The 57,671-nt window shown below is 73.0% G+C and carries 40 protein-coding genes, 1 pseudogene and 1 riboswitch (2 of these 42 cut by a window edge); of the genes and pseudogenes, 19 read left to right on the top strand and 22 right to left on the bottom strand.

Features of this window, described 5'->3' with window-relative positions; all coding sequences use genetic code 11:
* A protein-coding gene (locus AB0D66_RS12730; protein ID WP_362300962.1) for a hypothetical protein crosses the window boundary here: on the bottom strand, nt 1–4 show its 5' end (the start). The gene continues 479 nt to the left of window position 1, outside the view; the window shows 4 of its 483 coding nt (coding positions 1–4); it begins with the start codon at nt 2–4; its stop codon lies beyond the left edge, outside the window.
* 657 nt (nt 5–661) lie between these two features.
* On the opposite strand from AB0D66_RS12730, the gene AB0D66_RS12735 reads away from it, so the two are divergent.
* The 6 genes from AB0D66_RS12735 (at nt 662) to AB0D66_RS12760 (ending at nt 10,886) form a co-directional block, all read left to right on the top strand.
* A complete protein-coding gene (locus tag AB0D66_RS12735; protein ID WP_362300965.1) occupies nt 662–2,281 on the top strand; it encodes an MBL fold metallo-hydrolase in 1,620 nt (539 codons plus the stop codon).
* 58 nt (nt 2,282–2,339) lie between these two features.
* Nucleotides 2,340–3,137 (top strand): alpha/beta fold hydrolase, encoded by a 798-nt coding sequence (locus AB0D66_RS12740; RefSeq protein ID WP_362300968.1) that lies wholly within the window; start codon nt 2,340–2,342, stop codon nt 3,135–3,137.
* Nucleotides 3,138–3,211: 74 nt separating this feature from the next.
* Complete coding sequence (locus tag AB0D66_RS12745; protein ID WP_362300971.1) at nt 3,212–5,002, top strand: amino acid adenylation domain-containing protein; 1,791 nt, start codon at nt 3,212–3,214, stop codon at nt 5,000–5,002.
* A complete protein-coding gene (locus AB0D66_RS12750; RefSeq protein WP_362300974.1) occupies nt 4,999–6,756 on the top strand; it encodes an NAD(P)/FAD-dependent oxidoreductase in 1,758 nt (585 codons plus the stop codon). The genes AB0D66_RS12745 and AB0D66_RS12750 overlap by 4 nt, the downstream gene beginning before the upstream one ends.
* A gap of 313 nt (nt 6,757–7,069) precedes the next feature.
* On the top strand, nt 7,070–8,170 hold the full coding sequence (gene rsgA, locus AB0D66_RS12755; RefSeq protein WP_362300977.1) for a ribosome small subunit-dependent GTPase A: 1,101 nt from the start codon (nt 7,070–7,072) through the stop codon (nt 8,168–8,170).
* Nucleotides 8,171–8,453: 283 nt separating this feature from the next.
* Entirely contained in the window at nt 8,454–10,886 is a 2,433-nt protein-coding gene (locus AB0D66_RS12760; RefSeq protein WP_362300980.1) for a non-ribosomal peptide synthetase, read from the top strand.
* Between the two features lie 82 nt (nt 10,887–10,968).
* Here the strand turns inward: AB0D66_RS12760 and vioC are convergent, their stop codons facing one another.
* Genes vioC through AB0D66_RS12775 form a run of 3 tightly spaced genes read right to left on the bottom strand, consistent with a single transcriptional unit; the run spans nt 10,969 to nt 20,812 of the window.
* On the bottom strand, nt 10,969–12,006 hold the full coding sequence (gene vioC / locus AB0D66_RS12765) for an arginine beta-hydroxylase, Fe(II)/alpha-ketoglutarate-dependent (RefSeq protein ID WP_362300983.1): 1,038 nt from the start codon (nt 12,004–12,006) through the stop codon (nt 10,969–10,971).
* A 36-nt stretch (nt 12,007–12,042) separates the two neighbouring features.
* Nucleotides 12,043–13,680 carry a condensation domain-containing protein gene (locus AB0D66_RS12770; protein WP_362300986.1) on the bottom strand — a complete coding sequence of 546 codons (1,638 nt, stop codon included), beginning with the start codon at nt 13,678–13,680 and terminating at the stop codon, nt 12,043–12,045.
* A complete protein-coding gene (locus tag AB0D66_RS12775; RefSeq protein WP_362300989.1) occupies nt 13,670–20,812 on the bottom strand; it encodes an amino acid adenylation domain-containing protein in 7,143 nt (2,380 codons plus the stop codon). Before AB0D66_RS12775 ends, AB0D66_RS12770 begins: the two co-directional genes overlap by 11 nt.
* Nucleotides 20,813–21,008: 196 nt before the next feature.
* On the opposite strand from AB0D66_RS12775, the gene AB0D66_RS12780 reads away from it, so the two are divergent.
* Nucleotides 21,009–21,845: a putative nonproteinogenic amino acid hydroxylase gene (locus tag AB0D66_RS12780; protein WP_362300992.1), complete on the top strand. Its 837-nt coding sequence runs from the start codon at nt 21,009–21,011 to the stop codon at nt 21,843–21,845.
* On the opposite strand, the gene AB0D66_RS12785 is transcribed toward AB0D66_RS12780, so the two are convergent.
* From AB0D66_RS12785 to AB0D66_RS12805, 5 genes are read right to left on the bottom strand one after another with little or no spacing between them, the layout of a single operon-like run.
* Nucleotides 21,821–23,425, bottom strand: coding sequence for an amino acid adenylation domain-containing protein (locus tag AB0D66_RS12785; protein WP_362300995.1), 1,605 nt, complete (start codon nt 23,423–23,425; stop codon nt 21,821–21,823). The two genes, AB0D66_RS12780 and AB0D66_RS12785, sit on opposite strands and share 25 nt — an antisense overlap.
* A complete protein-coding gene (locus AB0D66_RS12790) occupies nt 23,422–24,516 on the bottom strand; it encodes an ornithine cyclodeaminase family protein (protein WP_362300998.1) in 1,095 nt (364 codons plus the stop codon). The genes AB0D66_RS12785 and AB0D66_RS12790 overlap by 4 nt, the downstream gene beginning before the upstream one ends.
* A 16-nt stretch (nt 24,517–24,532) precedes the next feature.
* Nucleotides 24,533–26,326, bottom strand: coding sequence for an ABC transporter ATP-binding protein (locus AB0D66_RS12795; protein WP_362301000.1), 1,794 nt, complete (start codon nt 26,324–26,326; stop codon nt 24,533–24,535).
* Between the two features lie 49 nt (nt 26,327–26,375).
* Nucleotides 26,376–28,067, bottom strand: coding sequence for an ABC transporter ATP-binding protein (locus tag AB0D66_RS12800; protein WP_362301003.1), 1,692 nt, complete (start codon nt 28,065–28,067; stop codon nt 26,376–26,378).
* A gap of 44 nt (nt 28,068–28,111) precedes the next feature.
* Nucleotides 28,112–28,870 (bottom strand): alpha/beta fold hydrolase, encoded by a 759-nt coding sequence (locus tag AB0D66_RS12805; protein WP_362301006.1) that lies wholly within the window; start codon nt 28,868–28,870, stop codon nt 28,112–28,114.
* A gap of 679 nt (nt 28,871–29,549) precedes the next feature.
* On the opposite strand from AB0D66_RS12805, the gene AB0D66_RS12810 reads away from it, so the two are divergent.
* From AB0D66_RS12810 to AB0D66_RS12825, 4 genes are read left to right on the top strand one after another with little or no spacing between them, the layout of a single operon-like run.
* Nucleotides 29,550–30,344 (top strand): SDR family NAD(P)-dependent oxidoreductase, encoded by a 795-nt coding sequence (locus AB0D66_RS12810; protein WP_362301008.1) that lies wholly within the window; start codon nt 29,550–29,552, stop codon nt 30,342–30,344.
* On the top strand, nt 30,337–30,885 hold the full coding sequence (locus AB0D66_RS12815) for a GNAT family N-acetyltransferase (protein WP_362301011.1): 549 nt from the start codon (nt 30,337–30,339) through the stop codon (nt 30,883–30,885). Before AB0D66_RS12810 ends, AB0D66_RS12815 begins: the two co-directional genes overlap by 8 nt.
* Nucleotides 30,886–30,905: 20 nt before the next feature.
* Nucleotides 30,906–32,597, top strand: a complete 1,692-nt coding sequence (locus AB0D66_RS12820) for a carbamoyltransferase N-terminal domain-containing protein (RefSeq protein ID WP_362301014.1) — start codon at nt 30,906–30,908, stop codon at nt 32,595–32,597.
* A gap of 8 nt (nt 32,598–32,605) precedes the next feature.
* On the top strand, nt 32,606–33,235 hold the full coding sequence (locus AB0D66_RS12825; RefSeq protein WP_362301016.1) for a hypothetical protein: 630 nt from the start codon (nt 32,606–32,608) through the stop codon (nt 33,233–33,235).
* A 25-nt stretch (nt 33,236–33,260) separates the two neighbouring features.
* On the opposite strand, the gene AB0D66_RS12830 is transcribed toward AB0D66_RS12825, so the two are convergent.
* Entirely contained in the window at nt 33,261–34,010 is a 750-nt protein-coding gene (locus tag AB0D66_RS12830; protein ID WP_362301020.1) for a class I SAM-dependent methyltransferase, read from the bottom strand.
* Between the two features lie 146 nt (nt 34,011–34,156).
* On the opposite strand from AB0D66_RS12830, the gene AB0D66_RS12835 reads away from it, so the two are divergent.
* Complete coding sequence (locus AB0D66_RS12835) at nt 34,157–35,278, top strand: glutamate--cysteine ligase (protein ID WP_362301023.1); 1,122 nt, start codon at nt 34,157–34,159, stop codon at nt 35,276–35,278.
* 10 nt (nt 35,279–35,288) lie between these two features.
* Here the strand turns inward: AB0D66_RS12835 and AB0D66_RS12840 are convergent, their stop codons facing one another.
* The gene (locus AB0D66_RS12840; protein WP_362301027.1) at nt 35,289–35,765 is read right to left on the bottom strand and encodes a TetR/AcrR family transcriptional regulator C-terminal domain-containing protein; all 477 of its coding nucleotides are present in this window, start codon (nt 35,763–35,765) and stop codon (nt 35,289–35,291) included.
* A gap of 7 nt (nt 35,766–35,772) precedes the next feature.
* Between AB0D66_RS12840 and AB0D66_RS12845 the strand changes: the two are divergent.
* Nucleotides 35,773–36,173: pseudogene (locus AB0D66_RS12845) on the top strand (FAD-dependent monooxygenase); the annotation flags it as partial.
* Nucleotides 36,174–36,201: 28 nt separating this feature from the next.
* Here the strand turns inward: AB0D66_RS12845 and AB0D66_RS12850 are convergent.
* The 6 genes from AB0D66_RS12850 to AB0D66_RS12875 form a co-directional block, all read right to left on the bottom strand.
* Nucleotides 36,202–37,569, bottom strand: a complete 1,368-nt coding sequence (locus tag AB0D66_RS12850; protein ID WP_362301030.1) for a pyridoxal-dependent decarboxylase — start codon at nt 37,567–37,569, stop codon at nt 36,202–36,204.
* A gap of 52 nt (nt 37,570–37,621) precedes the next feature.
* On the bottom strand, nt 37,622–40,192 hold the full coding sequence (locus AB0D66_RS12855; protein WP_362301033.1) for a SpoIIE family protein phosphatase: 2,571 nt from the start codon (nt 40,190–40,192) through the stop codon (nt 37,622–37,624).
* A 241-nt stretch (nt 40,193–40,433) separates the two neighbouring features.
* A complete protein-coding gene (xdhC, locus tag AB0D66_RS12860) occupies nt 40,434–41,243 on the bottom strand; it encodes a xanthine dehydrogenase accessory protein XdhC (RefSeq protein WP_362301036.1) in 810 nt (269 codons plus the stop codon).
* A 1-nt stretch (nt 41,244) separates the two neighbouring features.
* A complete protein-coding gene (gene xdhB / locus AB0D66_RS12865; RefSeq protein WP_362301039.1) occupies nt 41,245–43,626 on the bottom strand; it encodes a xanthine dehydrogenase molybdopterin binding subunit in 2,382 nt (793 codons plus the stop codon).
* Entirely contained in the window at nt 43,623–45,119 is a 1,497-nt protein-coding gene (locus AB0D66_RS12870) for an FAD binding domain-containing protein (protein ID WP_362301042.1), read from the bottom strand. The genes xdhB and AB0D66_RS12870 overlap by 4 nt, the downstream gene beginning before the upstream one ends.
* 408 nt (nt 45,120–45,527) lie before the next feature.
* Nucleotides 45,528–45,965: a hypothetical protein gene (locus tag AB0D66_RS12875; RefSeq protein WP_362301045.1), complete on the bottom strand. Its 438-nt coding sequence runs from the start codon at nt 45,963–45,965 to the stop codon at nt 45,528–45,530.
* Nucleotides 45,966–46,152: 187 nt separating this feature from the next.
* Between AB0D66_RS12875 and tsaD the strand changes: the two genes are divergently transcribed.
* Entirely contained in the window at nt 46,153–47,211 is a 1,059-nt protein-coding gene (gene tsaD, locus AB0D66_RS12880; RefSeq protein ID WP_362301221.1) for a tRNA (adenosine(37)-N6)-threonylcarbamoyltransferase complex transferase subunit TsaD, read from the top strand.
* 18 nt (nt 47,212–47,229) lie between these two features.
* Here the strand turns inward: tsaD and AB0D66_RS12885 are convergent, their stop codons facing one another.
* From AB0D66_RS12885 to AB0D66_RS12900, 4 genes are all read right to left on the bottom strand, one after another.
* Nucleotides 47,230–48,117: an ABC transporter ATP-binding protein gene (locus tag AB0D66_RS12885; RefSeq protein WP_362301048.1), complete on the bottom strand. Its 888-nt coding sequence runs from the start codon at nt 48,115–48,117 to the stop codon at nt 47,230–47,232.
* Complete coding sequence (locus AB0D66_RS12890; protein ID WP_362301224.1) at nt 48,114–49,130, bottom strand: iron ABC transporter permease; 1,017 nt, start codon at nt 49,128–49,130, stop codon at nt 48,114–48,116. Before AB0D66_RS12890 ends, AB0D66_RS12885 begins: the two co-directional genes overlap by 4 nt.
* Nucleotides 49,131–49,207: 77 nt before the next feature.
* Nucleotides 49,208–50,197 carry an ABC transporter substrate-binding protein gene (locus AB0D66_RS12895; protein WP_362301051.1) on the bottom strand — a complete coding sequence of 330 codons (990 nt, stop codon included), beginning with the start codon at nt 50,195–50,197 and terminating at the stop codon, nt 49,208–49,210.
* 366 nt (nt 50,198–50,563) lie between these two features.
* Complete coding sequence (locus AB0D66_RS12900; protein ID WP_362301054.1) at nt 50,564–51,007, bottom strand: acyl-CoA thioesterase; 444 nt, start codon at nt 51,005–51,007, stop codon at nt 50,564–50,566.
* Nucleotides 51,008–51,074: 67 nt separating this feature from the next.
* A riboswitch (cobalamin riboswitch) is annotated at nt 51,075–51,300 on the bottom strand.
* A gap of 191 nt (nt 51,301–51,491) precedes the next feature.
* Here AB0D66_RS12900 and AB0D66_RS12905 point away from each other — a divergent pair.
* Complete coding sequence (locus AB0D66_RS12905; protein WP_362301056.1) at nt 51,492–52,349, top strand: 2OG-Fe(II) oxygenase; 858 nt, start codon at nt 51,492–51,494, stop codon at nt 52,347–52,349.
* Nucleotides 52,350–52,397: 48 nt separating this feature from the next.
* Here AB0D66_RS12905 and AB0D66_RS12910 read toward each other — a convergent pair whose 3' ends face one another.
* Entirely contained in the window at nt 52,398–53,345 is a 948-nt protein-coding gene (locus tag AB0D66_RS12910) for a methionyl-tRNA formyltransferase (RefSeq protein WP_362301059.1), read from the bottom strand.
* 289 nt (nt 53,346–53,634) lie between these two features.
* Here AB0D66_RS12910 and AB0D66_RS12915 point away from each other — a divergent pair, with 289 nt between their 5' ends.
* The 4 genes in view from AB0D66_RS12915 to AB0D66_RS12930 are tightly spaced (at most 53 nt apart) and all read left to right on the top strand, a layout consistent with a single transcriptional unit that may run on beyond the window.
* Nucleotides 53,635–54,993, top strand: coding sequence for a lysine N(6)-hydroxylase/L-ornithine N(5)-oxygenase family protein (locus AB0D66_RS12915; protein ID WP_362301062.1), 1,359 nt, complete (start codon nt 53,635–53,637; stop codon nt 54,991–54,993).
* A 53-nt stretch (nt 54,994–55,046) separates the two neighbouring features.
* Nucleotides 55,047–56,105: an iron ABC transporter permease gene (locus AB0D66_RS12920; RefSeq protein ID WP_362301064.1), complete on the top strand. Its 1,059-nt coding sequence runs from the start codon at nt 55,047–55,049 to the stop codon at nt 56,103–56,105.
* Nucleotides 56,102–57,205: an iron chelate uptake ABC transporter family permease subunit gene (locus AB0D66_RS12925; protein ID WP_362301067.1), complete on the top strand. Its 1,104-nt coding sequence runs from the start codon at nt 56,102–56,104 to the stop codon at nt 57,203–57,205. Before AB0D66_RS12920 ends, AB0D66_RS12925 begins: the two co-directional genes overlap by 4 nt.
* A 37-nt stretch (nt 57,206–57,242) precedes the next feature.
* Nucleotides 57,243–57,671 carry the 5' portion of an ABC transporter ATP-binding protein gene (locus AB0D66_RS12930; protein ID WP_362301070.1) on the top strand. 411 nt of this gene lie beyond the right edge of the window, so 429 of the gene's 840 nt are visible here — the first part of the coding sequence; it begins with the start codon at nt 57,243–57,245; the stop codon falls past the right edge of the window.

Below are 57,671 nucleotides of genomic sequence, written 5' to 3' on the forward strand. Positions count from 1 at the left end.
GCATGCTGTCCCCCCTCGGTAACCCGCAGGCAGGGACGCGCCATGGCCCCGACCCAGACACAGCGTACCGAGCCGGGCACACCACGAAACCGCTTCGGCGGCCTCCGCATTGACGGGCCGGGCAGATGACGGGAATCAGGCGACTGCGAGTCCGGTCGGTGCGAGGGCGCGGGGGCCGACCAGATCCGTACTGCCATGGGTATCGCTCGGGTAAGGAATCGAGTTCCGGGCCGAGGCAGTCGGCGTCGACCGGAATTCGATTCCTGAATTCCGGCTGTCGCCGCCCGGTTGTTCTCTGCCGGGAACTGTTGAATTGAGCCAAGTTCGGGTCGGCCGCCTCCGGGGATTTCCGGACCGCCTCGGTCGGCAAGGCGCCACGGAGAGGCGCTGGTGGGCTGCTGCCAGCGGGTTCTTCGGGGATCGCCCCGTCAGTGGAGCACGGAGGCGGGGTCGGACTCCATTTGATCCGTGCCGCCTTGAGTTCTCCTTGAGTCGCTCTGGGATGAAAGTCGGAGCGGTGTCGGTAGCGTGAGCGAGGCAACTGTCCCGCCCGCTTGCCGGATTCGTGAACTGTCGTTTGTGATAGACATGAATGAATATGCGAGCGCATGCGCAAGCCGCGAACCCACCCACCGACATCATCGACAGTGAGGGAATTGTCGTGCCCGCACACCAGAAGCTCTACCTTCGCCCGTCCGTGGTGGCCCAGCCCCTGCTGCACCGCTGGTACGCGTGGCCCTACCTCCTGGCGCCCCACACCGGCGCGCTCAACCTGCGGGACCGTCTGCTGCCGATCGTGGACAGCTACCTGAAGGCGCCGCACCTCCACGACCAGGTCAACTCGGACCCGAACCGCTACGGCGCGCCCTTCCTCGACCCCCAGGGCGCCACCCTCGACGAGGTCCGGGAGGCGCGCGAGAGCATGGTCAAGGAGGGCCAGGCCAAGCTCCGGCTCGCCGACGACATAGGCGAACTCCGGGAGCTGCTGCGGGAGAAGGCGCTCGGGGGGCCGATGGAGCCGCTCTACCCGCTGGTCCCCGATTCGCTGCGCGGCCGCGTCGAGCTGGTCTACGACACCGCCCACCGGCCCAACTTCCGCTTCTTCGAAGCGCTGATGTACAGCTCGCCGGCGTACGAGCGCCACGGCCAGTGCGTCTCCCTCACCGCCACGCACAGCCCCCAGCCCTTCGTGTACAGCAGCCCCGTCCTGCCGCACCCGGACCGCCTGGACATCCATCTGCCCTTCGACTCCCCGGTGTGGGACGAGCTGTTCGCGGCGCGCCTCGAGCCCGTCGACGTTCCGCACCTCGCGCAGCGCCTCGGGGTCGCCGAGGCCGAACTCCCGGCGTTCACCGCGCTGTTCCACGAGGCGCCGCCGGCGCAGCACACCCCGCCCGCGCCCGGAGACGTCCGGATGCGCTACCTCAACCACGCCACGGTGCTGATCGAGACCGGCGACACGTCCGTCCTCCTCGACCCGGTCATCGGCTACACCGACGACGGCTTCGAGCAGCACTACACGCTCGAAGACCTTCCCCGGCACATCGACACCGTCGTCATCAGCCACTTCCACTCCGACCACTTCTCGCTCGAGACCCTGCTGCAACTGCGCACCCGCATCGGCACGATCGTCGTTCCGCGCGCCTCCGGCGGATCGCTGTGCGACCCCAGCCTCAAGTCCATGCTCCAAGCCCTCGGCTTCCCCCACGTCAAGGAGCTGGCCGAACTCGAAACCCACCGCGTGGCCGACGGCGTCGAGGTCACCGCCCTCCCCTTCGTGGGCGAGCACGCCGACCTCGACATCCGCACCAAGATGGTGCCCCTCGTCCAGGCCGGCGGCCGCAGGCTGCTCTTCGCCACCGACATCACGCCGCTCGAGCCCGCGCTGTTCAACAACATCCCCGGCCTCACCGAGACCCCCCTGGACGCGCTCTTCATCGGCCTCGAATGCGTGGGGGCCCCGCTGAACTGGCTGTACGGGCCGATGCTGGAAGGCAAGCTCTCCCGCGAGCACAACAACGGGCGCCGCCTCAAGGGCAGCAACGCCGCCCAGGCCGACGTGCTCGCCCAGCAGCTGGGCGCCCGGCACGTCTACGCCTACGCCATGGGCCTCGAACCCTGGCTCAAGCACCTCACCGGCTCCGAGTACGACCCCGAGGCCGAGCCCGTCCAGCAGGCCGGCGTCCTCACCCGGCTGAGCGCCGAACGCGGCATCACCGCCGAGCTCCTGCGCGGCCGCGGCGAGCGCACCTGGCCCGTCGTCGACCCGGCGAAGCCGTAGGCCCGAGCGGTTGCCCGTCCGTGATGTGCCCGTCGTCGACCCCTTGGGTGGTGCGTCCATGCAGAACCACACCGTGCGCCGGAACGCGCCGCTGCGCCGCTTCGGCCCGCCGGGCACCCGCCCGGCCGCGCACCAGGACCCGGGGGGCGCACGCCGCGCCACCCTGGTCTGCTTCCCGAGCGCGGGCGGCGGGGCGAGCGGCTTCGCGCCGTGGCGCCGGCTGCTTCCCGAATGGCTGGAGCTGTACGGCCACGTCGGACCGGGACGCGAGGAGCGCGGCCGGGAGGCGCCGCTGAGCTCCGTGCAGGAGCTGGTCGACGACGTGCTGCCGGACGTGCTCGCACTGCCGGACCCGCTCGTGCTGGTCGGGCACAGTTTCGGCGCGGCCCTGGCCTACGAGCTGACGCACCGGCTGACCCTGGCCGGCCGCCCGCCGCTGCGCCTGGTCGTCCTCGCGGCGGTCGCGCCGGGGGCGACGGCGCTGGTGCCGCCCACGAGCGATCACGAGATCGAGCTGCTCTGGAAGCAGCTCGGCGCCAACACCGACGGTCTCAGCCGTCCCGGCTTCCGTGAGTGGCTCTTCCCGGTGCTGCGCGCCGACTTCACCGCGCAGGCGGCCTACCGCCCGGCCCGCCCCTCGGAGGTCACCACGCCGGTCACGGTGCTGTACGGAGACGAGGACCCGGTCGTGACGGCCGAGGAGGCGGCGATCTGGCGGACGCTGTGCGCGGGCCCGTTCGAGGTCCTGCCCGTGCCGGGCGGCCACTTCTTTCCGCAGGCGGAGCGGGCCGCTACGGCCGACGCACTCGTGCGCGTACTCGAGCGGGCACTCGAGCGGCCACTCGAGTGTGAATAGAGGGCCATTCGATCGGCGGCGGCTACGCTTTTCGAATCGAGAATTGACAATGATCCGGCAGGGGACGTTTGTTGATGAACCATGACGATCCAAAGACTCTGACTTCCCTTTTCGAGGAATGTGTCAGAAGATATCCGGGGCATGTCGCCCTGGAATTCGAAGGTGAGTCTTTGAGCTACGGCGAGCTGAATCGCCGGGCAAACAGACTGGCCCACCACCTGAGGGACACCGGCCAGGTCCGCCCCGACGACCGGGTGGCGATCCTGGTCCGGAACCCCCGTGACGTGATCATTGCCATGCTGGGCGTCCTGAAGGCCGGCGGCGCCTACGTCCCCCTGGACCCCGACAACCCGCCGGGGGTGACCCAGCGGATCGTCGAGGACGTGGCGCCCAAGGCCATGGTGATCGAGTCGTCGGCGGCCGCCGGCGCGATGTACTTCGACGGCGAGCTGTTCGTTCTCGATGTCATGGGCCCCGCCCTGACCACGCCGGACACCGACCCCGAGCCCTCCGCCGCGCCCTCCGACCTCGCGTACGTGATCTACACATCGGGTTCGACGGGCCGGCCCAAGGGCGTGGCCGTCGAGCACCGTGCGATCGTCAATACCCTGACGTGGCGCAATTCCTATTACGGTTTCGGTCCGGAAGACGTGACGCTGGCCATTCCGCGGCCGTCTTTCGACAGTGCCGTGGCGGACACTTTCTGCGCGCTCACCTCCGGTGCGCGCCTGCTGCTTCCGCGCCGGGACCGCATCACCGACCGGAATTACCTGACCGGCCTGATGGAACACGGGAACGTCTCCCATTTCCTCATCACGCCGATGCTGTACAAGCGTTTGCTGGAGGGTATGGAAGCAGGCCGGGCGACCTCCCTGCGATGCGTCACGATCGCGGGCGAATGGTTCACGCCGGGCCTGACCCTGGAGCACTGCCTGCGCCTGCCGCAGGTGGACCTTTACAACGAGTACGGGCCGTCCGAGAACGCGGTCTGCTCCACCGTCCACCGACTCGCCGCCACCGACGAGCGCGTCCTCATCGGCAGGCCGATCGAGAACGCGGAGGCGTTCGTCCTGGACGAGGACGGCGAGCCGGTGGGTCCGGGCGGGATCGGCGAGCTGCACCTGGCCGGGGCGGGCCTCGCCCGCGGCTACCTGGGCGACCCCGAGCTGACGGCGCAGCGCTTCTTCACCCCCGCCGCGGGCCCCGCCGCCGGCAAGCGCGTCTACCGCACCGGCGACATCGTGCGCCGGCACGCCGACGGCGACCTGGAGTTCGTCGAGCGCCGTGACGGCCAGGTGAAGATCCGGGGCCGGCGGGTCGAGCTGGGCCAGGTGGCCCAGGTCCTGGCGCAGGACGCGGCGGTCAGCCACGTGCACGTCCTGCGGCACGTCACCGAGACCGACACGCCGCTGCTGGTCGCCTTCGTCCAGGGGCCCGCCGCGGCGGACCTCGACCGGCTGCGCGCGACGGCGCGGGAGAACCTGCCCGAGTACATGGTCCCCTCGGCCGTGATCCCGGTCGACACGGTGCCGCTGACCGGCAACGGCAAGGTCGACGACAAGGCCCTCATCTCCCTGTACGAGGGGACGGTCGGCCGGCGTGCGGCGGGCCCCCAGCCCGGGAGCGAGGCCGAGGCGGCGCTGCTGGAGATCTGGCAGGAGCTGTTCGCGCCGCTGCCCATCGGTCTGGACGACGACTTCCTGGACCTGGGCGGCGACTCATTGAGTGTGATGGACCTGCTGGCCCGCGTGGAGCAGCGGATCGGGGTGCAGCTCGAGGTCTCGGACCCCTACACGGACCGGACCATCCGGAGCCTGGCCCTCGTGATCGAAGACCGACAGAACGACAAGGTGGGAGCAAAGTGAGCAGGCAGAGCGGTACTGACTCGATTTTCGGCGGTGTCGACTACGACGTGGTCGTCGCGGGCGGCGGCCTGGCCGGGCTGACTCTGGCCAAGCAGCTGAAGGACGCCCAGCCCGGGCTGTCCGTCCTGGTCTGCGAGCGGGAGCGCTCTCCGATCCCGCTGTCCGCGTTCAAGGTCGGCGAGTCCTCGGTGGAGGTGGGCGCGTACTACTTCTCCCACGTCATCGGCCTGTACGACTACCTGGAGGATCAGCACCTGGAGAAGCTGGGCCTGCGCTACTTCTACGGCGGCGGCGAAGGCCTCCAGGACGAAGCCGAGTTCGGCGTCAACCGGTTCCTGCCGGCGAAGTCCTACCAGCTCAACCGCGGCTCCCTGGAGGAGCACCTGCGCCTGGTCGTCGAGGGCGCCGGGGCGGAGCTCGTGCAGGGCGTGAAGGTCCTGGACATCGAGCTCGGCGAGCAGGACGCCCCGCACAAGACCACCTACCAGTCCATCGACGACGACAGCGCGCAGCCCACCACCGTGACCTCCCGGTGGGTCGTCGACGCCACGGGCCGGCACCGGCTGCTGCAGCGCAAGCTCGACCTCACCAAGCGCTACCCCAAGCCCCACAACTCGGTCTGGTTCCGCCTCGAGGGCAAGCTCGACACCGACGAGGCCGTCGGCGCCGAGCACACCGGCTGGCACGAGCGGATCACCGAGCCGCGCTGGCAGTCCACCAACCACTTCATGTTCGAAGGCGGTTGGATCTGGGCCATCCCGCTGGCCCCCGACCACACCAGCGTCGGCATCGTCGTCTCCGACGACCTGCACCCGGTCACCAAGTTCAACCGGATCGAGAAGGCCATCGACTTCATCGTGGACCGGGTCCCGGGCTTCGACCCGGCCATCCGCGAGCTGCCGGTCCTGGACTTCCGGGTCCTGAAGAACTACAGCCACTCCTCGCAGCAGGTCTTCTCCCAGGACCGCTGGGCGTGCGTCGGTGACGCCGCCGTCTTCGCCGACCCCTACTACTCGGTGGGCTCGAACCTGATCGGCTACGCCAACAGCTTCGTCACCGAGATGGTCGGCCGGGACGTGAAGGACTCCTTCGACGAGGGCTTCGTGCGGTACGCCAACCGCTGGTTCCTCTCCCTCGCCGAGGGCCTGACCATGAACATCCAGGGCTCCTACGCCTTCCACGACAACGCCGTGATCATGTCGTTGAAGACGATCTGGGACTACTACGTCGGCTGGGCCTTCTCCGACCCGCAGTTCTACGGCAAGACGTTCCTGGACGAGTCCGCGAGCACCACCCTCAGCGCGCTCGGCGCGCACGCGGTGGCCACGCAGGGCACGATCATGAACCTGTTCCAGGCCTGGGCGCGCGACTACCGCGGGGTCTTCGCCTTCGACTACATCGACTACTACGACGACGTCCCCACCCTCGCCCGGCTCTTCGAGCAGAACCTGCCCGGCGAGGAGGTACCGGCCTTCGGGACGGTCCTCACGAGCGTGCGCGACGGTCTGGAGCGCATCGAGGAGCTGGCCCACGTCATCTTCTACCTCGCCCTCGAGGACGCCCTGCCCGAGCGCCTGGACGAGATCCGCTCGCGCGGCTGGCTCAACGTCTCGGCGCTGAGCCTGAACCCCGAACGCTGGGAGCAGGACGGCCTGTTCGCCCCGAAGAGCCGCCCCAGGCTCGACGAGGTCGAAACCCTGGAGAAGGAGCTGCGGGCGCTGTACCGCGGCACGTCGACGCCTGCCGGACAGTAGGAGGCGCACGCCCGCCCCCCCGGCCGGACACCCGGGGGCGGGCGGGCACCGTCCCGACGGCGGGCCTCCCGCCCTCGCTCTCGAGTCCCGGTCCAGCGGCACTTGAGCGGTGTTGCGGGCCGTCCGGAGCTGTCGTAGCGTCAAGTGCATTGAATGCCTCCGGCGTCGGAGCCAGCCGAGGTGGGCGACCCGCATGTCACCACCGTCGTAGCCGCGCCCGAAGAGCAGCCCACTTCTCCGCCCCTTGTTCAGCAGCCGGTGCAGCCCGACTCGCGTGCGCCGGCCGGAAACACCTCCCGAAGGGCTCATCGCGTTGCGTCACTCATCGACATCGGCTGATTCGATCTACCCGAGGCCGCTGGAGGCCTACGGGTGGTCCCCTGAGCTCGACGAACAGTTCGCCTCCGTTGCCGACGCCTCGTGGGTGCCGGGCCGGGTCATCCGGGTCGACCGGGGCCGCTGCGACGTCGTGGTCGCCGACGGCGACTCCGGGGTGACCGTGGTCCACGCCGACACGGGTCCGGTATCCGACCCCGACCCCATGAAGATGCCCTGCACGGGCGACTGGGCGGCGGTCCGGGCCGGCGCGGCCGGCACCTACGTCCAGGCGCTGCTGCCGCGCCGTACGGCGATGGTCCGCTCCAGCGCCTCGCAGCGCTCCGAGGGCCAGGTGCTGGCGGCCAACATCGACACCATCGGCGTCGTCGTCGCCCTGGACACCGAGCCGGACCTCGGCCGGATCGAGCGGTTCCTCGCCCTCGCCTGGGAGAGCGGCGCGCAGCCCGTGCTGGTCCTCACCAAGTCCGACCTCGCCGAGGACGCGGAGAACGTCCGCGAGACGGTCGAGCAGGCCGCGCCGGGAGTGGACGTGCTGGTCGTCAGCGCCACCACCGACGACGGCATGGACATCCTCGCGGCCGTCCTGGCGGGGACGAGCGTCCTGGTCGGGCAGTCGGGCGCGGGCAAGTCCACCATCGCCAACGTACTGCTGGGCCGCTCCGCGATGGAGACCCAGCAGACCAGGGGCGACGGCAAGGGCCGCCACACCACGACGACCCGGGAGCTCATGCCCCTGCCGGGCGGCGGGGTGCTGATCGACACTCCCGGCATCCGCGGCGTGGGCCTGTACGACGCCGCCGACGGCCTGCAGCAGACGTTCTCGGAGATCGAGCAGCTCGCCGAGGAATGCCGCTTCCGGGACTGCGAGCACGTCGCGGAACCGGGCTGTGCGGTGCGCGAGGCCATCGACGACGGCATGCTGCAGCAGCGCCGCCTGGACAGCTACCACAAGCTGATCCGAGAGAACCAGTGGATCGCCTCGCGGAGCGATGCCCGCCTGCGCCAGGATCGCCTCAAGGCGCTGAAGACGCAGGGCAAGGAAGGCATGGCCAACATGATCGCGAAGCGCGGCTGACGCGGGGCGACGGCCTGGCCGGAGCACCGGGCGCCCGTCGCGGGCCGCCCGGTGCTCCGGTCCGACAAGTGCACGGGCACCCTGGGGTGTCAGCGGTGACCCGCGTACCGGCTCGGCCACGGCCCGGCGGTGCGCGGCCCGTTCGCGTCCCACCTCGGTGACGGATGTGCCCGCACGTGCCCGTGCGGTGTTCGGACCCCGCGGCGGCTGATGCCCCGTGGAGAACGCCGCTTGGCCGACGGGCAGTTGTCCTTATTTCGTCCTCGAGCAAGGAAATGTGCCCATGACGTCCGACCCTGCTGTGCCCGCCACCACGATCCGCCCCCGGCGCACGGGCGCCGCGCCCTCGGCGCGGGCCCACGCCAGACTCGCGCTGGCCGCGGCCGCCGCCGACGGCCTCGCCAGGGTCTCCGGCGGGCGCCCCCTGGAGGAACTGGTCGCCCTCACCGCGGCCACGGCCGTGGTGGTCGGTGCGGCGGAGCACACCGACGAGCCGGTGCTGGCCGTGGCCGGCCCCGCCGGCCCGGTGCTGTCCGGGATCGGGCTCGCCGCCCGGTCCACCGTCGGCGACCTCGTCCGGGCCGCCGACTCGGCCCTGCGGTCGGCGCCCGCGGTGGCCGACGAGGAGACGCAGCTCGCCGGCGCGCTGCTGGTCCGCTCCGCACGGGTCGGCCACGGCCCCGACGGGGCGCCCCGGCGGGACGCGATCGAGCTGGTGCTGACCGAACCCGGTGCGGACGGCGTACGCGAACTGGTGGCCGAGGCCGGACCGGACCGCGCCGAGGCGTGGTTCCTGGACGTCCTGCTGCGTTCGGTGTCCGGCGTCCTGGCCGGATTCACCGACCCGCACGGACCCGCCGCCGCGCTGCCGCCCGCCGCGGCGGACGACGTGGCGCAGGCCGCCGAGCTCGGCCGGCGCGGATTCGCACCGGAGATCGTCCCCACGACGCTGACGGCGCCGATCGAGGAGACGGTCCGCGCGCACCCGGACCGCACGGCCGTCGTCGCCGGTGCCCAGACCCTGACCTACCGCGAGTTCTGGCAGGCCGCGCAGGCCGTGGCGGCGCGTCTGCGCGCAGCGGGCATCGGGCGCGGGCACCGGGTGGGCGTCCTCACCGGCAAGAGGGTCCACGCCGTGCCGGCGATCGTCGGCACCCTGCTCGCGGGCGCGGCCTACGTGCCGCTCGACCCCAGGTCCCCGGCCGCGCGGCTGGCCGAGATCCTCGACGACGCCGAGTGCGCGGCCGTGCTCGCCGCGCCCGACCTGCTCGCCGGGCTGCCCGCCGGCCTCACCACCCCGGTGATCGACATCCAAGCCGCGGCCGGCGGACCCGCCGCCGAGCCCGAGGCCGGCCGGCCCGGGCCGCTCCCGGACGACCTCGCCTACGTGGTGTACACCTCGGGCTCGACCGGCAGGCCCAAGGGCGTGGAGATCCGGCACCGTGCCATCGCGAGCTACGTGCACTGGAAGGTGCGCCACCACGGGCTGGACCTCCACACCAGGGTGCTGCAGCTGCCGTCGCTGGCCTTCGACAGCTCCGTCGCCGACCTGTTCCCGGTGCTGGCATCCGGCGGGCGCCTCGTCCTCGCGGACACGCACCAGCTGCTGCCGCGCCGGCTGGCCGAGCTGGCGGAGCAGCACCGCATCACCCACCTCACGACCGTCCCGAGCCTCTACCGGGTCCTGCTGGGCGAACTCCCGCGTGCCGCGGCCTCCTTGCGGGCCGTCACGGTCGCAGGCGAGGCCACCACGCCCGATCTGGTGGGCCGCCACCACGCCCTGCTGCCCGGAGTCCGGCTGATCAACGAGTACGGCCCGACGGAGAGCTCGGTGGGCGCGACCGCGTTCGACCACGGCACGGCCGCCGGGCCCGGCTTCCCGATCGGCCGGCCCATCGCCAACACCGTCGCCACCGTGACCGGCGCCGACGGCCGGGCCCTGCCGGTCGGATTCGTGGGAGAGCTCAGGCTGGCGGGACACGGCCTCGCGGACGGGTACCGCAACCGGCCGGAGCTGACGGCGTCGGCGTTCGTGGCCGATGCCGCGGCGCCCGGCGGACGGAGCTACCGCACCGGGGACCTCGTCTGGTGGCGTCCGGACGGGATGCTGGAGTTCACCGGGCGGGCCGACGACCAGGTGAAGATCCGCGGCCACCGGGTGGAGCCCGGCGAGGTGGAGAGCGTGCTGGGACTGCTGCCGGGAGTCCGCCAGGCGGCGGTCGCCGTGGTGAGCGGCCCCGACGGGGCTCCGGCGCTGGCGGCCTGGCTGGAGGCCGTGGACACCACGGTGGAGGAGATCAGGGCGGGGGCCAATGCCGCGCTGCCGCCGGCGATGGTGCCGACCTCCCTCACACTGGTCGACGAGCTGCCCCGGATGGTGAGCGGCAAGATCGACCGGGGCGCCCTGGTGCGTCTCGCCGAGGCGGAGGCCGCCGCCCCGGCGCCGGCGTCCTCGCCGTCCCGGACGGGAGCGGGGGGCGACGCGCTGGAGGCGAAGGTCGGCGCCATCTTCGAGGAGGTCCTCGGCTCCGGCCCGATCGGTCCCGACGGGGACTTCTTCGAGGAGGGCGGGCACAGCCTGCTCGCGATCGCCGTGATCGACACCATCGAGAAGCAGCTGGGCGTCACCATCGACCTGGGTGACTTCTTCGACACGCCCACGGTCGGCGAGGTGTCCGCGCTGATCCGCAAGGCCGGGCCGGACTCCGGCGCGTAACCGCGACACGACGCGAAGCACTGTGCCCGGGGCGGGAGCGCCCCGGGCACAGTGCTTGGCCCTGCGGTGAGCGGGCCGTCCGCTAGCCGATCAGGCGGGAGCCGACGGACCGGCGCATGGCACGGGACTTGCGCAGGTCGTGGGTGACGTTGACCCGCTTGAGCCAGCGGTCCGTGCCGTCGTAGCGCGGCTGGAACGCACTACGGCTGTGCACCACCCGGTGGTTGTTCATGAAGACACAACTCCCGGCTTCGAGCGGGCAGTCGGTCAGGCCGGCGTCGAGGAGCTCCGCCGCCGCCGCGAAGGCCCGTACCGCCTCGGTGTCCTCGGCGGGCGCCGACATGTGCGTGGCGTCGAAGCACAGCAGCGGGTGGGACCGGGAGCCGGTCAGCATCGGCACCCGGCCGAGCCCGTCGATGAGGCGCGCGATGTTCTCGAAGACCAGCCGGTCCTCGTCGGTGCGCACCGTGTTGTTCTCCGGCAGGTGCGACTTGTCGGGAACGATGTGGAAGCGGTTCTGGAACAGGACGTCGAGGACGTCCTGCGGCAGTTCCGAGAAGTCCGCCTCCGCGACGGTCACCGGTACCGAGTCCGGATTGCGCAGCGCCGACAGGATGATGTAGTCGGCGCGGTAGGGGTGGAAGGCGTCCTCGGTGTGCAGGGTCAGCGGAGTCTTGCTGCCCGTGCCGAGCAGCTCGCGCTCGTACTGGCGGATCGGGAACACGTCGTTGACCAGGTGCCCGTCCTGCTGGGTGGCCCAGCCGAACGGTTCGCCGAGCAGCGACCCGTAGAGGAGGACGAGGATCTCCTCGGGCAGTTCGCGGTGGATCCGCGTCTCGTCCTTCCAGTGCGCGGGCGTGGGCCCGATGCGCTCGTCGTCCACGAGATGGCCGTTCACCACGCAGAAGCCGCGCGCCTGGTCGAGTGAGAAGGCGCGCAGGAAGCGCCGGACCCGCTCGGGCAGCCCGTCGGTGAGCAGCGGCAGCTCCTGGAGCAGCCGTTCGTCGTCGGCCGCGCGGTACCTCTCGGCCAGGCGCAGGGTCAGCTCGGACACCTGCCGGGCCTCGGCCGCGGTCAGCCGCAGCTCGGTCGCGGTCCGGGGCCTGATCGACGTCGTCATGGTTCGTCTCCTCATGTGCAGGGGCTGTAGATCGGGTCAGGCGTCGAACCGGAAGCCGCCGAAGGCCCGCCTCGCCGGCGCCGCTTCGGGTCGGGGCTCCTCGGGGTCCCGCAGGAGGCGGGCCAGTTCGTCGCCGAGCCGCCCGGCGATCCGCTCCGCGGTGTCCGCGGCGTAGCGGGCGGTGTCGTACTGGAGCCACAACCGCATGCCGTCCGCCTGCTCCACGAACTGGAAGGACAGCTCGAACATGCCGACGCGCTGGGGTATCGGCCCGCCGCGCAGGGCGATGCCGCCCGGCGCGCACGGGCCGGTGTCGATGCGGGGGTACAGGGCCACCCATACGTCGAAGAACGGCGGCCGTCCGGGGGAGCGCGGCGGTGCGAGCGCCGCCACCAGGGTGTCGAAGGCGACGTCGCTGTGGTCCACCGCGTCCACCGTGCGCTGCGCCACCTGCCGGACGAGGTCGTCCGGCGCGGCTTCGTCCCGGACCTCCAGCCGCAGCGGGACGGTCGCGACGTGGAAGCCGACGGCGTCGTTCGCGCCGAGCCGGGCCCGCCGGTCCACGGGGGTGCCCACACAGATGTCCGTGCCGCCCGTGATCCCCGCGAGCGTACGGGCGACGGCGGCGGCCAGCGGTACGAACGCGCCCGCGTGGTGCCGCCTGCCCAGGTCCGTCAGCCGCCGCACCAGGTCCGGGACGATCTCCCGCACGGCCATGCCGGTGGCGCTGCCGGCCCGCCGCGTCCGCGGACCGCTCACCGGCAGGGGCAACGGCGCCGGCGGGGGGAGGAGCACGCGGCGCCAGTGGTCGAGCGAGGCCTCCTGACCGGTCGGGCGGTGGGCGGGCCGGTCCTGCGCCGGGCGGCCGGCAGCCGGGTCCGGGTAGGCCGCCACGAGCTGCGTGGCGAGGATCTCCAGGCTGCGGCCGTCGCAGACGAGGTGGTCCGCGAGCAGCAGGAGCGACCACCGGGTGTCGTCGCGCAGGAACAGGGTGGTCCGCACGAGCGGGCCGGTCGACGGATCGAACGGCACGGTGAGGCGCTCGTCCACCAGGGAGTCGAACCGGGTATCGCCCGTCTCGTCCCCGCGCAGGTCGACGACCTCCAACGGCGGGACGTCGTCGGTGACCAGCGCCCGGGGCTCGCCCTGGGCCTCGACGAAGACGGTCCGCAGCGCCGGGTGGCGCCGGGCCAGGCCGGCCAGTGCCGCCCCCAGCCGTCCGGCGTCCACGGCGCCCTCGCCCTCCAGCAGGCAGGGCACCGTGTAGGCCCCGGAGTCGCCGTCCCCGCGCTGGCGTTCGAGCCACAGCCAGCGCGTGGCCTCGGCGACCTCGGCTCCCGGCAGCGCGGCGGCGGGCCGGGGGCGCGGGGCGGCGGGCTCGGCGGCTTCGGCCGGTTCCCCGGCGCCGGGGGCGAGTTCGGCGAGCCGGGCCGCGAGCAGCGTGGGCGTGGCGGCGTCGAAGACGTCCCGTACGCGGACCCGTACGCCGAAGACCCCTTCCACGGCCACGGCGAGGTCCAGCGCGGACAGGCTGTGACCGCCGGCGACGAAGAAGTCGGTGTCCGGCGTGACGTCGTCCAGTTCCAGCGCCGTGGCGAACAGCTCGCACAGCCGCTGCGTCAGGCCGGGTCCGGCCAGGGGCGCCCGGTGCCTGAGGGCGGTGTCAGAAGTCATAGTGTGTTTCGCTCCAAACAGAGCCGGGTGCGGACGGCTCCGGGGTCGGGGGCACGGTCGGTGACGGAAGGCCGGGGGGCGCCGCGAAGTGGCCGGTGGCCAGGCCGCTCAGCACCGCGGCGACGTGGTCGGCGTAGCCGGCGGCCTCCGCCCCGTCGAGCAGGCGGTCGTCGTAGGTGAGGTCGAGGTGCAGGGTGTCGCCCTTGACGCGGGCGTACAGCCACAGGTCGCTGGTGGCGGGCAGATCGTCCACCAGCAGGTCCTCGACCACGTGGCTCTCGGCGCCCAGGCCCGCGTTCTCCCAGCTCACACCGAGGTCGAGGAGCAGGCTGCGGCCGGGCGCCGCGCGCAGCGCCAGCCGCTCGGCGAGCACGTCGAACGGCAACCGGGAGTTCTCGTAGGCCTCCAGGATCCCGATCTGGACCCGGGGCAGCAGTTCGCCCGGGGTCACCGCGTCCTCCAGCGTGACCCGGAGGGGCACCGCGTTGGCCAAGTAGCCGATCAGGTCGTCGGCTTCGGGACGGTGGCGCAGGCTCGCGGCGAAGCCGACGACGAGGTCGGCGGCCCGCGTGCGCTGGTTCACCGTGACGGCGAAGGCGGTCACCACCTGCGCGAACGGGGTCGCGGGGACGCCGTGGAGCACGGCCGCGGGGAGGGACCGGTGGACCACCGCGGTGCGGCCCCGGCGGCCCCGGCGGCGGGCCGGGTCCACGGGGTCGGGTCCGACCGGGACGCCGCGCAGGCGTGCGCGCCAGAACTCCACCTGGCGCGCCGCCTCGGGCCCGGCCAGCCACTCCTGCTCCTCGCGGACCCACTCCTGGTAGGTGTACGGGAGCCGGGGCAGCCGGGGCGGTTCGCCCGTGAGGGCCCGCTCGTAGGCGGTGAACAGGTCCTGCAGCAGTACGTCGACGCTCGCGCCGTCGTAGATCAGGTGGTGTGCGGTGACCGTGAGCAGATCACCGCCGACGGGCCCGGTGAGCAGGCGCAGTTCGAACAGCGGCGCCCTGTCGAGGGCGAAGCTGACCCGTCGGGCGTCGTGCAGCGCGGCCGCGACCTCCGGCCCCGAGGGGTCCGCGCCGGGCAGGTCCACGACGACCAGCGGTACACCGTCCGGCAGTTGGTCCAGCACGGTCAGCTCCGCGTCCGTTCCCCGCGGCAGGACCTGCGCGCGCAGCATGTCCTGGCGTTCGACGACGGCTTCGAGGGCGGTGCGCAGCGCGCCGGGATCGATCCGCCGGCCCAGCCGTACGAGGTCGGAGATGAGGAAGGTGTCCGAACCCGCCCATCGCGAGGTCAGCCAGACGCGGCGCTGCGCCCGGGACAGCGGCAGGAACCCGCTCTCCGAGTCGGCCGCCGCGGCCGGGTCCCGCTCCGCCGCGGCCTTCGCCGACTGCTCCTCCAGCGCCGTGCTGAGCGTGGCCACGGTCTGGAAGGTGTAGACGGTGCGCACGTTGACGTGCAGGGCGTGCGCGATGCGCGCGGCGGTCAGACTGTGGCCGCCCAGCTCGAACAGGTTCGCGTCCGGGTCGGTGACGGGGCGCTCCAGAACCTGCGTCCACACGTCGGCGACGTGCTGTTCCGCCGGGGTGAACGGCCGTGCGGCGGCGGGGGATTCGGCGGCGGCCAGTGCCTCGTCGGGCGCGGGCAGCGCCCGGCGGTCGAGTTTGCCGCCCGCGGCCACCGGGAGGGCGGGCAGGCGGACGAAGGCCGCGGGCATCATGTAGGCGGGCAGCCGCGCCGCGAGGTGCCGGCGCAGGGCCGCCGTGTCCGCCTCACCGACCACGTAGGCGACCAGCCGCGGTTCGGCGCCGGTCGTCGGGAGTACGGCGGCGTTGCGCAGACCGGGGGCCTCGGCGAGGACCGCGGCCACCTCGTTCGGCTCGACCCGGTTGCCCCGGATCTTGAGCTGGTCGTCGGCCCGGCCCAGGTACTCCAGGCGCCCGTCGGCCAGCCGGCGGGCCAGGTCGCCGGTGCGGTACATGCGCTCGCCCGGGCGGACCCGGCTGGCCACGAAGCGGGCGGAGGTCAGGTCGGGGTCGCCGAGGTAGCCGCGGGCCAGGCCCGCCCCTCCGATGCACAGTTCGCCCGGTGCTCCCAGCGGCACCAGCGAGCCCCGCTCGTCGAGCAGGTCCACCCACTTGCCGGGCAGCGGGCGGCCGATCGAGGCGTCGCCGGAAACCGTCCCGGGCCCCGTGCCGGCGGCGCCCGTGGTGTCCACCGGCTCCACGGTCGTGACCACGCTGTCCTCGGCCGGTCCGTACTCGTTGAACAGCCGCACCCCGGGGAGGAGTTCGGCATGCCGCGCGGTGAGCGCCCGGGTGACCCGCTCCCCGCCGAGCACGACCTCGCGCACGTCGCGGAACGCCGGGCCGACCTCGTCGAGCAGCATCTGGTAGAGGCTCGGCACGATCAGCACGTGCCGGATCGGGTGCCGGCGCATGACCGCGGCCACGTCTTCCGGCGTGAGCAGCTGCTCCCGGGTGACGATCACCATGGGCGCGCCCGAGGCGAGCGCGCTGAACACGTCGGCGATGCCGGCGTCGGCGTGGATCGGATCGACCTGGAGGACCGCCCCGCCGGCGTCGAGGCCGTAGTAGGCGATGCGGAACCGGACGGAGTTGACGATGCCGCGGTGCTCCACCATGACGCCCTTGGGCGTTCCGGTGGAGCCGGAGGTGTACACCACGTAGGCGAGGTCGGCGGGGCCGGCGGGGTGCTGCGGCGCCGGCTCCTCCCGGTCCGCGGCGGCCTCGGGCGCGTCGCCGACGGTCACCGTGGGCAGGCCTTCGGCGGCCGTGGTCCGCGTGAAGTCCCCCGAGGTGACGGCGGCGACCGCGCCGCTGTCGCGGAGCACCCGCGCCAGCCGGGCCGCAGACTGCTCCGGGTCGAGGGGGAGGAACGCCGAACCGGTCTTGAGGACGGCGAGCAGCGCGACCGGCATCCACTCGGAGCGCTCGCACAGCACCGCGACCACGCGGTCGGGGCCGGTCGGCGCTGCCGCCGCGATCCGGGCGGCCAGCGCATCGGCCCGGCGGTCCAGCGCGCGGTAGGTCAGGACGCGGTCGCCGCAGACGACCGCCTGGTCCTCGGGCGCGCGCCGCACCTGCGCGGCGACGAGGTCGAGGAGGGTGGCCGCGGTGTCCGCGGCCGAGGGGCTCTCGCCGGTGCCGGCCGCGAGGAGCGCGGCGCGCTGTGCGCCGGGCAGCAGGGGGGCGGCGGAGACGGGGGCCTCGGGGGCGTCCGCCAGCGCGGTCAGGAGGTGGTCCAGCTGGTCGGCGAGCCGCTCCGCGGTCCCCGCGTCCAGGACGTCCTCGCGGTAGGTGACCGCCACCTCGATCGGACGGTCCGGGCCGGGTTCGCCGAAGCCGAAGACGAGGTCGAACCCCTCCGCGCCGCTGTCCAGGCGGATGTGCTCGGCCGCCGGGCCCTCCTCGGTGCCCAGCGGGTCCGTACCGGAGACGGTGGCCTCGACCAGCACGTCGAAGAGCGGATTGCGTCCGGCGACCCGTTCGCGGCCCAGGGCCTCCACGAGGCTCTCGAAGGGGTACTCCTCGTGGGCGCGGACCTCCCGCGCGTGCTCCGCCGCCGCCGCGACCACATCGGTGAAGGAGAGCTCCGGCGCGATCGGGGTGCGCAGCGCCACGGTGTTGACGAACAGCCCCACGGAGTCGGCCAGTTCGGGGCGGTCCCGGCCCGAGACGACCGTACCGAGCACGATGTCGCCGGCCCCGCTCCAGCGCAGCAGCAGGACGCGGACGGCGGCCACCATCGCCGTGAACGAGGTGGTGCCGAGCCGTCGGCACAGCTCCTGCACGGACCGGGTCGTGTCCTCGCCGAGCGTGAGGCGGACCGTGCCCGCCGCCGAACCGCGCTCCGTCGGGCGGGGCCGGTCGAGCGGGAGGTCGACGCTCGGCGCGCCGTCCAGGACGCCCCGCCAGAACGCGCCGCTCCGCGCGTCGTCCTCGCGGGACCGCTCGCCGAGCGCGTACGCGCCGTACTGCGTGGGCGCCGGGACCTGCTCCCTGCCGTCCAGGAACCGCTGGAGGTCGCGCAGGATCACCGCGAACGACCAGCCGTCGCAGACGCTGTGATGGACGGACAGCAGGAGCGTGCCGCCGGGGCGCCCGTCCTCGACGAGCCAGTGGGCGCGCAGCAGGGGGCCCTCGGCCGGGTCGAACACGTGGCGCTGCTCCGCGTCGGCGATGCGCCGCAGCAGGCCGGCGGCGTCCTCGGGATCCGTCCGGTGCACCCGCAGTGCGGGCCGGGCCCGTTCGGGTGCCAGCACGATCTGGCGCAGGCCGTCGGGGTCGGCGCGGAACACGGTGCGCAGGGCCTGGTGCCTGCGCACCGTCCGCTCCAGGGCGTCCGCCACCTCGGCCGCCCCGGGGGAGCCGGGCAGCCGGAAGGCCTCCACCATGTTGTACGGGCGCACTTCCCCGTCCTCGTACTGTTCGAGGAACCACATCCGGCGCTGGGCGTTGCTCGCGGGCACCGGGTCCGGGGTCTGCGGCCACGGTGTGCGGGCGGCCGGCTCCGCGCGCCCGTCGGCCGCGGCGCGGCGCAGCAGCGCGCCGAGCCCTTCGGGAGTGCGGGCGGCGAACACGTCGCGGACGGTGATCACGCCGCCGCCGGCCGCCGCGCCGAGCCGGCCCGCGAGGACGGCGGCGGTGAGGCTGTGGCCGCCCGCGGCGAAGAGGTCCTCGTCCCCGGCGCGCGGCGCGGCGCCGAGCACCTCGGCCCAGATCCGGGCGGCGGTGCGGCCGGCTTCGTCGTCGGGCTGCCAGACCTGCCCGTCCAGGCTCGCCACATGGGCGAGGATGGCCGCGCGGTCGATCTTGCCGTGCAGGGTGACGGGCAGCGCGTCGAGGCGCAGGATGCGGCCCGGGACCATGTAGCCGGGCAGGCGCAGCTCCAGCCGGCGGCGTACGTCGGCCGGCTCGAGAGCCTGGTCAGAGGTGTAGACGGCCACGACGGACGGCGGTCCCGAGGGAGCCGTGAAGGGGAGGACGGTCGCGGCGACGACGCCCGGGACGGAGCTGAGGGAGGCCTCCACCTCGCCGAGCTCGACCCGGTTGCCGTGGATCTGGATCTGGTTGTCGCGGCGGCCGAGGAAGACCAGCTCGCCCTCGGGGTTCCAGCGGCCGAAGTCGCCGGTCCGGAACACCCGGACGCCGGGGTGCGCGGGGAGCTCGCAGAACCGTCCCGGGCCGGTGGGTTCGTCGTCGGCGTAGCCGCGGGCCACGCCGGGGCCGAGTACGTGGATCTCGCCGGGTATGCCGGGCGGTGCGTGGTCCCCGTGGGGGGTGAGCAGCAGCACGCCGAAGCCCTCGGTGGGCCTGCCCACCGGGACGGTGGTCAGCGCCGGGAAGTCCGATCCGGGGCAGGTGAAGGTGGTCGCCTCGATGGTGGCCTCGGTGGGTCCGTACAGGTTGCCGAAGGTGCCCACGCGCAGCCGGTCCGCCAGCCGGGGCAGGAGCCCGGCCGGGATCTCGTCGCCGCCCAGCAGGCAGATGCGCACGTCTTCGGCGGCGCCGGCGGGCAGCCCTTCGGCCATCACGGCGAGCAGGGAGGGCACGCAGTTGACGACGTTGACGCGCAGGCGCCGCGTGGCGGCCCAGAACTCGGCGGGCGAGAGGGTCTGGGGGGACTCCATGACCGCCACGCAGCCGCCCGCGGCGAGGGTGGTGAAGATCTGGTAGGTCAGGGCGTCGGAGGTCACGGCCGACAGCAGGGCGCAGCGGATGTCCTCGTCGAAACCGAGGAGCCGGCCCGAGGCGAGGGTCTTGTGGGCGAGCTGACGGTGGGTGAGCGCCACCGGGCGGGGCAGGCCGGTCGACCCGGAGGTGAAGAAGAGGATGGCCTCGTCGTCGGGACCCGGTCCGCCGGGCGTTGCGGCTCCGCCGGGCGTTCCGGCTCCGGCCGTTCCGCTGCCGGGCGTTGCGGCTCCGGCCGTTCCGCCGCCGGGCGTTGCGGCTCCGCCGGGCGTTCCCGGGCCGTCGGCGGCGGACAGGGATGCGGGGGACACCACCGGCAGGGCGATCCGCCCGGGCAGTTCCTCCGCCGCGGAGATGACGCAGACGGCCCCGCTCAGGCGCAGCTGGCGGGCGACGCGCTCCGTCGGGTGCGAGGGGTCGAGGGGGACCATCGAGGCGCCCGCCCGCAGCACCGCCAGTACCGCCAGCACCAGTTCGGGGCTTTTGGGCAGCAGCAGGGCGACCCGGTCGCCCGGCTTCACCCCGTGGTCGCGGGCGAGCGAGCGCGCGGCGCGCGACGAGCGCAGCGCCAGCTCCCGGTGGCTCCAGACCACGGTTCCGTCGGACACCGCCTCGCGGTCCGCAAAGCGGTCCGCGGCGTCGTCGACGATGCCGGTGAGGGTCGCGTCGGCGAACTCCGCCACGACGGGCAGGCCCGACCACCGCTCCAGTTCGGCGCGCTGTGCGGGACCGAGCACGTCCAGCTCCGTGACCGGCTGCCGAGGGGAGCGGGCGAGTTCCGCGAGGGCGGCCGCCGTGCAGCGCAGCAGGGCGGCCGCAGCCACCGGAAGCTCGGCGTCCGACTCGGCGGCCAGGGTCAGCCGGCCGCCGGCCCGGCGCAGGGTCAGGCACAGCCCGACGGGCTCCAGCAGCTTGCCGCCCGCCTCCTCGCACACGACGCCGAGCCGGCCGAGCGCACGGCCCGCCGGCACGCCGGCGAGGTGCAGGCGGGAGGCGACCGCCTCCCGGTCGGGCCAGGCGAGGGGCAGGGCGGATTCGAGTTCGGCGTGCAGCGCCGTCAGGAAGGCCGAGGCCGGTGCCTCGCGGTCGAGGGGAGCGCAGAGCGCCAGCTCGCGCGGGGTTCCGTCCGCGTCGGCGCCGGTGTCCGCCCCGGGCGGCGGGACGGGCACCGGCACCAGGACCACGTGCCGGGGTTCCCCGTCGAGCGCGGCCAGGGCGAGGCGGGCGGCGGCGACGGTGAGCAGCAGGAGGCCGGTCGCGTCGCCGCCGGACAGGGCGTCCAGCCGCTCGGTGACCGCCGGGTCCAAGGCGATCTCCGGCGCGTGCCCGTCCGGGGACACGACGTCCAGGAACGGAACGGCGCCGCCGGCCGCCAACCGGGCGAGCCAGGATTCACTCAGGGCATTGTCACTCAGCATTTTGTACGCTCACCCAATACCTTCGATGGTTCTGAAGAACATGACGGCACCCAAGATCCTGTGCAAGGGAAATGGGTCTTGTCAAACATGAATCGATGCCCACAGGCGGCCATTGCCCTCTCTTCCTCCGATCGTTATGCTTGCCGATCACCGGCGCCCGGCGCCACGGCTCATTTCTCAACCGACGGGATCTCGCATGCTCAAATCGCAAAGGCTCGCCACGCTTCCGATCGATTCCTACGACCTTGCCGAAGATCTTGCGGTCATCGATTCCAACGATGCCGGGGGTGAGTACGACGCATTCTCCTTCGGGTACTGGTCCGCGCATGTCCTCGCAAACTCCGGAGGCAGCGGACAGGACACCGCCTTCCGCCCCTACGAGGGTCAGCTCACCCTGACTGACCTGGGCAGGAAGCTTCCCGGAATCATGTCTCTGGTCACCGACAACTTCCCCCTCGAAAGGCTTCAGTGGGTACGCGTATTCGGCCTCAGTGACGGAATTCTCGCGCCACACGTCGATTTTCTAGAATTCTCCGAGCCGGGTACGAGGCTTCAGATACCCCTCCGTACCGACGAGGATTCCCTGCATTCCGAGAACGACATCGTCTATCACCTCCGGCGTGGTGAGGTATGGAAAATCCACACCACCGTCCCGCACTCGGCCCGCAGCGTCTCACCGCTCGCCAGGCTGTCTCTCTGCCTTGATTTCTCGGACGCCGAAGCCCCGATCGAAATCAAGAACCCGATCCCCTCGGAGCTGCCCGTCCGCATCATTTCGCGTCCTCCGGTCTCGGACGCCGACATGGCGGAGCTGCTCTCCTCCGCGGCCGATATGAACGCCGACAACCTGCGCGCCTCCTTCCGGAAGTTCGCCGCGGTCCACTTCACCCGCCAGGCCGATGCGACGGCGGCGTTCGACTGGTTCGTCGAAGCCGCCGTGCGCACCGGGGACGCCGCACTGGTCGCGAAGGCCGAGGCGTTTCGGACGTACTGCATCGAGAAGCGCGGCTACCGCGAGGCGTTCGACTGGTGAGGCACCAGGGACAGGGGCCGCGCCCCGTGGCCGGGCAGCGCCTTGCGGTCGAGCTTGCCGTTGGGTGAGACGGGCAGACCGTCCACCAGCCACCAGCGCACCGGCACCATGTAGTCGGGCAGGACCGCGAGCAGCGCCCGGCGCAGTTCCGGGGCCGGCGGCGGATCGCCGGTGAGAGCAGCGTGCAGCTCCACCGCCCCGTCGGCCCGCGCCACCGCGAAGGCCGCGGCGTCCTTGACCCCGGCGAAGTCCGCGAGGCGCGCCTCCACCTCGCGGGGCTCCACGGCATTGCCCCGGATCTTGATCAGGTCGTCCATCCGGCCGAGCAGCTGGAGCGTCCGGTCGGCCGCCCGCCACACCCCCCGGTCCCGGGTGCGGTACAGCCGCTCGCCCGGACGGAACGGGTCGGGCACGAACGCGGTGCGGCTCAGCTCGGGGTCGGTGTACCCGAGGGCCACGCCCGCACCGCCGATGTACACCTCCCCGACCTCCCCGTCGGGCACCGGCACGCCGTGCTCGTCCAGCACGTAGACGTACGTGTTCCACACCAGTGACCCGACCGGCGGCCTCGGTTCGAGATTGCCGGCCCCCGCGCTCATCGAGTGGGCGGCCACCATGTGGTTCTCGGCCGGCCCGTAGTGGTTGTGCAGCGTGAGCTCCGGACGGCGCGTCAGCAGCCCCTCCAGGGCCTCCGTGACCCGGACCGTCTCACCCGCGCTGATGATGTGGCGCAGGTCCGGGGCGTGCTCGAAGTTCACCGGCAGCGCCATGACCACGTCGATGAGCGACTGCGGGAAGTCCACGACCTCGATGCGCTCGTCGACGACGAAGTCGACCAGGTCCCGCGGATCGCGCCGCACATGGGACTCCGGCACGTACAGGCACCCGCCCGAGGCGAGCGTGTAGAACATCTCCTGGACCGACACGTCGAAGGTCAGCGGAGCCACCTGGAGGACCCGCCGCCCGCGCCCGAGCCCGGAGCCGTCCACCTGCCAGGAGATGAAGTTGGCCAGGCAGCGGTGGGTCTGGACGATGCCCTTGGGGTTGCCGGTGGATCCGGAGGAGAAGATGACGTACGCGGGATCCTCCGGCGCCGGCGCCCGGCGGACCGCCGGCGCCCCGACGCCTGCCGGATCCGGGGCCACCAGACCTGCCAGAGAGGTCGACCGCACCCCCGGGGCGCCGGTGTCCAGCGCCGCGGGATCGGCCAGGACCAGCAGCGCCGCGCTGCTCGCCCGCAGGATCTGCTCGATCCGCTCGGGCGGGTACGTGGTGTCCACCGGGAGATAGGCGGCTCCGGCGCGCAGCGTGCCCAGGAGCGCCGCGGTGAAGTCGGCTCCCGCCCGCGCCGCGATGAGCACGGTGTCGCCGCGCCCGATGCCGAACTCGCGCCCGAGCCGGCCGGCGACGGTGTCCGCGAGCCGGTCGAGTTCCGCGTACGTCACCTCCCGGCCGGGCTCGCGCACCGCGGGGGCCCCCGGGTGCGCGGCCACCTCGCGGTCGATCAGCTCCAGGACCGAGGACACGCCGGTGTCCACCACCGGCCCGGCGTGCCCCGGGGGAGCGGTCGGCGCGGTCATCGCCGTGCCCCCGCCCGTCCCTGTTCCTCCCAGGACCGGGTGACCGGCTCCGGCAGGAAGGAGTACGGGTCCTGCGGGTCGTCGGCGGTCGCCTCGACGGCGATGCGGTGACCGACACCGAGGTCGCGGGCGAGCTCCTCGAACACCTCGACCATGACGAGGTCTTGGAGCGCCAGGCCCGTGGAGTCGTAGACGGTGCGGACCGGGGACAGCCTGCGGTGGGCGTCCGGGTCCAGCAGGACCTCGGCCAGCGAGGGCCCGATCTCCTCGGGGGCGAGCTGCTGGCAGTCGCCCTCGGCCCGCGCCTGCGCCACGTGGTCGGGGACGACGACGGCGTTGCGCAGCAGCTCCAGCGGCAGCTCGGTCTTGCCCGGCATGTCGGAGCCGATGGTGTTGACGTGCACCCAGGGCTTGAGGTTGGTGCCCCGGATGACCGGGCCCGCGTACGGCGCGACCGACGTGGCGGTGCACAGGACGTCGGCCCGCTCCTCCACCTCCGCCAGCGGGGCGATCCGTACGGCCCCCTCGGGCAGCCGGGACCTGGCCGCGAAGGAGTTCTCCGCCCGTACGTCCTCGTCGCACACCAGGATCTCGGAGAAGGAGAAGACCCGGGACAGGGCGTGCAGCTGGGTCACGGCCTGCGCCCCGCAGCCCACGAGGCCGAGGACCGCGGAGTCCGGGCGGGCCAGCACCCGGCTGGCCAGCGCGGACGCCGCGCCGGTGCGGACGGCGGTGGCGAAGGTCCCGTCGATGACGGTCCGCAGGTGGCCGCTGTCCGCGTCGAAGGCGCACAGGGTGGACAGGATGGTGGGCAGCTGGTTCTTGGCCGGGTTGTGCGGGTTGTAGCCGACCATCTTCATGGACACGGTGGCGCCGTGCCGGAGCGCGGGCATCCACTCCAGCAGGCCCAGATGGGGGGTCTCGATGAGGAAGCCGTCCCGCTGCTTCATCTCCACCGGTGCGTCGCTGCCGGTGGCGAGAACGGATTCCAGACGGGCGATCGTCAGATCGTAGAGTTGCCCCAGCCCCACCTTCGAGACGATGGTGGCGATGGCTTCGGCGTCGACTATGAGCGTGCGCTCGGCGTGCAAGGGTCTCTCCTGGCGCTCAGTGTGCGGGCTGGTCCGAAGAAGGTGAAGGAACAGGGGATTTCGACGCGGTCGAGGCGCCGCGCCCGTGCCAGGACTCCCACAGCCCGGCGTACGCGCCGCCCGCCGAGACGAGCTCGTCATGAGCTCCCTGCTCGGTGATGCGGCCGGCCTCCATCACGACCACGCGGTCCGCGTCGTGGGCGGTGTGCAGCCGGTGGGCGATGGCGATGACGGTGCGCCCGCGCAGCACTCCGGCGAGCGAACGCTCGAGGTCGCGGGCGGCCCGCGGGTCGAGCAGCGAGGTGGCCTCGTCGAGCACCAGCGTGTGCGGGTCGGCCAGGACGAGCCGGGCCAGGGCGAGTTGCTGGGCCTGGCCGGGGGACACCGGGTTCTCCTCGGTGCCCAGCTCGGTGTCGAGACCGTCGGGCAGGGCCCGGACCCAGTCCTCGGCGGCCACGGCCGCCAGGGCCGCCGTCACCTGCTCGTCCGTGGCGTCCGGCGCGGCCAGCGCCACGTTCTCGCGCACGGTCCCGAGGAACACGTGGTGTTCCTGCGTCACCAGTGCGACGTGCCGGCGCAGTTCTTCCAACGGCAGTTCGTGGACCGGCACTCCGCCCAGCGTCATCGATCCCGTGCGCGGCTCGTGGATCCCCGCGAGGATGCGGCCCAGGGTCGACTTGCCGGCCCCCGAGGGGCCGACGATGGCGATGCGCTCGCCGGCTCCGACGCTGAGGCTGACGTCCTCGATCACGTCGTGACCGGTCCGGTAGGCGTAGGCGACGCCCTTCGCGGCCAGCCGGTCGCCCTCGGGGCGCCGGTCGGAGTTGTGCTCGGGGCCGGCCTCGGCCTCGACGCCGATCAGGCGGGCCAGCGAGGCGTCGCCGACCTGCAACTCGTCCAGCCAGCCGAGGAGTTCGTCCAGCGGGTCGATCACGGCCCGGGTGTAGAGGGTCGCGGCGGTCACCTCGGCGAGGCTCACCCATCCCTCGATGTAGAACAGGCCGCCGAACAGCAGCGTGGCGGCGACCGGCAGCACGTAGCCGAAGTCCATCAGCGGGAACCAGACGCTGCGCAGGAACAGCGTGCGCCGCTCCGCGCCGTTGGCCCGTACGACGTCCTCGTCGGTGCGGCGGATGCGCGGGCCGGACCGGTGCAGCGCCTCCACGGTGCGGGCGCCGGTCACCGTCTCGGACAGGCCCTGGGCGAGGTCGGAGTAGGTGGCCGCCTCGGCCAGGTAGGCCTCCCGGGCACGGGTGAGGTACCAGCGGGTCGACCAGACGATGAGCGGGACGGCGATGAGGCACGGCAGGACCATGATCGGGCTGGTCACGACCAGCGCCACCAGCGTCAGCCCCACCGACAGGCTCGCCACCAGGATCGACGGCGCGCCCATGCGCACGGCGTTGGACAGCGAGTCCACGTCGCGGGTGCTGCGCGTCAGCAGGTCGCCGGCCCCGGCCTTCTCCACCGTGCGCAGCGGCAGGGTCAGGACCCGCCGGATGAACCCCTCGCGGATGTCGGCCAGGACCAGCTCACCGAGCCGGGCCCCCTGGAGGCGGGCCGTGCGGGTGAACACGCCCTGGAGCAGGAGGAGTCCGGCGATCATCGCCACGGTGATGTCCACCTGGTCGGCGGTGATGCCCTTCTCCACCTCCCCGACCAGGCGGCCCAGCAGGGCGGGCACGACCAGACCGCAGACCGTGGCGAGGACGAACCACAGCACGGTGCGGGTCAGCAGGCCGGTATGGCTGCGCACCAGGCCCCGTACGTGACGGCGGACCGTCTTCGCGTCGGCTACCGGAAGACTCACTGGGCACTCCTCTGAAGGCGGCTGTCGGAAGGGCGGGGGACGGTGACGGTCACGTCTCCTCCCGCATGACGGCGGCGGCGTACACGGACGCACCGGTGGCGAGCTCCCGGTGCGTACCGGTCACGACGACCTTGCCGTCCTCCACGAAGGCGACCTCGTCGGCCTGGTCGAGCAGCAGCGGGCTGTTGGTCACGACCACGGTCGTGAGCTCGGCCCGGGACGTGTGGAGCCGCTCGGCGATCACCGATTCGGTGTGCGCGTCCACGGCACTGGTCGGATCCACCAGGACGAGGACCTGAGGCCGCGCCGCCAGCGCGCGAGCGAGCCGCAGGCGCTGCTGCTGGCCGCCGGAGAAGGACGAGCCCCCTTCGGTGACGACGGTGTCCAGGCCGTCCGGCAGGGCGTCGACGATGTCCTGCGCGTTGGCGTCGTGCAGGGCCTGGGCCCGCACCTGGTCCGAGCGTCCGCCGAGGTCGTCGGCGAGGACACCGGAGAAGAGGGCGTCGTCGTTGCGGGTGACCATGACGAGCTCGCGCACCTGGTCCAGCGGCAGCGAGTCCAGGGGTACGTCGCCGACGGTCACCTGGCCCGGGGCGTAGCGCCCGAGCCGTTCGGCGATCTCGGCGCCCTCCTCCGCAGTGGCGGCGGCGATCGCGGTCATCAGGCCCGGGCGGACCCGCAGCCCCGAGTCCGCGTCGTACAGGCCGGGCGCCTCGGCGAGGTCGGCCCGCGGGGCGTCCGAGCCGGCGTCGGGCTCGAGGGCCAGCACCCGCACGACGCGCTGCGCCGCCACATCGGCGCCGACGAACGACTGGACCGCCGAAGTCGCCGTGCGCATCGGCAGCATGAGGAACGCGGCGTAGCCGTAGGCCGCGACGAGCTCACCGGCGGAAAGGCTGCCTCCGACCGCGAGGCGGGCACCGATCCAGACGACCGCCACCACGAAGATGCCGGGGAGCAGCACCTCGGCGGCGGGCAGCACCGACTCCACCTTCGCCACGTGGACGCCCGCTTCCCGCAGACGCTGCGAGTCCTTGCGGTAGCGCTCGCCGAAGGCGGCCTCGCCGCCGATGCCGCGCAGGACGCGCAGACCGGACACGATGTCGCCGGCCCGGTTGGTCAAGTCGCCCTGCAGGTCCCGGTAGCTGCCGATCCGCTTGTGCAGCGGGCTGAGCAGCGGGCCCGTACCCGCGAGGAGGACGGGCACGCCGATGAGGACGAGCAGGCCGAGGGTGACCGAGGTGGAGAGCAGCACGATGGCCACGAGCACCACGGTGACCACGCTGCCGATGCCGCGGGCGAGCGCCCCGGGCAGGGCGCCGATGCGGGTGATGTCGGCCGTGCCGACGGCCACGACCTCGCCGGCGGAGATCCGCTTGGGCAGGGTCGCGCCCAGGCGCGCCGCCTGCGCGGCCACGAGGCGGAACGTCAGGTAGTTGGCCTTGAGCCGGCCGATCGTGTCACAGCGGTGGCGCAGGACGCTGCCGGCGGTGGTCACCAGGGCGAGCCCGACGATGACGCCGGTCCAGACCAGCAGCAGGTCGGTGTCCTTCTGGGCCATGGCGTCGATGGCCCGGCCGATGGCGAAGGGGGTCAGGCCCATGCTGGCCATCCACAGGCAGCCCCACACCACCCCGAGGAACAGCGTGCTCGACTGCCTGCCGATCAGCCATCGAAGATAGTGCCGGGGCGATCGGAGGTCCGGATCTCCCAGCTCGGGCAGCGGATCGTTGCGTGGCAATGCGAATTCCTTCGGGGTCGGGGGGCGCGAGTGGGCGTCCCCGGTCAGCTGTGCGGCGCGAGCAGGCCGAGGACGAACGCCCTCAGCTCGGCGGTCACGCGGCGTGGATCGGCGTGGTGGTAGAAGTGGTCTCCGGGGAAGGTCCGCACGGTGGCGGCGCCGGCGGACCAGGCGGGCCACTTGCGGATGTGCTCGTCGGTCACTCCGGCGTCGTCCTGCCCGCGCCAGGCGCCGACCGGACAGGGCAGGAGCGGGTCCTCGCCGGGCGGCGCGTAGGAGTCGCAGAGGGCGATGTCGCCGCGCAGGGGCCGCGCCACCGCCGCGGCCAGGCGGCTGTTGGCGGCCAGGGCGGCGGGCACGGCTCCGTCCGCGACCAGTTCGGCGACGAGTTCCTGGTCGGTCAGCCGCAGTGAGCCGTCGGGCTCGCCCTGGTCGTCGGGGGCCCGGCAGGCCGAGGCGACGAACCCGAGGGGCCACCGGCCGTGCTCCCGGCCCATGGCGCGGGCGAGTTCGTAGCCCACCAGGGCGCCCATGCTGTGGCCGAACACGGCGTAGGGCAGGTCGAGCCGGGCGGCCAGCGCCGGCGCCAGCTCGTCGAGCACCTGCGCCATGCCGGTCGCGGGCTCCTCGCGCCACCGGCTCTCGCGGCCCGGCAGCTGTACGGCCAGCAGCGCCACGTCCGGGCCGAGCAGCTCCTGCCAGGGGCGGAACTGAAAGGCGCCGGAACCCGCGTGGGGCAGGCACACCAGGAGCGCCTTGGCGGTGTGCGGCGGGTCCCACTCCACGAGGGGCCCCGGCGTCACGGCCGCCCCGTTCACAGCCGCCCCCGCAGGTCGTCTGCGGCCGGCCTAGGAAGGCCGCGCGAACGGGACGCTTCTGAATGGAGGCACACTGTTTCCCTTGTCAGTCGAAGGTGGCGTTCAGCGGTCGTCGCGAACGGTCCGTGCCCGGCGGCCGGAACGGCTTCAACGGTGGACGCGGTATGAGGATTCGGCGGAGCGGCCGTCATGTACTGACCCTCGAGTGGGAACTCGATTCGAGATACACGACCCCTGCCTAGTTGCCAACATTCCTATCACGGAATGGACTTGGAATGTCAACGGATGAATTGCGCCTCTCCCTGCCGTCGTCCGCGTCACGGCGGGCCTCTCCACGGGCTTTTCCGCCCCCATGGTTTATGAGTCCGGTCGAGTCTGCCTCGAGTTCCGCTTCCGGTCGGCTGGAAGGCGCACGGAGAAAGCTCGATCACCGTTTCGGCCCGTGATTCACTGGCGAGGAATTTACGGGTAAGAGGTCGGTCGACCTGGAGCCTTGTCGGCCAGGGTGTTTCGACGTATTGAGGCGTACCTCTGGCCGGTCGGCGTGCGAGGAGATCCCAATGCCGCCGCAGCAGGTGTCCAGAACCCCGCCCCTGACGGGGGTGTGGGATGAACGCGTGAAGGTTTCGTGGCGATACAGCGCAACGGGGCCGAGGGGGTGTGCATGGCGCAGGAAAAGCGCGGCGTAGCCATGGTCTCGGGTGCGTCATCGGGATTCGGCAGGAGAATTGCCCAGGTCTTGTGCCGGCAGGGCTACTCCGTGGTGGCGCTGGCGCGCAGAGCGGACCGTCTGAAGCTCTTGGCGGACGAGGACACCACAGGGGCGATCCTGCCGCTGGTCGCCGACGTGCGCGACCGGGAAGGGCTGGCCCTGGCCCTCGACGAGCTGCCGGCGGAGTTCCGCGACATCTCAGTGCTCGTCAACAACGCAGGTCTCTCACGGGGGTTCGGCCCCCTCCAGTCGGGCAGCGACGACTCCTGGCGCGAAATGATCGACACCAACATCACCGGCCTGCTGAACCTCAGCGGCCTCGTGCTTCCCCGGCTCGTCTCGCGCGGCTCCGGACACGTGGTGAACATCGGCTCGATCGCGGCGAACTACCCGTACATGGGCGGGAACGTCTACGCCGCCACCAAGGCGTTCGTCCACCAGCTGTCCCTGAACATGCGCGTCGACCTCCAGGGGACCGGCGTCAGGGTGAGCTGTGTGGCCCCGGGCATGGCGAGGACGGAGTTCGCCAAGGTCCGCTACGACGGGGACGAGGAGTCCGCCGATGCCCTCTACCGGGACATCGAGCCGCTCACCGCCGAGGACGTGGCCGAGGCGGTGGCCTGGTGTCTCTCGCAGCCTGCCCGCGTCAACGTCAACATGATCGAACTCATGCCGGTCGAGCAGCACTTCGGGCTGGGCTTCGCCGGCAGCCCGCCCGCCCCGCCGGGTGGTGCGCAGGGTGCGTGAGTCCGTGCTGACCGCCCCCCGGAGCGGGAGCGCGCCGGACGTGCTCGTCGCCAGACCCGCGCGCCCCGAGGACGCGGAGCAGATCGCGCTGCTCTCCGCCCCGTTCGTCGAACAGGGCCTGCTGGTCGCTCGCCCGCTGGTCGAACTCGCGGCCGTGGCACAGGACTTCGTGGTCGCCTGCGAAGGGGATCGGCTGGTCGGCTGCGCCGGGGTGGCGCCGGCCGGGAACGGCCTCGTCGTCTACAACCTCTGCATCGCGGCCGACCGGCAGGGCCGGGGAATCGGCCAGGACCTGGTCGGTATCGCCGAGAGCACCGCCAGAGAACTGGGCTACAGCTCTCTGCTGGCCCTGACCCGGCACGGCGGGGAATGGTTCGGGAAGCTCGGCTTCACGGAAGTCCCGGCGAGCGAGACCCGTGAGGAATGGCGCACTCTTTTCCGTCCGGGCCGAAAATCCACCCTCTACCGGTTGAGGCTCACCTCCGAGCAGTCCGGAAACCGAAGCACGCCCGCGTGCCGACTCAAGCAGACCAAGGAGTGACCCAGTTGATAATCTGCGGCTTGAAACTCACACATGACGGTGCCGTCGCCCTGCTCGACGGCGACCGTCTCGTGTTCAGTGTGGAGATGGAGAAGCTGGGGAACGGCCTGCGCTACAGCACCGTCGCCGACTTCAGCCTGATCCCCGGAGTCCTCTCCGACTTCGGCTACAAGCCGGACGACGTCGACCAGTGGGTCATCGACGGCTGGGACGGAGACGTCTCCGGAACGGTGGCCCTCCTCGACCGGGGGGCGCCCGCGGAGGTCGTGGTCGGCCCGTACCGGGAGTCGGCGGCCTGCCCGAAGCTGGACGCGCCGAGCGTCTCGGGCACCTTCCCGATGGACGGCGGCAGCTACCCGTACACCAGCTACCCGCACGCGGCCGGCCACGTGGCGAGCGCCTACGCGTCCAGCCCCTTCGCCGAGCGCGGCGAGGGCTCCTTCGTCCTGGTCTGGGACGGCGGTCTCTTCCCCCGCCTCTACTGGGCGGACCCGCGCGACGGCGTGGAGAACCTGGGCGAGCTCTTCCCCCTGATCGGCCACGCGTACGCCATCGCGGGACACCACTTCGGGCCCTTCCGCAAGACCGTCCAGTCGCCCACGGTCGACGACCTCTCGGTCGCCGGCAAGCTCATGGCGTACATCGCGCTGGGCCGGGTGGACGAGAGCGTCGTCGCGGTCCTGCGGGAGGAGTTCCACCGGGTCTTCGAGAGCGATGAGCCGGCCGCCGTGGAGTACCGCGCGACGGTCGGCGGGTACGGCAGCCTCTTCGAGCCGTCCGTGCCCCCCATCCACGAGTTCTTCTCCGCCGTCCGCGCCCGGGTGTCGCAGAACGGGATCAGCGACGAGGACGTCCTGGCGAGCGTGCACGCCTTCTTCGAGGGCCTTCTGGTCGAGCGGATCACCGCCAAGGTCCGCGCCGCCAAGGGCGAGGGCCCGTGGAACCTGTGCTTCGCCGGCGGCTGCGCGCTCAACATCAAGTGGAACAGCGCGCTGCGCGAAGCGCCGGACTTCCGCGACGTGTGGGTCCCGCCGTTCCCCAACGACTCCGGCTCCGCCATCGGAGCGGCCGTCCTGGGCCTGGCGCAGCAGGGCGGTCTGGCACCGCTCGCGTGGAACCCGAGGCTGGGCCCGGCGCTGACGCCGTCCCCCGAGCTGCCGGCCGGCTGGTCGGCGTCGGCCTGCGCTCCGGAGGAGCTCGCCGCGATCCTCCACGAGACCGGAGAGCCCGTGGTGGTCCTGCACGGGCGGGCCGAACTCGGCCCCCGCGCACTCGGCGGCCGCAGCATCCTGGCGGCGCCCGTCAGCGCGTCGATGAAGGACGAGCTGAACCGGGTGAAGGACCGCGAGCCCTACCGGCCCGTCGCCCCCATCTGCCTCGAGGCCGACGCACCGGAGATCTTCGCTCCCGGCACTCCGGACCCGCACATGCTCTTCGACCACGAGGTCCGGGCGCCGTGGGTGGACCGGATCCCCGCGGTCATCCACCTGGACGGCACCGCGCGCCTGCAGACGGTCGGCCCGGCGGACGACGACCTGCTCTTCGCCGTGCTGACCGCCTACCGGCGGCTCAGCGGCGTCCCCGTGCTGTGCAACACCAGCGCCAACCTCAACGGGCACGGCTTCTTCCCCGACGTGGCCTCCGCCGCCGAGTGGGGCAGGGTCGCCCGGATCTGGAGCGACGGGACGCTGTACCAGCGGACCGACGGCTGAGCCGAGGCGTGGCACCGGAAGCACACCCCGGCACCGCCCGGGACGTGGCCGCATCGCTCGTCGCCGTCCTGCCCCGGATCAGGGAGCTGCACGGCCGGACCGTGGTCGTGGTGGCCGGGCACCCCGTGCTCGCCGACGACGGGCTGCGGCACGCGTTCTGCGGCGACATCGGCTTCCTGCGGTACAGCGGGGTGAGGACCGTCCTGGTGCACGACGGCGGCCCGCACCTCCCGGCCTGGCTGGACGACGGCCCGGCGGCGCTGCGCACCCATGTCGCCGGCTCCGTACAGCGGCGGCTCGTGCAGAGCCTCAACGAGCACACCACGCTGGCGGTCGGCCTCACGGGTGAGGACGGCCGCACGCTGGAGGTCGGCGAGGGACAGGAGGTGCGGGTCGATCCGGGGGTGCTCCGCGTGTTCCTCGACAGCGGCCGCATTCCGGTGGTGTCGAGCATCGGGTACGGCGCGGACGGCGGCATCCGCCACCTCGCCGCGGCATCGGCCGCCACCGCTCTCGCGTCGGCGCTCGATGCCGCGCTGGTGCTGCCGGCCGAAGCCGCCGGGGCGGGCCCGGCGTCCGCCGCCGTCGTCGACATGGCCGTGCCGCACGCCGTGCTGCGGCATCTCCACCGCCTCTGACGCGGCCGCACCGCGCGGACCGAACCTAGGTTCGGTTCGCGCGGCGCAGGAGGAGGGTGACGAAGCCGAGGGTGCCCCGGTAGCCGTGGAGCCATGCCGCGCGGTGCGCGGCCGCGGCCTCGAGGGCCTGGGCGTGGTCCGGGTGCTCCGGATGGTCGAGGGCCCAGCGGGAGAGCGACCCGGTCCAGGACCACTCGTAGTCGTCCCACTCCTGGAGGGTGCTGACGTGCCCGTGGAGCGGCACCCAGCCGGCGGCCGAGACGTGGTCGACCGTCGCCGCGAGGTCGTCGTAGTCATCGGCGGCGAAACCGGCGTCGAGGATCTCGCGGCCGGGTTCGCGTTCCCAGAAGCACTCGCCGAGCAGGACGCTGCCGCCCGGGGCGAGCTGGCTGTCGGCGGCCTTCAGGGTGGGCAGCAGGCCGCCGAAGGCGTGCGTGGCGCCGATGCTGAGCACCAGGCCGTACCGGTGCGGGGAACTGAACTGCGCGGCGTCCTGTGCGTGGAAGGCGATCCGGTCGGCGAGCCCCGCCTCCTCGGCGGCGCGGCGGGCGGCGGCGACGGCCTGCGCGTCGCTGTCCACGCCGTCGGCGCGCAGGTCCGGGCGGGCGGCCAGTGCGCGCATCAGCCACGTCCCGGATCCGCACCCGAGATCGAGCAGCCGGGCGCCGGTGCCGGGCCGGGCCCGGTCGAGGAGGGTGCGTACGGAACCGTCGCTCAGCGGAGCGGCGACGGGGTGGTCGGTGTGGGCGATGGAGCTGATCTGTCGGCGGTCCATGACGCCACCCTGCCTTCCCGGCCGTCCCGCGTCCCGCGAAACGCCCCGATGCGTCCGACCGGGCGACCGATGGCCGTGTGACCCCGTGTGCGTCCGGATCGAGCGGGTAGGCCGGGACGGACGACGAAATGATGATGGGCGGTCGCATGCGAAGCGTGGGAGTCGAGGAAGAGCTGCTGCTGGTGGACGAGGACACCGGGGAGCCGCTGGCGGTGGCGGGAGCCGTGCTCGCCGCGGCCGACCGGGCCGCCGGAGCCGACGGCGCGGAGAACGGCGAGGAGGGCGGCCACACGTTCGAGGCGGAGCTCCAGGAGGAGCAGGTCGAGTTCGCCACCAAGCCGGTGACGGAGATGGGCGAGCTGCGGGACGAGATCGTCCGGTGGCGCGCCGAGGCCGCCCGGCACGCCGCGGTGGCCGGAGCGGCCGTGGCCGCCGTCGCCACCTCCCCGCTGGCCGTGCGGCCCTCGATGTCCCCGGGGCGCCGCTACGCGTGGGTGGCGAGGCAGTTCGGCATGACCGCCCAGGAGCAGCTGACCTGCGGCTGCCACGTGCACGTGTCCGTCGAGTCGGACGAGGAGGGCGTCGGCGTACTGGACCGCATCAGGCCCTGGCTCCCCGTGCTGACCGCCATCAGCGCGAACTCGCCGTTCTGGCAGGGCGAGGACACCCTCTACGGCAGCTACCGGAGCCGGGTGTGGAACCGGCTGCCCTCGGCGGGCCCAGTGGACGTGTTCGGCTCCGCGGACCGCTACCACGCGGAAGTGCGGGCCATGGTGGACTCGGGGGTGCTCCGCGACCGCGGAATGCTCTGGTTCGACGCACGGCTGTCCGCGTCCTACCCCACCGTGGAGATCAGGGTGGCGGACGTGTGCCTCGACGCGTCGACCCCCGTCCTGCTCGCCGCCCTCGTGCGGGCCCTGGTGGAGACCGCGGCCCGGGCCTGGCAGGCCGGCGAGCCCCCCGCGCGGGTCAGCACCGGCCTGCTCCGGCTCGCGTCCTGGCAGGCGGGCCGGTCGGGGCTCGACGGCCCGCTGCTGCACCCGCAAACGCTCCGGGAGGCCTCGCCCGAGGAGGCGCTCGAAGCGCTGTACCGGCACGTCGAGGACGCGCTGGCCGACTCCGGCGACGAGGAGCTCGTCCGGGCCGGGATCGCCGGCCTCCTGGAGCACGGCAACGGGGCGCGCGTCCAGCGGGCCCTGCTGCGGTCGGAGGGGGACCTCGCCTCGGTCGTCCGGCACTGCGCCCGCAGGACCGTCGGCGAGGCCTGACCCGCGCGGCTCAGCGCCGGCCGAGGAGCGAGCCCAGCCCGAACTCGAAGCGCGCGTCGAAGGACCCGGCGGCCATGTGGCCGAGGGTTCGGTGGACGGCGGGGTGGCTCGCCTCGGAGACCGCGTCGGCCGGCCGGCCGCCCAGGGGCTGGCGCTCGGCCGCCTGCTCCTCCTGGGTGAGGCCGAGGGTGAAGTAGACGAGCGCCCAGGTGGTCCGGGCGGCCTCCCGCTCGCCCCGGCCGCCGTCCAGGAGCGCGCCGACGACCGCTTCGGCCAGAGCCAGGGTGTGCGGTTCGGCGGCGTAGGTGCCCACGACCAGTGCCGCCCCGTCGCGGTGGGCGAGCAGGGCGCGGCGGTAGCGGCGGACCGGCTCGCCGACCCGCGGGTCCGGCTCCCCGGGCAGGCCGCTACTCGCCGAAGGCCTGCGGATCCCGGCCGGCCACTTCGCCGTGCTCGACACCCGGCTCGACGTCCGGGACCTGGACACGCCCTTCCCGTCCACCCTCTTCCTGCCCCAGGCCCGTAACGCCACCCGGCTGGCCGCCGCGTACCGGCGCGGCCGCGTGCTGCTGGCGGGCGACGCCGTGCACCAGCACTTCCCCGCCGGGAGAGTCGGCAGAACGTCGGCATCCAGGACGCGCACAGCCTGGGCTGGAAGCCGGCCGCGGCCCCGAACGGCCGGGCGCCGGACGGCCTGCTGGACACCTACCACCGCGAACGCCGCCCAGTCGGGGCCCAGTTGGCTGAGCACAGCCTCGCCCAGACCGCCCTGATGACCACCTTCACCCCCGAGGGGCTCGCCCTGCGCTCCCTGCTCGACGGGCTGATCGCCACCCGGCCGGCGTTCGGCCCCGCCCTGGCCGAACGCCCCACCGGCCTGTCCGTCTGCCATCCCGCCGCAGCCGCGTCGCGCCGGCCGGGCCTCAGGCGCCGGCGGCCGCCCGCCGGATCGCCGTGAGGGCGCGCGCCACGTCCTCGTCGGTCGTCGACCAGTTGCTCACCGAGATGCGCATGACGCGCCGCCCGCGCCAGGTGGAGCCGCTGATCCACGCCGTGCCGTCGTCGAGCAGCCGGGCGAGCACCCGTTCCGTGCGCTCGTCATCGCCGAACCCGGCGCAGACCTGGGTGAACACCACCTCGTTGAGGACGGTCGCGCCGTCCGTCCCGGCGATGCCGGCGGCGAACGCGGCGGCGTGCCCGCACAGCCGCTCGACGAGGCCGGCCACGCCTGACCGGCCCAGCGACCTGAGCGCCGCCCACACGGTGAAGGCCCTGCCGCGCCGGGAGAGCTCCGGCACCTTGTCGACCGGGTCGCCCTGTTCGTCCTGGATGAGGTAGTCGCCGCGCAGCCCCATCGCCGCCCGGAGCGCGGACGGGTCGCGCACGAGGGCGAGGCCGCAGTCGTAGGGGACGTTCAGGGTTTTGTGGGCGTCCGTCGCCCAGGAGTCGGCGTCCGCGCAGCCCGCCGTCAGGTGCGCGTACCTGGGGGAGGCGGCCGCCCACAGTCCGAAGGCGCCGTCCACGTGCACCCACGCGTCCGCCTCGCGCGCGGCACCGATCGCCTCGGGGAAGGGGTCGAAGGCCCCGGAGTGGATGTCTCCGGCCTGCAGGACCACGAGCGTCGGGCGCTGCCCGCCGGCCGCCAGGGCGCGGCGCAGGGCCGCCGGGTCCATGCGCCCCTGCCCGTCCGCCGCCACCAGCTCGGGCCGGCCGAGCCCCAGGTAGCGCAGCGCCAGGTCGACGGCCATGTGGCGGTCCTCGCCCGCGATGACGCGGACGCCCGGGCCGCCGGTGAGCCCGTCGCGGGGGACGTCCCAGCCGGCGCGCCGCAGCACCTCGTCCCGCCCGGCGGCGAGGCAGGTGAAGTTGGCCATCGTGGCACCCGTGGTGAAGCCGACGGCGCCGGTGCCCGGCAGGCCGAGCAGATCCAGCAGCCACGCGCCGGCCACCTCCTCCACCGCCGCGCACGCGGGCGAGGCGGCGCGCATCACGCAGTTCTGGTCCCAGGCGCTGACCAGCCAGTCCGCGGCGAGCGCGGCCGGTTCGGTGCCCCCGACCACGAAGCCGTAGAAGCGGCCGCCGGGAAACGCGGTGAGCCCCGGCTCGCAGGCCGCGGCGAGCAGGTCCACGACGTCGGCGGGCGGGCTGGGGGCGTCGGGCAGTTCGTCACCGAGCGCGCGCACGATCTCGTCGACCGAGGCGCGGGCGGGAACCCGGCGGTCGTGCAGGCTCGCCAGCCAGCGGACGGCATGGCCGTGTGCCCGTCGGAGCGCTGCCTCGCGCGCGTCCATACCTCGGACTATGCGGCAGCGGCCGGCGCCCCGCAAGCCACCGGCCGGACCCTCAGGCCAGGGGCAGGCTCTGCTCGGACCAGACGGTCTTGCCCCCCGCGGTGTAGCGGCTGCCCCAGCGGTGCGAGAGCTGCGCGACGATGTACAGGCCGCGGCCGCCCTCCTCGGAGTTCCGTGCCCGCCGCATCCTCGGCTGTGTGTTGCTGGAGTCGGAGACCTCGCAGGTCAGGGTGTCCGCCCGGATCAGCCGCAGCCGGACCGGCCCGCCGGCGTGGCGAATGGCGTTGGTGACCAGCTCGCTGACGATGAGCTCGGTGCTGAACGCGAGCTCATCCAGCTCCCAGGTGCTCAGCTGCTCCAGGACGAGATGGCGCGCGTCGGCGACGACCGCCGGGTCCGCGTCGAGCTGCCACGTCGCGAGGGAGCCCGCGTCCACCACCCGGGTACGGGCCAGCAGCAGGGTGACGTCGTCCCTCAGCCTGCCCGGCGGCAGCCCCTCCACGATGTCGTGCCGGGCCTGGCGCAGCGGCCGGCCGAGCACGTCCGCGCGCAGCAGCCGGTCCGCCAGGTCGTGCATGCCCTGGTCGATGTCGCCCTCCCCGCGCTCGATCAGCCCGTCGGTGTACAGGGCGAGGACGCTGCCCGCCGGCAGTTCGCGTTCGACCGGCTCGAAGGGCCAGCCGCCGACCCCCAGCGGCGGGCCGGGGCTCAGCTCCACGTACTCCACGGTTCCGTCCGGGCTGACCACGGCCGGAGGCGGGTGTCCGGCGCTCGCCATGACGCAGTGCCGCGTGACCGGGTCGTAGACGGCGTACAGGCAGGTGGCCCCGGCCGGCCCGCTGGGCGCCGGCGGGCCCGCCTCGCCGTCCTCGGTGTCCTCGCTCTCGGCCTCGGCGACGACCTGCAGGACCATGTCGTCCACGTGCGCCAGCAGCTCCTCGGGCTCCAGTTCCAGGTCCGCCATCGCGCGTACGGCGCTGCGCAGGCGGCCCATCATCGCCGTGGCGTACAGCCCGTGGCCGGCCACGTCGCCGACCACCAGGGCGACCCGGGCCGAGGACAGGGGGATGACGTCGAACCAGTCGCCGCCCACGCCGCTGTCGGTGTCCGCGGGCAGGTAGAGGCTGGCGGCTTCCAGAGCGGGCGTCTCCGCGGTGGCCGGCGGCAGCAGGCTGCGCTGCAGGCCCACGGCGGTGCGGCGCTCCTTGGTGTACCGCCGCGCGTTGTCCACGGCGACGGCCGCGCGGGCGGCGATCTCCTCCAGGAGCGCCAGGTCGTCCTCCTCCAGCGGGGGAGTGTCCCCGGTGCGCCAGAGCATGAGCCGTCCGAACCCGATGCCGCGTGCGCACAGCGGCGCCGTCATCGCCGAATGGGCGCCCGGGACGGCGGCGGCCCACTCCGGGGCCGCCTCGCCCAGGGCCGCCCCGGGCGGGGTGCCGAGGCCGGTGGCCAGCTCTCCCCGGCACTCCCGCGTCCGGGTCGGGCCGGACCGGTGCGCGCCCGGCTCGTCCGCGTTCGGCTCGTTCGCACCCGGCTCGTTCGCGCCCGGCTCGTTCGCGCCCGGCTCGTTCGCGCCCGGCCCGTTCGCCGCCGGCGGGGAAGCGGCCGGGGCGGGGGGATCCGCGAAATGGGCCGTACCCGTGCGCAGCACGTCCGGGTCCGCCCCGGCGACCGCCATCCGGATCAGGGGCAGCGGCTGGTGCCCCTGGGCGGGTGGTTCGCCGCCGGTCAGAACGGTCTCCGCGAGATCCACCGCGGCGCAGTCGCCGAACGTGGGCGCCAGGACTGCGACCAGGTCCTCGACGGTGCGCAGCACCGACAGCGAACCGCCCAGCGCTCCGGTCGCGCGGTAGAGCAGGTCCAGGCGCCCGCGCGACCGCTCGTGGTCGGTGACGTCGGTGAACACCGTCGCCACCCCCATCGGATGCCCGTCGGGCTCCTGTAGCCGGAAGGCCTGGATGGTCACGATCCGGCCGCCCCTCGGGTCGTCCAGGGTGCGCGTGGTGGCGTTGAACCCGATCAGGGGGTTCCCGGTGTGCAGGACCTCCCGCAGCCGGTCCTCGATGATCCCCGCGTCCTCGGCCCACAGGAAGTCGGCCAGGCGCCGGCCGCCCAGGTCGACGGGCACGCCGGTGTACGGCAGCAGGTGCGTGTTCGTCCGCAGCAGGCGCAGGTCCGCGTCGAAGACGGCCAGGCCCACGCGGCCCTGGAGGAACAGTTCGTGCGTGAAGGCGTGGTCCTGCCGCCAGCGGGCGACCAGCTCCAGGGGCGCGCCGAGCACGAGGCAGCGGGCCGCGCCCCCGGGCGCGCCGTGGTCCAGCGGGATGACGCGGAAGCCGACCTCCAGCTCTCGGCCCGAGCCGTGCCGCAGCGTGGCCCGGCCCTGCCACCCCTCCCGCTCCCGCGCGCCGCCCCGCCCGCCCTGTGCCAGCACCGCCGCCCAGCTGCCCGCGTCCGCCAGGAGGTCCCGTGCCGGCCGGCCGCACACGTCCGCGGACCGGCGCTGCAGCAGGGCTTCGGCCGCCGGTGTCCAGGCGGTGACCGTCCCGGAGTCGTCGAGCAGCGCCGCGGCCGTGTCCGTGACAGCGAAGGGATAGTCCTGGTTGCTCTCAGTGGCGCGCATGCGTGCCCATCTCGTCCGCCGGTCCCGCTGTCCTCATGCTGGTCGATGTCCGCAACGAGAGCCAGAGGCGCTGCTCCATCCGGCAGCGCTGCGGGCGTCAGTCACAGTGTCCCGCGCGCCGGCCCCGGGTGGGCGCAGCGCGCGCCGACCTGCTGTGACGCGAGCGCCGGGAGGTGCCCCGCGGGTGTGCGCGCACACCCGCGGGGCACCTTCACCACCTCCGCCGGTCCGGCCGCGGGGTTCAGTACGCCTCGGCCTCGAGGGTGCGCAGCACATCGGCGGCGACGCTCACGGCGATGGTGGCGGGCGCCTTGCCGGTGAGGTCGGCCAGCCCGATCGGGGTCTTGATCCGGGCGATGGCCGCCTCGTCGTGGCCGCCTTCGGTGGCGAGGCGTTTGCGGAACCGCACCCACTTGGCCGCCGATCCGATCAGCCCGATGGAGCCGAGGTGGGCCGTGCGCAGGGCGGCGTCGCACAGTGCGGCGTCCTCGGCATGGTCATGGGTCATGACCAGGACGTGGGTGCCGCGCGGCAGCTCCTCCAGCACCTCCTCGGGCAGCAGCGGCGTGTGGTGGACGTGCACCTGCGCCACCGCGTCGGCCAGCACGCGCAGCCGCTGCTCGGCGAGGACGTCCGAGCGGGTGTCGATCAGATGGAGGTCGAGGTCCTGACGCGCCAGGATCCGGGCCAGCTCCAGCCCGACGTGCCCCACGCCGAAGACCGCCACCGCCGGCACCACCGGGAGCGGTTCGAGCAGCACGGAGACCGTGCCTCCGCAGCACTGCACACCGTGCCGGTTGGCCACCTTGTCGTTCAGGGCGAAATCGATCAGCTCCGGCTCCGGTTTCGCGGCATCGATCATCTCCCGGGCCCGGTCGATCGCGACGGCCTCGACGTTGCCGCCGCCGATCGAGCCCCACGTCTCGCTCCGCCCGACGACGAGCTTCGCACCGGCGTCGCGCGGGGCATGGCCGCGCACGGTCGCGACGGTCACGAGCACGCCGGGCTCCCGCCGTGCCCGCAACCGCGCGACCGCGGCGATCCACGTCATGTCAGGCACCGCTCAGCACTTCTGCCCCGGTGGGGGCGTCGTCGGCCGGGGAGACACGGCCCTGGCGCGCCGCCTCGATCGCCCAGTACACCGCCTCCGGCGTCGCGGGCGAGGCCAACTCGACGCTGACCCCGCTCGGCCCGAACGCGGCGGCGGCCTGCCGCAGCGCCTCCCGCACCGAGAACGCCAGCATCAGCGGAGGCTCGCCGACCGCCTTGGACCCGTAGACCGCCCCCTCCTCGGTGGCGTTCTCCAGCAGCCTGACGTTGAACTCCTCGGGCATCTCCGAGAAGCTCGGCAGCTTGTAGGTGCTCGCCGCCTGGGTCAGCAGCCGGCCGCGGTTCGGCCCGTCGCCGCCGTCCCACCGCAGGTCCTCGAGGGTCAGCCAGCCCGCGCCCTGCACGAAGCCGCCCTCGACCTGACCGATGTCGATCATCGGGGAGAGGCTGTCGCCGACGTCGTGCACGATGTCCACCCGCCGGATCCGATACGCGCCGGTGAAGCCGTCCACCTCCACCTCGGCCGCGGCGGCGCCGTAGGAGAAGTACTTGAACGGGGAGCCCTGGAAGGCCTTCGCGTCCCAGTGCAGGCCCTCGGTGCGGTAGAAGCCGGCCGCGGACAGCTGGACCCGCTGGAAGTACGCGGTGCGCACCAGGTCGTCCCAGGCCAGCTCCTCGTCGCGGCCGAGGACGCGCGCGACGCCCTCGACGATCCGCACGTCCGAGGCGTTCGCCCCCAGCCGGGTGCCGGCGACCTGGAGCAGCCGCTCGCGGATCTGCTCGCAGGCGTTCTTCACCGCGGCGCCGTTGAGGTCCGCCCCGGCGCTGGCGGCGGTGGCGGAGGTGTTGGGCACCTTGTCGGTGCGCGTCGGGGCCAGCCGCACCTTGTGCAGCGGGATGCCGAGGGTGGTCGCGGCCACCTGCAGCATCTTGGTGTGCAGGCCCTGCCCCATCTCGGTGCCGCCGTGGTTGATCAGGACCGAGCCGTCCTTGTAGACCAGCACCAGTGCGCCGGCCTGGTTGAAGGCGGTGAGGTTGAACGAGATGCCGAACTTGATCCCGGTGAGCGCGAGCGCCCGCTTGGTGTGCGGGTGCGCGGCGTTGAAGGCCGCGATCTCGCGCCGGCGGTCGGCGAGGCCGGCGTCGTTCTGGACCTGCTGCCAGACGGTGGAGATCCGTTCGGGGTGGGCGACCGGCTGTCCGTACGGCGTGGTCTGGCCCTGCCGGTAGAAGTTGCGGGCGCGCAGCTCCATCGGATCCAGCCCGAGCAGCGGCGCGCACCGGCCCATGATGTCCTCGATCACCAGCATGCCCTGCGGTCCGCCGAAGCCGCGGAAGGCGGTGTTGGAGACCTTGTTGGTCCGGGCGATGCGGCCGGCGACACGGGCGTTGGGGATCCAGTAGGTGTTGTCGATGTGGCACAGCGCGCGGGCCACGACCGGCTCGGACAGGTCCAGGCTCCAGCCGCCGTCCGCGGTCAGCGTGGCGTCCAGGGCCTGGATGCGGCCCTCGGCGTCGAAGCCGATCTTCCACGCGGCGTGGAACCCGTGGCGCTTGCCCGACATGGTCAGGTCCTGCGTCCGGTTGAGCCGTACCCGGACCGGCCGGCCGGTCAGCAGGGCGCCGAGCGCGGCGACGGCCGCGAACCCGTGCGGCTGCATCTCCTTGCCGCCGAAGCCGCCGCCCATCCGCAGGCACTGCACGGTCACCTCGTGGCTGTGCAGGCCGAGCACGTGGGCGACGATCTCCTGCGTCTCCGACGGGTGCTGGGTGCTGCTCTGGACGAACATCTGCCCGTTCTCGTCGACGTGCGCCAGTGCGGCGTGCGTCTCGAGGTAGAAGTGCTCCTGATCGGAGAACTGGAACTCGCCGGTGAACACGTGCGCGGAGTCGGCGAATCCGGCATCGACGTCGCCGGCCAACATCTCGGGGCGGGCGCCGTGGAAGCTGTTCGCCTCCATCGCTTCCCGCAGCGTGATCACGGACGGCTTCTCGTCGAGCTCCACCTCGACGGCCGCCGCACCGAGCCGGGCCGCCTCCAGGGTCTCGGCGAGCACCCAGGCGACCGCGTGGCCGTGGAACATGACCTGGTCGGGGAAGAGCGGTTCGTCGTGCTTCATCCCGGCGTCGTTCACGCCGGGTACGTCGGCACCCGTCAGGACGCGGACCACACCGGGCACGGCGAGCGCGGGCGCGGTGCGCAGCGCGGTGATCGTGCCGTGGGCCTTCATGACCTGCACCGGGTGGGCGTGCAGCACGTCCTTGGTGCGGTGCACCAGGTCGTCGGTGTAGAGCGCCGCGCCGGTGACGTGCAGGGACGCGCTCTCGTGCGGCATCGAGACGCCGACGACGGGCTTCTCGGGGCGTGCGGACAGTTGACTCATGACGAGACCGCCTCGGTGGTGTGCGCGTGCAGCTTCAGCAGGCTCTGGCCGAGCATCGCGGAGCGGTAGCGGGCGCTGGCGCGGTGGTCGTCCATCGGTGTGCCCTCGGCCCGCAGGACCAGGGCCGCTGCCTCGACGGTCCGCGCCGCCCACGGCCTGCCCTCCAGGGCGGCCTCGGTGGCGAGGGCGCGGATCGGGGTGGCGGCCACGCCGCCCAGGCCGATGCGCGCCCTGCGGACGATCCCGTCCTCGACGTCGAGGGCGAAGGCGACCGCGACGCTGGAGATGTCGTCGAAGCGCCGCTTGGCGATCTTGTGGAAGGCCGCGACCGGCGCCAGCGGCCGCGGGATGCGCACCGCGCGGATCAGCTCGCCGGGGCGGCGCACGCTCTGACGGTAGCCGGTGAAGTAGTCGCGCAGGGGGACCTCGCGCTCCCCGTCGGCGTCGGCGAGCACCACCGAAGCCTCCAGCGCGAGCAGGACGGGCGGGCTGTCGCCGATGGGGGAGCCGGTACCCAGGTTGCCGCCCAGGGTGGCACCGTTGCGGATGAGCCGGGACGCGAACTGCGGGAACAGCTGTGCCAGCAGCGGGACTTCGCCGTCGAGGCGGCGTTCGATCTCGGTGAGGGTCAGGGCCGCTCCGATCTCGATGCGGTCGGACGCGACGCTCAGCCCCCGCAGTTCGGGCAGCCGGTCGACGGCGATCACGCAACGCGCCCGGCGGGAGCGGATGTTGACCTCCACGCCCCAGTCGGTGGAGCCGGCGACCACCACGGCGTCGGGGCGCTCGCGCAGCAGCCGCAGCGTCTCGGCCAGGGTGCTCGTACGCAGGAACGCGCTGTCGTCGCGGGTGTACGCGGTGGCGGCCGGTGCGGGCGGGGCCTGCTCACGGCGGCGCGCGAGCGGGTCCTCGTCGCCGGGCGTGCCGACGGCGAACGCGGCATCGCGAATGGGGCGGTATCCGGTGCAGCGGCACAGGTTCCCGCTCAGCGCGTGCAGGTCGAACCCGTTCGGACCGTGCTCGGCGTCGGCGCCGTCCGCGCCCGAGTCCGGACCCGAGTCCGGACCCGAGTCCGGGTCCGCCTGCGCGCAGCGGTCGGGGCGGTAGTACTCGGCGGCCATGCTGCAGATGAATCCGGGTGTGCAGTAGCCGCATTGGGAGCCGCCGCGGACCGCCATCTCCTCCTGCACCGGGTGCAGGGTGGGCGGCGTGCCCGGTTCGCCGGCGGTGGAGAAGCCTTCGGAGGTGATGACCTCCTGGCCGTCGAGCGCCGCGACCGGGACCAGGCAGGCGTTGACCGCCACCCAGTCGGTGGGCTTGTTCACTCCGGGACGGGCCACCAGGACCGCACAGGCGCCGCATTCCCCCTCGGCGCAGCCCTCCTTGGTGCCGGTCAGGCCGCGCTCGCGGAGGAAGTCGAGCGTGGTGGTGTGGGGTGCGGACGGCGCGATCGGTGCTTCTCTTCCGTTGACCGTGACCCTCGCCGCCGCCATCACAGGCCTTCGTTTCGGAGCGTGACCGGTCGGTTCATCGTGTTCGCCAAGGTTCGGGCAGCTTTCTGTGTTCGGGCGCGCCACAGGGCAGGAGCGGGCGCCAGACGGCACGCGACAGGGGCGTGCCAGGAAATGGTGACGAAGAAACGCGGAACGTGCCGCGAAGGGCACGTCAGGACGGCGTGTCAGCAGCCGTGTGCGATCCGGCCCGAAACCCACACCGTGCAGTGGGCGAGGCGAGCCAGGTCAGAGCAGGTGGACATCTGCCGGTCGCCTCCTTCGGTGGTCGGGGTCGGTGTCCACGCAAAGTAGTGGCTGGGGCCACGGCGGTCAAACACGGGCGGGGCAGGGCGCCCCTGTCATGGACGCCCTGCCCCGCGCTGCACGCCCCGTCGCCGGGTGCGGCCGCTAGCTGCAGTTCAGGCCCGAGCGGGCCTCGGTGACCGCGGTGTCGAGCTTCTCGGTGTGCGGCTTCAGCGCCGTCACCGCGTCGCGGCCGGTGGTGTCGCCCGGCAGCGCCTCGTACGCGGTCTTCAGGTCGTCGGCCGCCGTCTTCACGGCGTCCTTGCGGGCCGCCTCCCAGGTGGCGGTGGACTCCGCCACGTCCTTCCAGCCGTCCTGGACGTCCGAGTACGCCTCCTGGATCTGCTCCTTGGTGGCGCTGGCGGGATCCAGAGCCCTCAACTTGGCGTTGTCCGCCTTGAGTTCGTTCAGGTTGCTGCACAGCTCCGCGGCGGCCGCGGTCGGATCGTCCGTGGGTCCCGCGGCCAGGGCGGCGGAGGCGCCTCCGGCGGACAGCACCAGTGCGGAGACAGTGCTGACTGCGGCTGAAAGAACACGGTTCATTGGATTTCACCCTTTCGGGGAAGTGGCCCCCACTCGCTCCAAGCTGGCACACCACTCCGGAACGCGCACTTCGATTCGTACGGGAGTTCGAATCGGGTGTCGCTGGACCCGCCTCCGGCCGCGTACCTTATTGCACATCGTTAGCAACTGCGGAACATGTGCGAAAGGGGTCGTCGTGGCTTCTCCGGTGGTGCTGGGCATCGAGTCCTCCTGCGACGAGACCGGGGCCGGGATCGTCTCCGGCGGGCGGCTTCTCGCGCATGTGGTGGCGTCGAGCATGGACGAGCACGCACGCTTCGGCGGAGTGGTGCCGGAGATCGCCGCCCGGGCGCACCTGCAGGCCTTCGGCCCGGTCGTGCGGGAGGCCCTGCGGCAGGCGGGGATGCGGATCTCGGACATCGACGCGGTGGCGGTCACCACCGGGCCCGGGCTGTCCGGTGCGCTTCAGGTCGGCCTGGCCGGGGCGAAGGCCCTGGCGTACGCGGCCGGAGCCCCGCTGTACGGGGTGCACCACCTCGCCGGGCACGTCGCCGCCGACACCCTGGAGCACGGGCCGCTGCCGAACCCGTGCATGGTGCTGATCGTCTCGGGCGGGCACACCTCGCTGCTGTTCGTACGGGACCTCGTGCGCGATCCGATCGTGCACCTCGGGGACACCGTCGACGACGCGGCGGGGGAGTGCTTCGACAAGGTGGCCCGCGTCTTCGGACTGCCCTACCCGGGCGGGCCGGCGATCGACCGGGCGGCCCGCGGAGGAAACGGCCGCGCGGTGGCGTTCCCGCGCCCGCTGACCCGGCCGGGCGACGACCCGTACGCCTTCTCCTTCTCCGGGCTGAAGACCGCCGCCGCCCGCTGGGCCGAGCAGCACCGCGTCCTCGGTGAGGAGATCCCGCTGGCCGACGGCGCCGCCTCGCTCCAGGAAGCCGTCGCGGACGTGCTCACCCGCAAGGCGCTGGCCGCCTGCCGCGCGTACGGGGTGCGGACGCTCGTCGTCGTCGGCGGGGTCGCCGCCAACTCGCGGGTGCGGGCGCTGGCGGAGGAGCGGTGCGCGGCGGCCGGCGTCGAGTTGCGGGTCCCTGCGCTGACCCTGTGCACCGACAACGGGGCGATGATCGCCGCGGTCGGCGACCTGCTGGTGCGCGCGGGCGCGGACCCGGCCGGGCTCGACGTGTCCATCGACCCCTCCGCACCGCTGGAGCATGCGGCCCTGCACCCCGTCGCCCGCCCGGCCGGGACGGCCGCGTGAACCGCCCCGGGCCGGGCCCTATCGAGGGGCCCGCGGCGCCCCGCCGCCGGACGGCCGCTCCCGGCCGGGCAGGACGCTGACGAAGGGGACCCCGGTGCGGGGATGCTCGATGACCTCCGCCTCCACCTCGTACACGTCGGACAGCAGCGGGGCAGTGAGGACCTCCTCGGGCTTCCCGGTGGTGACGACGCGGCCGCCGGCCATGACGCAGATCCGGTCGCAGAAGGCCGCGGCGAGGTTCAGGTCGTGCAGCGCGACCACGGCGGTGACGCCGAGCCCCCGCACCAGCCGCAGGGCGTCCAACTGGTGGCGCAGGTCCAGGTGGTTGGTCGGCTCGTCCAGGACCATGGCCCCCGTGCGCTGGGCGAGGGCCCGGGCGATCAGCACCCGCTGCTTCTCGCCGCCCGACAGGCGGTCGAACGGCGCGTGGGCGAGGGCGTCGACGTGGAGCTCTCCCAGCGACCGCATGATGATGTCCCGGTCGTCGGCATCGTCACCGGCGAAGGCCCGCTTGTGCGGGGTGCGGCCCATGGCGACCACGTCGTACACCGTCAGCTCGAAGTCCCCGGAGGTCTCCTGGAGTACCGCCGCGAGACGCCTGGCGAGCCGCTTGCCGGGCATCCGCCAGACGTCCTCGCCGTCCAGCAGGACCCGGCCGGACGTGGGACGCAGCGCCCGGTAAAAGGTGCGCAGCAGCGTGGACTTGCCGGCCCCGTTGGGGCCGACCAGGCCCATCACCTCGCCGGGCGCCACGTGCAGCGACGCCTCGTGGACGAGGGCCCTGCCGTTCACGACGACGCTGACGCCCTCGGCGTCGAGACGGCCGGGGCCGCCGGACGGCCGGTTCGCCGGGTCGACGGGATCGGTCGGACCGGTCGGACGGGTCGGGTCGGTCGGGTGTGTCATCGGGCGGCCTTCCGTCGCATCAGCCAGAGGAAGAAGGGTCCGCCGACCAGGGCGGTGAGGATGCCGACGGGAATCTCCTCCGGGCTCATCAGGGTCCGCGCGGCCAGATCGGCGGTGATCAGGAAGGCGGCTCCCAGGAGGGCCGCGGCGGGCAGCGCGCGGCGGTGGTCGGCGCCGACGAGCAGCCGCACCACGTGCGGCATGATCAGCCCGACGAACCCGATCTGCCCGCTGACCGCGACGATCGTGCCGATCATCAGGGCCACCAGCGTGAACAGCGCGCCGCGGAATCGGTGGACGTCCAGACCGAGGGCCGCGGCGGCCTCCTCCCCGGCCAGCAGGAGGTTGAGCGGCCGGCAGACGCCCAGCAGGACGGCCGTACCGATCAGGACCGCACCCACCGGGATCCACACCGTGGTCCACGTGGTGCCCGCCAGTCCGCCGAGCATCCAGCGCAGTGCGGACTGCGTCTTGTGCGGATCGTTCGAGGTGACGACCAGGAAGCTGGCCACCGCCGACAGCACCTCGGCCGTGGCCACACCCGCCAGCACCAGCCGCACCGTCGTCATCCTGCCGCCGGAGCGGGCCAGGAAGTAGACGGCGACCAGGGCGGCGAGGGCCCCGCAGAAGGCCGCGACGGGGAGGGTGAACAGCCCGAAGAAGGTCAGGTTCAGGACCAGCACGAGCACCGCGCCGACCGACGCACCCGAGGACACGCCCAGCAGCATCGGGTCGGCCAGCGGGTTGCGGACCAGCGCCTGGAGCGCCATCCCGGCCACCGACAGGCCCGCGCCCACCACGCCGGCCAGCAGCACCCGGGGCAGGCGGACGTCGATGACGATCGTCTCGCGCACCGGCGTCCACGTCGGCTCGGCGAGGGCCGGGTGCACGCGGTGCAGCAGGATGCTCCACACCTGGTCGGCCGGGACACTGATGGAGCCCGCCGCGATCCCGGCCGTCGCGGCGCCGGCCACGAGCAGGCCCAGGAGGGCCAGCACCAGGCCGTACGGGATCCCGGGGCGGCGCCCGGCGGCCGGCGGCCGGCCCTCCTCGCGGGGGCCGGCCGCCTGGGCCGGGGCCTTCACCTCGGTCACCGGACCCGGCCGGGGTGGAGCTGCTTCGCCAGCGACTCGACGGCCGCGGGCATCCGCACGCCGAGCACCGTGGAGGACAGGGGCAGCACCGCGAACCGCTGGTTCTTGATCGCGGGCACGTCCTTCAGCGCCGGGTGGGCGAGCAGGAACTTCTTCTTGTCCTCGACGGACTGGTCGCCGTAGTCGTAGATGACGATGGCCTCGGGGGCGCGCTGCGCGACCTGCTCGAACGAGACGTCGCCGAAGGCCTTGTCCAGGTCGGCGAAGAGGTTCTCCCCGCCGGCCCGCCGCATCATGTCGTTGCCGATGCCCTTGCCGCCCGCGGTGAAGGCCGTCTTGTCGCCGCTGTCGTACACGAAGAGCTTGACCGGGGTGACGCCGGAGAGCTGGGCCTCGACCTTGTCGAGGGTGGCGTGCAGGGCCGCCAGCCGCTCCTCGGCCCGCTCGGGCACGCCGAAGATCTTGCCGAGGGTGCGGATCTCCTCGTCCATGGAGGCCGCGTTCACCGGTCCGGTGGGGCATTCCTCGGTGTTGAGGTGGGTGTTGATCCCGGCCTTGGTGAAGGCGGCCCGGCCGCGCCCCTCCTTCTCGTCGAAGGTGGACTTCCACCCGCCGTAGACGAAGTCGGGCTCGGCCTCCAGGAGCGCCTCGAAGGAGGGGTACTCCTCGGAGATGACCTTCACGCCGTCGTAGGCGGCCTGGTAGTCGGGCAGGATCTTGTCGTCGAGGTAGCCGGTGCCCACCATCGACTTCTCCAGGCCGAGGGCCAGCATGACCTCGGTGGCGTGCTGGTTCAGCGAGACGGCGCGCTGCGGGGGGCGCTGATAGGTCGTGCTCACGCCGCAGTTGTCGACCGTGAGCGGGAATCCCTTGACGCCGGCAGCCGCCTGCGGGGCGGCGGAGGGCGTGGCGGCGCCCCCGCAGCCGGATATCAACAGGGCTGTGGCGAGGGCGGACAGCAGGGATTTGGGGTGGATGCGGGGCATGGGTGGTCCTCTCACCGCGGATGGATCGGATGGACGGGACGGATCGGATGGACGGGACGGATCGGATGGACGGATCGGATGCGTCGGACGGTCTTCGCGCCGTGCCGGCGGCAGGCCGGGGCGGCTCGGTTCGGCTCGGCTCGGCGCAGGCCGGGCCGACCGGCGCCGGTCGGGAGGGAGCGTGCGGCCGGCCCGGGGGGAACCGCGCACGGTCGTCGAGGGGTGGGGATGGCGTGCAGGGGCGCACGGGGGGCGCGTACGGCGGCTCGCGCCACGCGGTTCCGGACCTGAGGAGGCATGTCCGCGCCGCACCGGGGCCGTTCGCGGACGGGAGCCTCACGGGCCCCCGGGCGTACGGCCCTTCGCCTACGAGGGAAGCGCCCCGGGGACGTCGAGGGTGGGGACGGGACGCGGCTCGCCCTCGGCGTTGACGGCGACGAAGGTCAGTCGGGCGGTGGCCACTTGCGTGGTGGGGCCCGAGGCGTTCCAGCGCTCGGCCCCGACGCGCACGCCGACCGTCATCGACGTCCGGCCGGCGCGTACCAGCTCGGCGTCGACGCTGAGCAGGTCACCGGCGCGCACCGGTGCCAGAAACGCCATCCCGTCCACGGCCACGGTGACGGCGGGGCCGTCGGCGTGGCGTCCGGCGGCGGCAGCGGCGGCGTCGTCGATGAGCTTCATCACCACGCCGCCGTGGATGGTGCCGTAGAGGTTGGTGTCGTGCTCGCTCATGATGTGGGCGAGCGTCACCCGGGAGTCGCCCGGGTTCTTGGCGACGCACCTCACGGCGGCAGCGGTCTGGTCGGCCACGTCAACTCTCCTTCGCGAGTCGCGGCAGAAAGGCCCCGGAGAGTCTTCTCCGGCACCCCGCATGACGTTTCGGCATGCGGGCAGTGGCAGGTCTTCGGACTCGCGGACACGCCTGCCGGTCTCCCGGCGGGCACCTAGTGGCCGTCGCTTCCCGGAACCGGTTCCGGCTCCAGTGCGTATGACGGCGGTCGTTCCCGCTCACCGCTGCGGGGCAGTCCCGGATTCCCACCGGGTTCCCTCTTGCGACGCATCCCGCCTGGCGGACGGGGCGAACCAGCTGCGCTCACACCCTACCCGGCGCCATCACCGGCCTGACCAGCCCTCCGTCCGGTGCCGTGGGCGCGGGCGGACCGGCCCCGGGCGGCAGCGGGGGCCCTGGCCCGGCGACCGCCGGGCGGGGCGGGGTACCGGCGTGGCGGCGTACTCCCGTGCGCCCCGCGTGCTCCTTCGACGGCTTCGGCGGCCCCGCGTACGGTTCCGGGCCATGAGTGGATACGCGATGGAACCGGCCGCGTCCAGGGAAATCGGTACCGATGCCCTGCCCCCCTCCGACCAGTGGTCCACCGCTCCTGTGGTGGCGGCCCCCGTTTGCCGCTTCGAGAACTTCCTCGGCGCCGAGCGCGCCGCCACCCTACTGGAGTACGCGATCTCCCGGCAGGCCGACTTCAACGCGGGGACGGTCCTCGACCCGCTGTCGGGCCAGGTCTCCCACAAGGGCCGCAGCTCCCTCGTACTCCCCGTGACCAGCGCCGTGTTCAGCGCGCACCTCGCGGACTGCCTGCCGCTCGTCCAGGAGGTCCTCGGCCACCGGACCGCGCTCACGCAGACCCTGACCGTCCTGACGGCGCACGGCGAAGGCGGCCACTACGGCATGCACACCGACGCCTCACGGGTCCGCGACGTCGGCACGGCCGTGTCGGCGGTGTACTACCTGCACCGCCGGCCCCGCGGCTTCGACGGCGGACGGCTGCGGCTGTACGACACCGTGCTGAACGAGGGCGGGGCCAGGCCGGCGGACTCCTACCGCACGATCGAGCCCGAGCACGACACCATCGTGTTCTTCCCGGCCAGCGCCTACCACGAGGTCGTCCCGTCCACGTGCGCCAGCGGGCTGTTCGCCGACAGCCGGTTCACCCTGACGACGTGGATCAGCGGGCCCGGGCGCGCGACGGCGCCGCCCGCCGCGGCCTTCGAGATCTGGCCGTGGATGGCCCGCGCGGCCGAACGCACCCGCCCGCTCGCGGACGCCGCCCGCGACCACGACGGCGCCGACCCCATCGGCCTGCCGCCCGCCGATCCCGCCACCCGGCTCACCCTGCCCGCACCCCGCACGACGCCGTGACCGCTGCCCGCGCGGGCAGCGGTCACGGGAACCGGCCGGCCCCCGGGGTCAGGGCCGCTGGGTCAGGTATCCGCCCATGGAGGTGAAGTGCTCGGCCGCGGGCAGCTCCCGGCCGTCCTCGGTGCGCACCCGGGTGATGGCCAGCCCGTGGTTGCGGCCGGTACGGGCGTCGGCGCCCGCGACGATCACCACGCCCTCGCCCTCGCGGTAGAAGACGCGCCCCGGCGTGCCGCCGTAGCGGCCCTCGGACACGACCGCGGCCAGGACCTCGAGCCGCTTGCCCTTGTGGAAGGTGAAGGCGCTCGGGTACGGCTCGGACTGGGCGCGGACCAGGCGGTCCAGGTCGGCCGCGGGCCAGTTCCAGTCGATGCGGCTGTCCTCGACGGACCGCTTGTGGAAGAAGCTCGCCTGGGACCGGTCCTGATCGGTGAACCGCGCCTGGCCGGAGGCGATGGCGTCCAGCGCGCCCACGACGACCGGGGCGATGAGGTCGACGGTCCGGTGGAAGAGGTCCGTGGCGGTGTCGCGGGGCCCCACCGGCACGGCTTCCTGCCGCACGATGGCGCCGGCGTCGAGTTCGTCGTTCATCATGTGGGCGGTGACGCCCACTTCGGTCTCGCCGTTGATGAGCGCCCAGATCAGCGGGGAGAAGCCGGCGTACTTCGGCAGCAGCGCGTCGTGCACGTTCAGGGTGCCGTGGCGGGGGAGGTTGAAGACCCGGGGAGGGAGCCACGTCCGCCAGTTGTTGGCCACGATGATGTCCGGGTCGGCCTCCTTGAGGCGCTCGAACAGCTCGTCGTCGTCGGGGCGGTTGCGGATGAGCACCGGTACGCCGTGCTCTTCGGCGAGGTCGGCTACGGAGTCGCTCCAGATCTTCTCGTAGGCGTGCTCGCTCTTGGGGTGCGTCACGACCAGCACCACGTCGTGCTCGGAGTCCAGGAGGGCTTGCAGGGTGCGGTGGCCCCAGGTCTGGTAACCGAACATGACGACCCGCATGGGGTTCCTCCTCGGAGCAGGGGGTTGGCTGGTGTCGAGTAAAGCAAGGCTTGCCTAAGTCCGCAACGGTGTCTTTGCGTAAGCGAGTTGACGGAGTGTCTCGATTTCGCTGCCCGATTTGTCTATCGACAGCCTCGACGCAATGAGCTTAGCCTTGCCTAAGTTCGGGTCGCGGCTCCGTCGGCGTGCCCGCCTTCCGCCCTTCCCGCCTTCCGCCCTTCCCGACGCTCGACCCGACGGCTGCCGGCCTGCCCGGCGCGGCGGCTACCCCCCGCACGATGGGAGTGACATGGCTCAGGTCCGTCCTGGCGACGCCCCGTTGATTCACGACCTCATTGGCATCGGCTTCGGGCCGTCCAACGTGGCCATGGCGATCGCGGTCAGCGAGCACAACGCTCGCGTCGGAAGGCAGGAGGCGGTCACCGCGCACTTCTTCGAACAGCAGCCGCGCTTCGGCTGGCACCGCGGCATGCTCATCGACGACGCGACCATGCAAGTGTGCTTCCTGAAGGACCTGGTGACGCTCCGGAACCCGGCCAGCGAGTTCAGCTTCCTGTGCTACCTGAAGAGCAAGGGGCGGCTGGTCGACTTCATCAACCACAAGACGCTCTTCCCGCTCCGGGTGGAGTTCCACGACTACTTCGAGTGGGCCGCCGACCAGGTCGACGACATGGTCTCCTACGGGCACGAGGTCGTCGGGGTCACGCCCGTGGTCCGTGACGGAGTGGTGGACCACCTCGACGTCACGGTCCGGTCGGGGGAGGGGCTGGCGCTGCACCGGGCCCGCAACCTCGTCATCGGCACCGGCCTGCGCCCCCTCATGCCGGACGGCGTGGAGCGGACCGACCGGATCTGGCACACCTCCGACCTGCTGGCGAAGGTCGACGGCCTCGAGGCGGCGGCCGCCCCCTCCCGGTTCATCGTCGTCGGTGCCGGGCAGAGCGCCGCGGAGAACGTCGCCTACCTGCACCGGCGCTTCCCCGCGGCCGAGGTCTGCGCCGTCTTCTCGCGATACGGGTACAGCCCGGCCGACGACAGCAGCTTCGCCAACCGGATCTTCGACCCGGACGCGGTGGGCGAGTACTTCGCCGCGCCGCCCGGCGTCAAGCGCAGTCTGATGGACTACCACGGCAACACCAACTACTCCGTGGTGGACATCGACCTGATCGACGACCTGTACCGGCAGATGTACCGGGAGAAGGTCCTCGGCGCCGAGCGCCTGCGCTTCCTCAACGTCTCACGGCTGACCGCGGTCGGCGAGGGGCCGGACACGGTCCGGGCGACCGTGCAGTCCCTCGTCACGGGGGAGGAGACCCCCCTGGAGGCGGACGTCGTGGTCTTCGCCACCGGCTACCGCCCCGTGGACCCGCTCGCCCTGCTCGGCGAGGTCGCCGAGCGGTGCCTGCGCGACGACGAGGACCGGGTCCGCGTCGAGCGCGACTACCGCATCGCGACCGACCCCGAACTGCGCTGCGGCATCTACGTACAGGGCGGTACGGAGCACACGCACGGCATCACGTCCTCGCTGCTCTCCAACACCGCCACGCGGGTCGGCGAGATCCTGGACTCGCTGCTCGACCGGGGCCGCAAGTCCGGCGCCGACGAGGTCCGGACCGTGGCCGACGGGACGGGCAGCGCCGCACGCTAGCCGGTCCGCCGACGAGGTTTCGCCGGTGGAGCGAAGGGATAACGTACAGCGACATGGGCACGATTGCAGTCGAGCTCCCCGTGCCCACAGGCACAACCGAGCTCCGTCGGCGGCGAGTTGCGGGTTCGTTCACGCTCTTGCTGATCCTCATCGCGGCGGTGGTGGTGTCGTTGGCCGTCGGCGCCCGCGCGCTGAGTCCGGCCGAGGTGTGGCACGGGCTGACGGCGCCGCCGGATGCCGACCGGCGGCTCACCGAGATCCGGCTCATCGTGCAGACCGTACGGGTCCCCCGCACGGTGCTCGCGGTCGTGGCCGGGGTGGCCCTGGGGGTCGGCGGGGCGCTGATCCAGGGGTACACGCGCAACCCGATCGCCGACACGGGCCTGCTGGGGGTGAACTCCGGGGCCTCCTTCGCCGTGGTCACGGTGATCGCCGTGTTCGGCTTCGCCGACCCCTTCCAGTACGTGTGGTTCGCCTTCCTGGGGGCCGCGGTCGCCGGGGTGGTCGTGTTCGGCCTGGCGAGCATCGGCCGGGGAGCCGGAAACCCGCTGACGCTCGCCCTGGCCGGACAGGGGGTCACGGTCTTCCTCGCGGCGATGACCACGGCGGTCGCGCTCTCGGACAAGGCCTCGCTGAACGCGCTGCGCTTCTGGAACGCGGGCTCCGTGGCGGGGGTCGGCTTCGGCATCATCTGGCCGGTGGCCGCCTTCATCGCGGTCGGCCTGGTGCTGGCGCTGAGCACGCTGCCCTCCGTCAACCTGCTCAACCTGGGCGAGGACGTGGCCCGGGGCCTGGGGGTGAACATCGCGTTGAGCCGGACCGTCGGGATCATCTCCATCACCCTGCTGGCGGGAGCGGCGACGGCGGCCTGCGGGCCCATCGCGTTCCTCGGGCTGATGGTGGCGCACGTGGCCCGCCATCTGACCGGGCCGGACTACCGCTGGCTGGTCCCGTACGCGGCGCTGCTCGGTGCCATCGTGCTGCTGGTCTGCGATATCGCGGGGCGCTTGCTGGTGCGGCCGGGCGAGCTGGACGCGGGCGTGGTCGTGGCCCTGCTCGGCGCGCCGTTCTTCGCGGTCCTGGTGTGGCGCGGAAAGTTCAAGAACGCATGAACGGGGCCGATGTGAAACCAGGCGGCGCGACGCCGGCAGACGCGGGGCCGGCGCCTGCGGCGGTGCTGGCCCCGGGCGTGCGGCTCGGCCGGGTGTCCTTCGTGTGGCGGCCGTGGATGGTGTGCGTGACGCTGCTGCTGGCCGCCGCGACCTTCCTCGTGTTCTGCCTGTCCATCGGCGTGGGGGACTTCCCCATCGGCCTGTCCCAGGTGGTCACCACGATCCTGGGGCGGGGCGAGCAGGTCGACGAGTTCGTCATCATGGACCTGCGGATGCCGCGCGCGCTGACCGGGGTGGTGGTGGGCGTCGCGCTGGGCGTGTCCGGGGCGATCACCCAGTCCGTGGCGCGCAATCCGCTGGCCAGCCCGGACATCCTGGGGATCACCTGGGGCGCGGGCGCGGTCGCGGTGTTCCTGGTGACGGTGTCGGGCGGTACCGCGGCCGCGGTCGTCAACTCCGTGGGCCTGTCCGGGGCGGCCCTTGCGGGTGGTCTCGGCACGGGGCTCCTCGTGTACTTCCTGGCGTGGCGGCGCGGGGTCGACGGCTTCCGCCTCATCCTCATCGGCATCTCCGTGAGCGCCGTGATGGAGGCCATCACGACCTGGCTGCTGGTCCGGGCCGACATCAGGGACGTGGCCCGGGCCCAGGCGTGGCTGATCGGGTCGCTCGACAACCGGTCCTGGGACGACGTCCGGGTGGCGCTCTGGTGCACGCTCGTCCTGATGTGCGTCGTGGCGGGCGCCGCGTTCCAGTTCAAACCGCTGCACCTCGGCGACGAGGTGGCCGCGGGCCTGGGCGTCCGGTACGCGCGGGTCCGGGCGGTGCTGCTGCTGTGCGCGGTGCTGCTGGCCGGCGTCGCGGTGAGCGCGGCGGGCCCGGTGTCGTTCGTGGCCCTGGTGGCGCCGCAGGTGGCGATGCGCCTGGTGCGGTGTCCGACGCCGCCGATGGCGGCCTCCGGGCTGGTGGGGGCCCTGCTGCTGATCGTGGCGGACCTGGTGGCGCGCACGGCGCTGCCGATCACCCTTCCGGTCGGTGTGGTCACCGCCGTGTTCGGCGGCCCCTTCCTCGTCTATCTCCTGGTACGGGCGAACGTCCGTTGACCGATCTACTTCACACAGGCCTGGATCAGGGGGAGTTGTGGCCGTATCGCACATCGCCGGGACCGAGTACGGGACCGATGCCACCACCCGGCTGTCAGCCAGGGGTGTCACGGTCGGGTACGGCGGCCGGAGCGTCATCGACGACCTGCACGTGGCGATCCCGCCGGGAGTGATCACCACGATCATCGGCTCCAACGGCTGCGGGAAGTCCACCCTGCTGCGGACCCTCTCGCGCCTGCTCAAGCCGACCAGCGGGACCGTCGTACTGGACGGCGAGGACATCGCCACCCTCAGGACCAGGGACGTGGCCAGGAAGCTCGGCCTGCTGCCGCAGGCGCCGGTCGCGCCGGACGGGCTGACGGTGGCCGACCTGGTCGCCCGGGGGCGCCATCCGCACCAGAGCTGGCTGCGCCAGTGGTCCTCGGACGACGCCGGTGTCGTGGAGCGGGCTTTGGCCATGACCGGG

This window comes from Streptomyces sp. NPDC048270 (assembly GCF_040652335.1).
Lineage (GTDB): Bacteria > Actinomycetota > Actinomycetes > Streptomycetales > Streptomycetaceae > Streptomyces.

Bases quoted from the DNA above. Each gene is read 5' to 3' on its own strand.
- AB0D66_RS12740 (WP_362300968.1), top strand. From the start codon at position 2,340: ATGCAGAACCACACCGTGCGCCGGAACGCGCCGCTGCGCCGCTTCGGC.
- AB0D66_RS12745 (WP_362300971.1), top strand. From the start codon at position 3,212: ATGAACCATGACGATCCAAAGACTCTGACTTCCCTTTTCGAGGAATGT.
- AB0D66_RS12760 (WP_362300980.1), top strand. From the start codon at position 8,454: ATGACGTCCGACCCTGCTGTGCCCGCCACCACGATCCGCCCCCGGCGC.
- vioC (WP_362300983.1), bottom strand. From the start codon at position 12,006: ATGACGACGTCGATCAGGCCCCGGACCGCGACCGAGCTGCGGCTGACC.
- AB0D66_RS12770 (WP_362300986.1), bottom strand. From the start codon at position 13,680: ATGACTTCTGACACCGCCCTCAGGCACCGGGCGCCCCTGGCCGGACCC.
- AB0D66_RS12775 (WP_362300989.1), bottom strand. From the start codon at position 20,812: ATGCTGAGTGACAATGCCCTGAGTGAATCCTGGCTCGCCCGGTTGGCG.
- AB0D66_RS12780 (WP_362300992.1), top strand. From the start codon at position 21,009: ATGCTCAAATCGCAAAGGCTCGCCACGCTTCCGATCGATTCCTACGAC.
- AB0D66_RS12785 (WP_362300995.1), bottom strand. From the start codon at position 23,425: ATGACCGCGCCGACCGCTCCCCCGGGGCACGCCGGGCCGGTGGTGGAC.
- AB0D66_RS12810 (WP_362301008.1), top strand. From the start codon at position 29,550: ATGGCGCAGGAAAAGCGCGGCGTAGCCATGGTCTCGGGTGCGTCATCG.
- AB0D66_RS12830 (WP_362301020.1), bottom strand. From the start codon at position 34,010: ATGGACCGCCGACAGATCAGCTCCATCGCCCACACCGACCACCCCGTC.
- AB0D66_RS12835 (WP_362301023.1), top strand. From the start codon at position 34,157: ATGCGAAGCGTGGGAGTCGAGGAAGAGCTGCTGCTGGTGGACGAGGAC.
- AB0D66_RS12850 (WP_362301030.1), bottom strand. From the start codon at position 37,569: ATGGACGCGCGCGAGGCAGCGCTCCGACGGGCACACGGCCATGCCGTC.
- AB0D66_RS12855 (WP_362301033.1), bottom strand. From the start codon at position 40,192: ATGCGCGCCACTGAGAGCAACCAGGACTATCCCTTCGCTGTCACGGAC.
- xdhC (WP_362301036.1), bottom strand. From the start codon at position 41,243: ATGACGTGGATCGCCGCGGTCGCGCGGTTGCGGGCACGGCGGGAGCCC.
- xdhB (WP_362301039.1), bottom strand. From the start codon at position 43,626: ATGAGTCAACTGTCCGCACGCCCCGAGAAGCCCGTCGTCGGCGTCTCG.
- AB0D66_RS12870 (WP_362301042.1), bottom strand. From the start codon at position 45,119: ATGGCGGCGGCGAGGGTCACGGTCAACGGAAGAGAAGCACCGATCGCG.
- AB0D66_RS12875 (WP_362301045.1), bottom strand. From the start codon at position 45,965: ATGAACCGTGTTCTTTCAGCCGCAGTCAGCACTGTCTCCGCACTGGTG.
- AB0D66_RS12885 (WP_362301048.1), bottom strand. From the start codon at position 48,117: ATGACACACCCGACCGACCCGACCCGTCCGACCGGTCCGACCGATCCC.
- AB0D66_RS12895 (WP_362301051.1), bottom strand. From the start codon at position 50,197: ATGCCCCGCATCCACCCCAAATCCCTGCTGTCCGCCCTCGCCACAGCC.
- AB0D66_RS12905 (WP_362301056.1), top strand. From the start codon at position 51,492: ATGAGTGGATACGCGATGGAACCGGCCGCGTCCAGGGAAATCGGTACC.
- AB0D66_RS12910 (WP_362301059.1), bottom strand. From the start codon at position 53,345: ATGCGGGTCGTCATGTTCGGTTACCAGACCTGGGGCCACCGCACCCTG.
- AB0D66_RS12915 (WP_362301062.1), top strand. From the start codon at position 53,635: ATGGCTCAGGTCCGTCCTGGCGACGCCCCGTTGATTCACGACCTCATT.
- AB0D66_RS12920 (WP_362301064.1), top strand. From the start codon at position 55,047: ATGGGCACGATTGCAGTCGAGCTCCCCGTGCCCACAGGCACAACCGAG.
- AB0D66_RS12925 (WP_362301067.1), top strand. From the start codon at position 56,102: ATGAACGGGGCCGATGTGAAACCAGGCGGCGCGACGCCGGCAGACGCG.